Origin of the sequence: Stutzerimonas stutzeri (assembly GCF_018138085.1) — a bacterium.
Taxonomy (GTDB): Bacteria; Pseudomonadota; Gammaproteobacteria; order Pseudomonadales; family Pseudomonadaceae; genus Stutzerimonas; species Stutzerimonas stutzeri_AI.
The window spans coordinates 3,695,259-3,751,556 of the sequence record NZ_CP073105.1; the positions used below are offsets into that span (position 1 = coordinate 3,695,259).

55 protein-coding genes and 1 riboswitch (2 of these 56 running past the window's edge) are annotated in these 56,298 nt (G+C 63.8%); of the genes, 24 read left to right on the top strand and 31 right to left on the bottom strand.

What is annotated here, in order from left to right:
* Positions 1–276: the 5' portion of a sensory rhodopsin transducer gene (locus KCX70_RS17050; protein ID WP_021205917.1), read on the bottom strand. The gene continues 96 nt to the left of window position 1, outside the view; the window shows 276 of its 372 coding nt (coding positions 1–276); its start codon is at positions 274–276; its stop codon lies off the left edge, out of view.
* A 149-nt stretch (positions 277–425) separates the two neighbouring features.
* On the opposite strand from KCX70_RS17050, the gene KCX70_RS17055 reads away from it, so the two are divergent.
* The 4 genes from KCX70_RS17055 to KCX70_RS17070 all read left to right on the top strand — a co-directional run bounded on the left by KCX70_RS17055 (position 426) and on the right by KCX70_RS17070 (position 2,707).
* Positions 426–719, top strand: coding sequence for a DUF1244 domain-containing protein (locus KCX70_RS17055; RefSeq protein ID WP_102853604.1), 294 nt, complete (start codon positions 426–428; stop codon positions 717–719).
* Positions 716–1,075: a HopJ type III effector protein gene (locus KCX70_RS17060; RefSeq protein WP_021205915.1), complete on the top strand. Its 360-nt coding sequence runs from the start codon at positions 716–718 to the stop codon at positions 1,073–1,075. The genes KCX70_RS17055 and KCX70_RS17060 overlap by 4 nt, the downstream gene beginning before the upstream one ends.
* A gap of 204 nt (positions 1,076–1,279) precedes the next feature.
* A complete protein-coding gene (gene cysZ, locus KCX70_RS17065; RefSeq protein ID WP_212618239.1) occupies positions 1,280–2,038 on the top strand; it encodes a sulfate transporter CysZ in 759 nt (252 codons plus the stop codon).
* 57 nt (positions 2,039–2,095) lie between these two features.
* A complete protein-coding gene (locus tag KCX70_RS17070) occupies positions 2,096–2,707 on the top strand; it encodes a flavodoxin family protein (protein ID WP_021205913.1) in 612 nt (203 codons plus the stop codon).
* A gap of 84 nt (positions 2,708–2,791) precedes the next feature.
* On the opposite strand, the gene KCX70_RS17075 is transcribed toward KCX70_RS17070, so the two are convergent.
* The 4 genes from KCX70_RS17075 to KCX70_RS17090 form a co-directional block, all read right to left on the bottom strand.
* Positions 2,792–3,901 (bottom strand): NADH:flavin oxidoreductase, encoded by a 1,110-nt coding sequence (locus KCX70_RS17075; RefSeq protein ID WP_212618240.1) that lies wholly within the window; start codon positions 3,899–3,901, stop codon positions 2,792–2,794.
* A 60-nt stretch (positions 3,902–3,961) separates the two neighbouring features.
* The gene (locus KCX70_RS17080) at positions 3,962–4,558 is read right to left on the bottom strand and encodes a TetR/AcrR family transcriptional regulator (protein WP_102847538.1); all 597 of its coding nucleotides are present in this window, start codon (positions 4,556–4,558) and stop codon (positions 3,962–3,964) included.
* Positions 4,559–4,699: 141 nt separating this feature from the next.
* Positions 4,700–5,182, bottom strand: a complete 483-nt coding sequence (locus KCX70_RS17085; RefSeq protein ID WP_021205910.1) for a glutathione peroxidase — start codon at positions 5,180–5,182, stop codon at positions 4,700–4,702.
* A 103-nt stretch (positions 5,183–5,285) separates the two neighbouring features.
* Positions 5,286–5,771 (bottom strand): FKBP-type peptidyl-prolyl cis-trans isomerase, encoded by a 486-nt coding sequence (locus KCX70_RS17090; RefSeq protein ID WP_021205909.1) that lies wholly within the window; start codon positions 5,769–5,771, stop codon positions 5,286–5,288.
* Between the two features lie 238 nt (positions 5,772–6,009).
* Here KCX70_RS17090 and KCX70_RS17095 point away from each other — a divergent pair, with 238 nt between their 5' ends.
* From KCX70_RS17095 to KCX70_RS17105, 3 genes are all read left to right on the top strand, one after another.
* A complete protein-coding gene (locus KCX70_RS17095) occupies positions 6,010–7,197 on the top strand; it encodes an acetate kinase (protein WP_021205908.1) in 1,188 nt (395 codons plus the stop codon).
* A gap of 102 nt (positions 7,198–7,299) precedes the next feature.
* Positions 7,300–9,402 (top strand): phosphate acetyltransferase, encoded by a 2,103-nt coding sequence (gene pta, locus KCX70_RS17100; protein WP_212618241.1) that lies wholly within the window; start codon positions 7,300–7,302, stop codon positions 9,400–9,402.
* 126 nt (positions 9,403–9,528) lie between these two features.
* On the top strand, positions 9,529–10,437 hold the full coding sequence (locus KCX70_RS17105) for an acyltransferase (protein ID WP_212618242.1): 909 nt from the start codon (positions 9,529–9,531) through the stop codon (positions 10,435–10,437).
* A 13-nt stretch (positions 10,438–10,450) separates the two neighbouring features.
* On the opposite strand, the gene KCX70_RS17110 is transcribed toward KCX70_RS17105, so the two are convergent.
* The 4 genes from KCX70_RS17110 to KCX70_RS17125 form a co-directional block, all read right to left on the bottom strand.
* On the bottom strand, positions 10,451–12,589 hold the full coding sequence (locus KCX70_RS17110; RefSeq protein WP_212618243.1) for an EAL domain-containing response regulator: 2,139 nt from the start codon (positions 12,587–12,589) through the stop codon (positions 10,451–10,453).
* Positions 12,590–12,685: 96 nt separating this feature from the next.
* Positions 12,686–16,396 (bottom strand): CHASE domain-containing protein, encoded by a 3,711-nt coding sequence (locus KCX70_RS17115; protein WP_212618244.1) that lies wholly within the window; start codon positions 16,394–16,396, stop codon positions 12,686–12,688.
* 152 nt (positions 16,397–16,548) lie between these two features.
* Positions 16,549–17,205 carry an OmpA family protein gene (locus KCX70_RS17120; protein ID WP_102847541.1) on the bottom strand — a complete coding sequence of 219 codons (657 nt, stop codon included), beginning with the start codon at positions 17,203–17,205 and terminating at the stop codon, positions 16,549–16,551.
* A 122-nt stretch (positions 17,206–17,327) separates the two neighbouring features.
* Positions 17,328–17,972 (bottom strand): MBL fold metallo-hydrolase, encoded by a 645-nt coding sequence (locus KCX70_RS17125; RefSeq protein WP_212618245.1) that lies wholly within the window; start codon positions 17,970–17,972, stop codon positions 17,328–17,330.
* Positions 17,973–18,121: 149 nt separating this feature from the next.
* On the opposite strand from KCX70_RS17125, the gene KCX70_RS17130 reads away from it, so the two are divergent.
* A complete protein-coding gene (locus KCX70_RS17130; protein WP_336512525.1) occupies positions 18,122–20,116 on the top strand; it encodes a hybrid sensor histidine kinase/response regulator in 1,995 nt (664 codons plus the stop codon).
* A gap of 45 nt (positions 20,117–20,161) precedes the next feature.
* Here KCX70_RS17130 and KCX70_RS17135 read toward each other — a convergent pair whose 3' ends face one another.
* Both KCX70_RS17135 and KCX70_RS17140 read right to left on the bottom strand, forming a co-directional pair.
* Positions 20,162–21,844, bottom strand: a complete 1,683-nt coding sequence (locus KCX70_RS17135; RefSeq protein ID WP_212618246.1) for a fatty acid--CoA ligase — start codon at positions 21,842–21,844, stop codon at positions 20,162–20,164.
* Between the two features lie 134 nt (positions 21,845–21,978).
* Entirely contained in the window at positions 21,979–22,608 is a 630-nt protein-coding gene (locus KCX70_RS17140) for a LysE family translocator (RefSeq protein ID WP_212618247.1), read from the bottom strand.
* 62 nt (positions 22,609–22,670) lie between these two features.
* On the opposite strand from KCX70_RS17140, the gene KCX70_RS17145 reads away from it, so the two are divergent.
* The 4 genes from KCX70_RS17145 (at position 22,671) to KCX70_RS17160 (ending at position 26,063) form a co-directional block, all read left to right on the top strand.
* A complete protein-coding gene (locus KCX70_RS17145; protein ID WP_212618248.1) occupies positions 22,671–23,633 on the top strand; it encodes a 2-hydroxyacid dehydrogenase in 963 nt (320 codons plus the stop codon).
* Between the two features lie 50 nt (positions 23,634–23,683).
* On the top strand, positions 23,684–24,682 hold the full coding sequence (locus KCX70_RS17150; protein WP_102853621.1) for a class I SAM-dependent methyltransferase: 999 nt from the start codon (positions 23,684–23,686) through the stop codon (positions 24,680–24,682).
* A 47-nt stretch (positions 24,683–24,729) separates the two neighbouring features.
* Positions 24,730–24,844: riboswitch (yybP-ykoY riboswitch) on the top strand.
* A 102-nt stretch (positions 24,845–24,946) separates the two neighbouring features.
* Entirely contained in the window at positions 24,947–25,534 is a 588-nt protein-coding gene (locus tag KCX70_RS17155) for a TMEM165/GDT1 family protein (RefSeq protein ID WP_102853622.1), read from the top strand.
* Between the two features lie 85 nt (positions 25,535–25,619).
* Positions 25,620–26,063 (top strand): ester cyclase, encoded by a 444-nt coding sequence (locus KCX70_RS17160; protein WP_021205895.1) that lies wholly within the window; start codon positions 25,620–25,622, stop codon positions 26,061–26,063.
* A gap of 23 nt (positions 26,064–26,086) precedes the next feature.
* Here KCX70_RS17160 and KCX70_RS17165 read toward each other — a convergent pair whose 3' ends face one another.
* From KCX70_RS17165 to KCX70_RS17180, 4 genes are all read right to left on the bottom strand, one after another.
* Positions 26,087–26,896, bottom strand: coding sequence for a M48 family metallopeptidase (locus tag KCX70_RS17165; protein WP_212618249.1), 810 nt, complete (start codon positions 26,894–26,896; stop codon positions 26,087–26,089).
* Positions 26,897–26,993: 97 nt separating this feature from the next.
* The gene (locus tag KCX70_RS17170; protein ID WP_102853624.1) at positions 26,994–27,614 is read right to left on the bottom strand and encodes an SOS response-associated peptidase; all 621 of its coding nucleotides are present in this window, start codon (positions 27,612–27,614) and stop codon (positions 26,994–26,996) included.
* A 69-nt stretch (positions 27,615–27,683) separates the two neighbouring features.
* The gene (locus tag KCX70_RS17175; protein WP_021205893.1) at positions 27,684–27,944 is read right to left on the bottom strand and encodes a DUF2007 domain-containing protein; all 261 of its coding nucleotides are present in this window, start codon (positions 27,942–27,944) and stop codon (positions 27,684–27,686) included.
* The gene (locus KCX70_RS17180) at positions 27,945–28,127 is read right to left on the bottom strand and encodes a CPXCG motif-containing cysteine-rich protein (RefSeq protein ID WP_021205892.1); all 183 of its coding nucleotides are present in this window, start codon (positions 28,125–28,127) and stop codon (positions 27,945–27,947) included. It lies immediately after the preceding gene.
* 193 nt (positions 28,128–28,320) lie between these two features.
* Between KCX70_RS17180 and KCX70_RS17185 the strand changes: the two genes are divergently transcribed.
* Positions 28,321–29,484, top strand: coding sequence for a 1-acyl-sn-glycerol-3-phosphate acyltransferase (locus KCX70_RS17185; RefSeq protein WP_207765197.1), 1,164 nt, complete (start codon positions 28,321–28,323; stop codon positions 29,482–29,484).
* Positions 29,485–29,506: 22 nt separating this feature from the next.
* Here KCX70_RS17185 and KCX70_RS17190 read toward each other — a convergent pair whose 3' ends face one another.
* Positions 29,507–29,782, bottom strand: a complete 276-nt coding sequence (locus tag KCX70_RS17190; RefSeq protein WP_102853626.1) for a hypothetical protein — start codon at positions 29,780–29,782, stop codon at positions 29,507–29,509.
* A gap of 399 nt (positions 29,783–30,181) precedes the next feature.
* On the opposite strand from KCX70_RS17190, the gene KCX70_RS17195 reads away from it, so the two are divergent.
* Positions 30,182–31,558, top strand: a complete 1,377-nt coding sequence (locus KCX70_RS17195) for a DUF1329 domain-containing protein (protein ID WP_021205889.1) — start codon at positions 30,182–30,184, stop codon at positions 31,556–31,558.
* 127 nt (positions 31,559–31,685) lie between these two features.
* On the opposite strand, the gene KCX70_RS17200 is transcribed toward KCX70_RS17195, so the two are convergent.
* Positions 31,686–32,270, bottom strand: coding sequence for a YajG family lipoprotein (locus tag KCX70_RS17200; RefSeq protein WP_212618250.1), 585 nt, complete (start codon positions 32,268–32,270; stop codon positions 31,686–31,688).
* A 163-nt stretch (positions 32,271–32,433) separates the two neighbouring features.
* Here KCX70_RS17200 and KCX70_RS17205 point away from each other — a divergent pair, with 163 nt between their 5' ends.
* Positions 32,434–32,640, top strand: a complete 207-nt coding sequence (locus KCX70_RS17205) for a hypothetical protein (RefSeq protein ID WP_102853629.1) — start codon at positions 32,434–32,436, stop codon at positions 32,638–32,640.
* Positions 32,641–32,693: 53 nt separating this feature from the next.
* Here KCX70_RS17205 and mqo read toward each other — a convergent pair whose 3' ends face one another.
* Together mqo and KCX70_RS17215 are read right to left on the bottom strand one after the other, a co-directional pair.
* Positions 32,694–34,184: a malate dehydrogenase (quinone) gene (gene mqo / locus KCX70_RS17210; protein ID WP_249121658.1), complete on the bottom strand. Its 1,491-nt coding sequence runs from the start codon at positions 34,182–34,184 to the stop codon at positions 32,694–32,696.
* Between the two features lie 334 nt (positions 34,185–34,518).
* Positions 34,519–34,806 carry a PA4642 family protein gene (locus KCX70_RS17215; protein ID WP_021205885.1) on the bottom strand — a complete coding sequence of 96 codons (288 nt, stop codon included), beginning with the start codon at positions 34,804–34,806 and terminating at the stop codon, positions 34,519–34,521.
* Between the two features lie 193 nt (positions 34,807–34,999).
* On the opposite strand from KCX70_RS17215, the gene dauA reads away from it, so the two are divergent.
* Positions 35,000–36,736, top strand: coding sequence for a C4-dicarboxylic acid transporter DauA (gene dauA, locus KCX70_RS17220; RefSeq protein WP_212618252.1), 1,737 nt, complete (start codon positions 35,000–35,002; stop codon positions 36,734–36,736).
* 50 nt (positions 36,737–36,786) lie between these two features.
* Here dauA and KCX70_RS17225 read toward each other — a convergent pair whose 3' ends face one another.
* From KCX70_RS17225 to KCX70_RS17270, 10 genes are all read right to left on the bottom strand, one after another.
* Positions 36,787–37,698 (bottom strand): SDR family oxidoreductase, encoded by a 912-nt coding sequence (locus tag KCX70_RS17225; protein WP_212618253.1) that lies wholly within the window; start codon positions 37,696–37,698, stop codon positions 36,787–36,789.
* A 178-nt stretch (positions 37,699–37,876) separates the two neighbouring features.
* Positions 37,877–38,941, bottom strand: coding sequence for a protein-glutamate methylesterase/protein-glutamine glutaminase (locus KCX70_RS17230; protein WP_212618254.1), 1,065 nt, complete (start codon positions 38,939–38,941; stop codon positions 37,877–37,879).
* A complete protein-coding gene (locus KCX70_RS17235; protein WP_212618255.1) occupies positions 38,938–39,417 on the bottom strand; it encodes a chemotaxis protein CheD in 480 nt (159 codons plus the stop codon). Before KCX70_RS17235 ends, KCX70_RS17230 begins: the two co-directional genes overlap by 4 nt.
* Positions 39,414–40,220 carry a CheR family methyltransferase gene (locus KCX70_RS17240; protein WP_212618256.1) on the bottom strand — a complete coding sequence of 269 codons (807 nt, stop codon included), beginning with the start codon at positions 40,218–40,220 and terminating at the stop codon, positions 39,414–39,416. Before KCX70_RS17240 ends, KCX70_RS17235 begins: the two co-directional genes overlap by 4 nt.
* Positions 40,221–40,222: 2 nt before the next feature.
* Positions 40,223–40,738 carry a chemotaxis protein CheW gene (locus KCX70_RS17245; protein WP_212618257.1) on the bottom strand — a complete coding sequence of 172 codons (516 nt, stop codon included), beginning with the start codon at positions 40,736–40,738 and terminating at the stop codon, positions 40,223–40,225.
* A 10-nt stretch (positions 40,739–40,748) separates the two neighbouring features.
* Entirely contained in the window at positions 40,749–42,395 is a 1,647-nt protein-coding gene (locus tag KCX70_RS17250) for a methyl-accepting chemotaxis protein (protein WP_212618258.1), read from the bottom strand.
* 12 nt (positions 42,396–42,407) lie between these two features.
* The gene (locus tag KCX70_RS17255) at positions 42,408–44,636 is read right to left on the bottom strand and encodes a chemotaxis protein CheA (protein ID WP_212618259.1); all 2,229 of its coding nucleotides are present in this window, start codon (positions 44,634–44,636) and stop codon (positions 42,408–42,410) included.
* A gap of 12 nt (positions 44,637–44,648) precedes the next feature.
* Positions 44,649–44,972: an STAS domain-containing protein gene (locus tag KCX70_RS17260; RefSeq protein WP_212618260.1), complete on the bottom strand. Its 324-nt coding sequence runs from the start codon at positions 44,970–44,972 to the stop codon at positions 44,649–44,651.
* A gap of 1 nt (position 44,973) precedes the next feature.
* On the bottom strand, positions 44,974–45,339 hold the full coding sequence (locus KCX70_RS17265; protein WP_021205875.1) for a response regulator: 366 nt from the start codon (positions 45,337–45,339) through the stop codon (positions 44,974–44,976).
* Between the two features lie 30 nt (positions 45,340–45,369).
* Complete coding sequence (locus KCX70_RS17270) at positions 45,370–46,095, bottom strand: methyl-accepting chemotaxis protein (protein ID WP_249121746.1); 726 nt, start codon at positions 46,093–46,095, stop codon at positions 45,370–45,372.
* Between the two features lie 653 nt (positions 46,096–46,748).
* On the opposite strand from KCX70_RS17270, the gene KCX70_RS17275 reads away from it, so the two are divergent.
* The 7 genes from KCX70_RS17275 to KCX70_RS17305 all read left to right on the top strand — a co-directional run bounded on the left by KCX70_RS17275 (position 46,749) and on the right by KCX70_RS17305 (position 54,152).
* Positions 46,749–48,143 (top strand): sensor histidine kinase, encoded by a 1,395-nt coding sequence (locus KCX70_RS17275; protein ID WP_212618262.1) that lies wholly within the window; start codon positions 46,749–46,751, stop codon positions 48,141–48,143.
* A complete protein-coding gene (locus tag KCX70_RS17280) occupies positions 48,140–48,790 on the top strand; it encodes a response regulator (protein ID WP_021205872.1) in 651 nt (216 codons plus the stop codon). The genes KCX70_RS17275 and KCX70_RS17280 overlap by 4 nt, the downstream gene beginning before the upstream one ends.
* A 581-nt stretch (positions 48,791–49,371) precedes the next feature.
* Positions 49,372–49,971 (top strand): TIGR00730 family Rossman fold protein, encoded by a 600-nt coding sequence (locus KCX70_RS17285; protein WP_212618263.1) that lies wholly within the window; start codon positions 49,372–49,374, stop codon positions 49,969–49,971.
* Positions 49,972–50,433: 462 nt separating this feature from the next.
* Positions 50,434–50,916, top strand: coding sequence for a DUF2726 domain-containing protein (locus KCX70_RS17290; protein WP_212620374.1), 483 nt, complete (start codon positions 50,434–50,436; stop codon positions 50,914–50,916).
* Positions 50,917–51,189: 273 nt separating this feature from the next.
* Positions 51,190–52,212: a DUF5924 family protein gene (locus KCX70_RS17295; RefSeq protein ID WP_212618264.1), complete on the top strand. Its 1,023-nt coding sequence runs from the start codon at positions 51,190–51,192 to the stop codon at positions 52,210–52,212.
* Positions 52,213–52,273: 61 nt separating this feature from the next.
* On the top strand, positions 52,274–52,789 hold the full coding sequence (locus tag KCX70_RS17300) for an MgtC/SapB family protein (protein WP_021205868.1): 516 nt from the start codon (positions 52,274–52,276) through the stop codon (positions 52,787–52,789).
* 43 nt (positions 52,790–52,832) lie between these two features.
* The gene (locus KCX70_RS17305) at positions 52,833–54,152 is read left to right on the top strand and encodes a PQQ-dependent sugar dehydrogenase (protein WP_212618265.1); all 1,320 of its coding nucleotides are present in this window, start codon (positions 52,833–52,835) and stop codon (positions 54,150–54,152) included.
* A gap of 69 nt (positions 54,153–54,221) precedes the next feature.
* On the opposite strand, the gene sfsA is transcribed toward KCX70_RS17305, so the two are convergent.
* Both sfsA and KCX70_RS17315 read right to left on the bottom strand, forming a co-directional pair.
* A complete protein-coding gene (gene sfsA, locus KCX70_RS17310; protein ID WP_212618266.1) occupies positions 54,222–54,929 on the bottom strand; it encodes a DNA/RNA nuclease SfsA in 708 nt (235 codons plus the stop codon).
* Entirely contained in the window at positions 54,929–56,101 is a 1,173-nt protein-coding gene (locus KCX70_RS17315) for a pyridoxal phosphate-dependent aminotransferase (protein WP_212618267.1), read from the bottom strand. Before KCX70_RS17315 ends, sfsA begins: the two co-directional genes overlap by 1 nt.
* Positions 56,102–56,294: 193 nt before the next feature.
* Here KCX70_RS17315 and dksA point away from each other — a divergent pair, with 193 nt between their 5' ends.
* Positions 56,295–56,298 carry the beginning of an RNA polymerase-binding protein DksA gene (dksA, locus tag KCX70_RS17320; RefSeq protein WP_021205864.1) on the top strand. It continues 440 nt past the right edge of the window, so the window shows 4 of its 444 coding nt (coding positions 1–4); it begins with the start codon at positions 56,295–56,297; the stop codon falls past the right edge of the window.

Consider the following 56,298-nt stretch of genomic DNA (forward strand, 5'->3'; position numbering starts at 1 on the left):
GAACACGCTGGCGTAATCGGTCTCCCGAGGGACGGCCTCGGGCGCCTGCAGATCGTCGAAACGCAAATGCAAGGTGCGCCGTGCGGGCACCCTGACCTCGTACGGACCGGCGGGCTCACGGTCGGCGAAATACAGCGTCAGTTCGATCACCGCTTCCACCGGTCCGGCGTTGAGAATGCAGGCCGTTTCGTGGCTGCGCAGCGCCGGATCGTCAGGCACGGGGCCCGGCTCCGGCAGGTAACCCTCGGCAATGACCCAATGTTTTTTCCCGATCACACTCGTTCTCCTCTACCCGTGGACAGCCGGCTGGCTATCCTTTTCAGCGGAGGCGCCAGAGCGGGCTAAAGTTCCCCCGCTGCTCTCTGGCCCAGGGCATCGGTCAAGGTTATGATCCCGCCCACGTCTGCATTGCCGAGACCTGCAAAATGAACGATCAAGAACGCACCGAACTCGAAGCCGCCGCCTTCCGCCGTCTGGTCCAGCACCTGCGCAGCCGCCCGGATGCGCAAAACATCGACCTGATGAACCTGGCCGGCTTCTGCAGAAACTGTCTGTCGAAGTGGTACAAAGCCGCTGCCGATGACCTGGACATAGAGGTCAGCATCGACGAGGCGCGTGAAGAGGTTTACGGCATGCCCTACGCCGAATGGAAAAAGCGCTATCAAAAGGAAGCGACGCCCGAACAGCAGGCCGCATTCGACAAGAGCCAGAAACCATGACCGATATCAGGGACTTCCGTGCCCGGCTGCGCAACCGCAACCACCCTTTCAGCGAGACGCTGGCGTTCATCGCCAGTGCCTATGACTATCAGCCGAGCCGCTTTTTCAACGGCAACGTGGAAAATGCCGCCGGCGAAAACGAAGGCTCCTGCAAGACCCTCGGACTCGCGGTGCTGGAAGGTTTCAGCACCGAGGAAGCGTTGCTGGCATTCGGCGAGCATTACCAGTCGGTGCTGGAAAACCCCAGCGGAACCGACCACCGCAACATTCGCGCCCTGATGGAAACCGGACTGCCTGGCGTACGCTTCGACCAACAGCCGCTGCGGCGCAAACCGATCAGCTTCGACACCAAATGAGCAGGGGCCGACCACGCGCCTGACGGCGCGATGGCAGACGGCCCGCAACGCTATGGTCGTTCGAAACCAGATCTCGCCCGCGTGCAACGGTGCCTGCCGTTGCACAATCTCGATTACCGGAACAGACGCTATCGTGCCTCGCAGCCGGGTTCTCCCGCTCCGCCAACACCGATAGGTCTGGCCGGCCCGTCCGGAGTTCTACACATGCCCATCGCCGCCCTTTCCGGCCCGCAGTACCTGCGTGAAGGCCTGAAGCTGATCCTGAGCCCCGGACTACGGCTGTTCGTGATCCTGCCGTTGACCGTCAATCTGCTGCTGTTCGCCGGGATCATCTATTTCTCCATACGCCAGTTCGGCGGTTGGGTCGACACGCTCATGCCGCGCCTGCCCGAGTGGCTGATGTTCCTCGAATACATCCTCTGGCCGCTGTTCGTGGTCCTGGTGCTGTTGATGGTGTTCTTCACCTTCACCATGCTCGCCAACATCATCGCGGCACCCTTCAATGGGTTTCTCGCCGAGAAGGTGGAAACCGTCGCGCGTGGCGAGGACAGTTCGCCACCCTTCAGTTGGGCCGAACTGCTGGCGATGCTGCCACGCACCATCGGACGTGAAGCGCGCAAGCTGGCCTACTTCGCACCGCGAGCGATTGCGCTGCTGATTCTCTCGTTCATCCCGGTGGTGAACCTCTTCGCCGCCCCTTTGTGGCTGTTGTTCGGCATCTGGATGATGGCAGTGCAGTACATCGACTATCCGGCGGACAACAACAAGATGAGCTGGGCGGAGATGATGGTGTGGCTGCGCCAGCGGCGCTGGAAGAGCCTGAGCTTCGGTGCGGTGACCTACGCCGCGTTGCTCATACCTGTGCTGAACCTGTTGATCATGCCGGCGGCGGTGGCCGGCGCAACGCTGTTCTGGGTTCGCGAAGGGGGAAAGAAGCACCTGGTACCTGCTGCCCGTCAGTGAACCGCCTAGGCGATGATTGTCTAGATCCGAACACCTTCGGATTCAGGAGATTCGCACATGGCACTTCGCGCATTGGCTATCAACTGCACACTCAAAACTTCGCCAACCCCCTCATCATGCGGTTTGCTGCTGAGCCAGACCATGCATGAACTGGAGAAACTCGGGGTGACCTGCGAGCAGATACGCGCGGTGGATTTCAACATCAAGCCCGGGGTGACCTCTGATGAAGGGGCGGGCGATGAGTGGCCGGCGATCCGGAAAAAGGTCCTCGACGCCGACATTCTGCTGCTCGGCACTCCGATATGGCTGGGCCATCCGGCCAGCGTCTGCCAGCGGGTGCTCGAACGCCTCGATGCCTTTCTTGGCGAGGTGGATGACCAGCAGCGCATGGTGTCCTACGGACGGGTCGCCTGCGTTGCCGTGGTTGGCAACGAGGATGGCGCTCACCACGTAGTGGCCGAACTGTTTCAGGGGCTCAATGACGTGGGCTTCAGCATTCCTGCGAATGGCTGTACCTACTGGGTAGGTCAGGCGATGGGCTCGACCGACTACAAGGATGTCGAGGACCCCGGCGAGAAGATCGCCAAGACCAACGCGATGCTGGCGCGCAACGCGGTGCATCTGGCGACCCTGCTCAAGCAGTCCGGCTATCCCGGCGCTTCGACATAGCCCCCGCTGCGCCAAGGCGGCGGCTATCGATCTCCCAACCGGCGGCTCGGCCGAGGCCAGCCGCCAACTTCGCCACGGGGCGAATCAAGCCAGGGTTTTCAGCGCCTCGCGACTGAACGGCAGGATGTCCTGCATGCGTCCTTCGCGAACCTTCAGCGCCCAGTCCGGATCGCATATCAGTGCACGCCCCACGGCAACCAGATCGAATTCCTGCTTGTTCAGGCGCTCGAGCAAACCTTCGATATTTTCCGGTTGCGCCACCTTGTCGGTCTTGACCATGAACTGCAGGAATTCACCGTCCAGGCCAACGCTGCCCACGGTAATCGTCGGTTTGCCGGTCAGTTGCCTGGTCCAGCCGGCCAGGTTGAGGTCCGAGCCCTCGAATTCCGGCTCCCAGAACCGCCGCGTCGAGCAGTGGAAAATGTCCACACCCGCCGCCGAGAGCGGTGCGAGAAAAGCCTCGAGGTCTTGCGGCGTGGTGACCAGGCGAGCGGTGTAGTCCTGCTGCTTCCACTGCGAAAAGCGGAAGATGATCGGGAAGTCGGCGCCCACCGCAGCACGCACGGCCTCGATCAGCTCGATGGCGAAGCGCGAGCGATTGGCCATGCTGCCACCGTATTCATCAGTGCGCTGGTTGCTGCCCTCCCAGAAGAATTGGTCGATCAGGTAACCATGCGCACCGTGGATCTCGACGCCATCCATGCCGATCACCTTGGCATCGGCCGCCGCCTGAGCGAACGCGGCGATCACTGCCTGGATGTCCTGTTTGGTCATGCCATGCACGACAACCTGGCCGTCCTTGACCTTTTCCATGGGGCCGTAGCCGAGCACTTCGGGCTCCGGCTCGGTGCCCTTGCGACGCACATTGCCGACATGCCAGAGCTGCGGCACGATCTTGCCGCCCGCGGCGTGTACGGCGTCCACCACGGCCTTCCAGCCGGCCAGGGCATCCTCGCCGTAGAAGCGCGGCACCTGCGGGTAACCATTGGCGGCGGCGTGGCCAACCGTGGTGCCCTCGGTGATGATCAGCCCAACGCCCGATGCGGCACGACGACGGTAGTATTCGACGACCTCTGCGGTCGGCACGCCATTGGGCGAGAACGAGCGGGTCATCGGCGCCATGACGACACGTGTCGGCAGTTGCAGGCTGCCGAGCTGGAAAGGCTGAAACAGGGCATTCACGGCTGCGGTCATTGTTGTCTCCTGGTTGAGGGTATAAAAGCGACCGGTCGTCTCGCCGTTCGCCAAAAAAACTCAGCGGACCGTCAGTAAACGTTCCAACTGGGTCAGAAAGATTTCCAGCGGCCCGACGCTGCGGCCGACCTTCATGCGCAACAGCGCCCCTTCCCAGGCGTTGCCGATGAACTCGGCCAGCGCCTGGCAATCGGTGTCCGAGGGGATTTCAGCCTGAGCCCGGGCCTGCTCGAGACAGCCGGCCAGCAGCGCGACGGACCGCTGCAGAATCGACTCCACCTGGCGGCCGATCGGCTGCGACAGTTCGGCCATTTCGAAGCTGAGACTGCCGATGAAGCAGTGGTATTCCGGGTTTTCCTGACGGGCGAAGTGCGCGACAAGCTCGGCGTAGTAACCGAGGATTCGCTCGCGAGGGCTCAGCGCAGAGCGGCTGAGCGCAGCCTGGTAGCGCTCCAGCCGAGGCGTGTACAGATGCTCGAGCGCCTGCAGGGCGAAATCTTCCTTGCTGGCGAAGTAGTGATAGAAGGAGCCCTTGGGGATGCCGGCGGCCTGGACGATCTCCAGTACCCCGGTACCGTGATAGCCACGCCGGGTCATCACCTGCGCGCCCTTGGCCAGGATCATTTCACGCTTGTCGATTCGAGCTCGGTTGTTCATGGGGCGAGCATATGACCGGTCATCTCGCCCCGAATAGCATCATCCATGACGCTTATTGCGGCGCCACGTTGCCAACGATGGCGCGCGGACCAGCAGGACGATGAAAGCCAGGCACAGCCAGCAGCTGTGCCGGTGACCCGATCAGCCGAGCGCTTGCTCGATCGCCTGGATCAGCGCCGGGTCGTCCGGCGCGGTGCGGGGTGAAAAGCGCGCGAGCACGCGGCCATCCTTGCCAACCAGGAACTTCTCGAAGTTCCAGCTGATGTCGCCCGGGAAATCGGCGCCTTCACCGGCCAGCAGCCGATACAGCGGGTGGCGCTGCGGGCCGTTGACCTCCAGCTTGCTGCTCAGCGGGAAGCTGATGCCGTACTGCTCGCTGCAAAACTGCAGAATCTGCGCGTCGCTGCCCGGTTCCTGCGCAGCGAATTGATTGCATGGAATCCCCAGCACGCCGAAACCACGATCCCTAAAACGCTGGTGCAAGGCCTGCAAGCCGGCGTATTGCGGGGTCAAGCCGCATTCGGAGGCTACATTGACCACCAGCGTCAGCTGGCTTTTCAGCGCCGCAAGCGGCAACTCCTGACCGCCGAGGTCAGTGAGGACCAAATCGTGGAACGCGCTCATCTCTCTTCTCCAGAGGGTAAAAAAGCGCTCCAGCATCACCGAAGCGCTTTCATCGCCCGATCGTCGCGATCGAGCCTTTCGCCATCTGCCTTGCAGCGAAAAATCAGTGGTGGTGACCACCTTCCCCATGAACGTGACCATGGGCGACTTCTTCGTCGCTGGCGTCGCGTACATCGACGACCTTGACTTCGAAGTTCAGGCGCTGGCCAGCCAGCGGATGGTTACCGTCGACCACCACGTCATCGCCTTCCACATCGCGAATGGTGACGATCTGCATGCCGCCATCCGGACCGGATGCGTGGAACTGCATACCAACTTCGAGCTCGTCGACGCCTTCGAACATCGACCGATTGAGGGTTGCGACCAGCTCCGGGCTGTACTCGCCATAGGCATCCTGGGGTTCGATGGCGACCTTCAGCTCGTCGCCGCCCTGCTTGCCTTCCAACGCCCTTTCCAGGCCGGAGATGATGTTGCCTGCACCATGCAGGTAGACCAGCGGCGCGCCGCCGGCCGAGCTGTCGATCACCTCACCGGCGTCGTTGGTGAGCGTGTAGTCGATTGACACAGCCTTGTTTGCGGCAATCTGCATGAGACGTAACCTTTGCTTGGGAATGTGATGCCAAAGTTTAACCGCGCCCCGCGCCGAATGCGAACCGAGCCCGGATAAACGGGGTCAGCAACGTATCTGGACACCATCGTAGCTCCTGCATCGGGCGGAGCCGCATACAACCTTTGGAGAACATCGATTCGCCATGCCCTGTGCCAGAATCCGCGGCGCACGCTAAGCGATGCCATTCAACAATTATTAAGCATCCCGAGGAGCACCGATGTCGGCTCGAAACATCCTGGTGATTAACTGCGGCAGTTCGTCGATCAAGTTCGCACTGGTCAACGAAGCGCAAGCCACGTTCCCGCTGCAAGGTCTGGCTGAACGTCTTGGCAGTCCTGAAGCGGTACTGCACTGGCAGCAGGGTGACACCAAGCAGAGCCTGGATATCCCAGGTGCCGATCATCGTGCCGCGCTGGCGCAGTTGTTGCCGCTGGCGCAGGACGCCGCCGGTGGCAAGCTCGACGGCATCGGGCATCGCGTGGTCCATGGCGGTGAGCACTTCACCGGCTCCAGCCTGATCAACGAAGAAGTGCTCCAGGCAATCCGCGACAGCGCGCAGCTGGCGCCGCTGCACAACCCGGCCAACCTGGTCGGCATCGACGCGGCCATGGCCCTGTTCCCCGGTCTGCCGCAGGTCAGCGTCTTCGACACGGCCTTTCACCAGACGATGCCCGAGCACGCCTTTCGCTATGCGTTGCCCGAGTTTCTCTACAAAGAGCACAGCGTTCGCCGTTACGGCTTCCACGGCACCAGCCACAACTATGTCAGCAAGCGTGCCGCCGAAATGACCAATCTGCCGGTCGACGACAGCTGCTGGCTGACCGCCCACCTGGGCAACGGCTGCTCGACCTGCGCCATCGTCAATGGCCAGAGCCGCGACACCAGCATGGGCCTGACCCCGCTGGAAGGCCTGGTGATGGGCACGCGCAGCGGCGATGTCGACCCCAACCTGCACAGCTACCTGAACCGCACGCTCGGCTGGAGCCTGGAGCAGATCGACCGCATGCTCAACCACGACAGCGGCCTGAAGGGCCTGTCCGGGCTCTCCAACGACCTGCGCACCCTGCATGAAGCCCGGGTAGCGGGCCATGCCGGCGCGACCCTGGCGCTGGAGGTGTTCTGCTACCGCCTGGCCAAGTCCCTGGCGAGCATGGCCTGCGCCCTGCCCAAGCTCGACGGGCTGATCTTCACCGGCGGCATCGGAGAGAACTCGATCGCCGTGCGCAGCCGCACGCTCGAGCACCTCAAGCTGTTCAACTTCAAGCTGGACGAAGAAGCCAACGCTCGCTGCACGCGCGGAGTCGGCGGAGAAATCCAGGCAGCGGGCAGCCCGCGCGTTCTGGTCGTGCCGACCAACGAAGAACGCCAGATCGCCTTGGACACCCTCGCTCTGCTTGACGCCTGACAACTCGCCGCAGCGCTTCGCACTGCACAATCCGACGACCCTATGGCGCGTCGGATTGGTCGACTCGGCCCCGCATCGCCCATCGCTCGACAGGAGATCACCATGCATACGCTCTTTCTCGCCCCCAGCGGTTTCGGTGGCGGCCTCAATTCCGTCAGCCTTGGCCTGATCCGGGCGCTGGAACGCGCCGGGTTGAAGGTTGGCTTCTTCAAGCCCATCGCTCAGCCCTTCCCGCTCGATCAAGGGCGCGAGCGCTCCTGCGTGCTGGTGGAAAACACGCTGAACATCGCCGCCCCGGTCCCGCTGCCTTTGGAGCAGGTGGAGCGCCAGTTGGCCGATGGCGAGCTCGACCTGCTGCTCGAGGATGTAGTCAGCCGTTATCAGGAAGTCGCCACCGGCAAGGATGTGGTCATCGTCGAAGGCATGGTGCCCACCCGCGAGTTCAACCATACCTCGCGCATCAATACCCACCTGGCGAAAAGCCTGGATGCGGAGGTCATCCTGATCGCCGCGCAGGGCACCGATACCCTCAAGCGCATGGCCGAGCGGATCGAGATTCAGGCGCAGCTGTTCGGTGGCGCCAAGGATCCGAAAGTACTCGGCGTGATCCTCAACAAGATCAAGAGCGACGATGGCGTACCGGCTTTCGTCGAGCGCCTGAAAGAGCAGCTGCCGCTGCTCGGCAGCCAGGACTTCCAGTTGCTCGGCGCCATCCCCTACGCCGAGCGGCTGAACGCCCTGCGCACCCGGGATATCGCCCAGCTGCTCGATGCCAAGGTGCTGCATGCCGGCGAAGCCGAGCGACGCCGGGTCGACAAGATCGTCCTGTGCGCCCGCGCCGTCCCCAACACCGTGCAGTTGCTGGAACCCGGCGTTCTGGTCGTCACGCCCGGTGATCGTGACGACATCATCCTGGCGGCGAGCCTGGCCTCGCTCAATGGCGTCGAGCTGGCCGGACTGCTGCTGTGCAGCGACTTCGCTCCGGATCCTCGCATTCTCGAGCTGTGCAAGGCCGCGCTCGATGGCGGCCTGCCGGTCATGACGGTACAGACCGGCTCCTACGACACCGCTACCAATCTGTTCGCCCTGAACAAGGAGACGCCGGCCGACGATATCGAGCGCGCTAGCCAGGTTACCGATTTCATCGCCCAGCACTTGCAGCCCGAGCTGCTGCATACGCGCCTCAGCGTGCCACGCAGCGAGCTGCGCCTGTCGCCTCCGGCGTTCCGCTATCAGCTGGTCCGCCGTGCACAGCAGGCCAACAAGCGCATCGTACTGCCGGAAGGCAACGAGCCACGCACCATCCGCGCGGCGGCGATCTGCCAGGAGCGCGGCATCGCGCGCTGCGTATTGCTGGCCAAACCCGAAGAAGTGCAGGCCGTCGCCCGCGAGCAAGGCATCCTGTTGCCGGCCAGCCTGGAAATTCTCGACCCCGAGCTGATCCTCAACCATTACGTCGAACCCATGTGCGAGATGCGCAAGGCAAAGGGACTGACCCCTGATGATGCTCGCGAACAGCTCAAGGACACCGTCGTGCTGGGCACCATGATGCTGGCGCTCGACGAGGTCGACGGCCTGGTTTCCGGCGCGGTGCACACCACCGCCAACACCATTCGCCCGGCACTGCAGCTGATCAAGACCGCGCCGGGCTACAGCCTGGTGTCCTCGGTGTTCTTCATGCTGCTGCCCGACCAGGTGCTGGTCTATGGCGACTGCGCAGTCAATCCCAACCCGAACGCCGCCGAGCTGGCCGAGATCGCCCTGCAGAGCGCCGAGTCCGCCGTCGCCCTGGGCGTCAACCCGCGCGTGGCGATGATCAGCTATTCCACCGGTACATCCGGCAGCGGCGCGGAGGTGGAGAAGGTCGCCGAGGCGACCCGCATCGCCCAGGCACGCGCACCCGAGCTGCCGATCGACGGTCCGCTGCAGTACGACGCCGCCTCCGTGCTGAGCGTCGGCCGTCAGAAGGCGCCGAACAGCAAGGTGGCCGGACAAGCCACGGTGTTCATCTTCCCCGACCTGAACACCGGTAACACGACTTACAAGGCGGTTCAGCGCAGCGCCAACGTGATCAGCGTCGGCCCGATGCTGCAAGGCCTGCGCAAGCCGGTCAACGACCTGTCCCGCGGCGCGCTGGTCGACGATATCGTCTTCACCATCGCGCTCACTGCGCTACAGGCCGACAGCGGCAAGCAAGCCGAGTAACCCACCGGCGTCACGACATGCCTGGCCTGCCTCGGGCCAGGCATGTCGTCATTCGGTATTCCTAGCTTGCAGTTCGGTGCGCAATCGGTACGCTTGCCGCCTTTCGACGGATATACGAGCCAATCGATGCTGAGTGTCCTTCCTGCTCCGCTCCGGGGCGTCCTTGCCGGCTTGGCGCTGGCGCTGAATACCTTGTTCTGGTGCTGGCCGCTTTTTGCGCTCTCGCTGTTGAAACTGGCGTTGCCGTTCCCACGCATCCAACGCGTACTGCGCTTCGGGATGCACTGGGTCGCCGAGTCATGGATGGCGGGCAACGGCCGCTGGATGGACAGCGTGCGCCGCACCCGTTGGGACGTGCAGGGCCTGGACAAGGTCGACATGCGGCACTCCTACCTGGTCACCAGCAACCATCAGAGCTGGGCCGATATCCTGATGCTGCAATACCAGCTGAACCGCCGCATGCCGATTCTAAAGTTCTTTCTCAAGCAGGAGCTGATCTGGGTGCCGGTGATCGGCCTGTGCTGGTGGGCACTGGAATTCCCGTTCATGAAGCGCTTCAGCAAGGAATACCTGACCAAGTATCCGGAAAAGCGTGGCGAGGATCTGGCGACCACCCGCAAGGCCTGCGAGCGCTATCGGACCAACCCGGTGTCGGTGTTCAATTTCCTCGAAGGCACCCGCTTCACCGGGGACAAGCACAACGAGCAGGCCTCACCCTACCGTTACCTGCTCAAGCCCAGGGCCGGCGGTATCGCCTTCGTGATCGACGCGATGGGCGAACAGCTGACGTCGCTGATCAACATCACTATTCATTACCCGGACGGCAACCCGAGCTTCTGGGACCTGCTGTGCGGACGCATCGCCCAGGTGGTGATGCGTATCGAGTCGCAACCCATCCCCGCCGAGTTCCTGCATCGCAGCTACGATCAGGACGAGGGCTACCGGCTGGCGTTCCAGCAATGGGTCAACCAGCTCTGGAGTGAAAAGGACGCCCAGCTCGAAACCCTCCACCGCCAGTACCCGCCGGCCCGCTGACCTCGGCAGCTGGCTATTCGGACCAACTGTCCTGGTCGGCCCAGTCGACCGTCCGGGGGAACGCCAGGGCGTCGTCGACCGACAGGCCCGGGGCCACCAGGAAGCCCTGCATCACCTGGCAATCGTGAGCGATCAGCCAGTCTCGCTGGGCCAGGGTTTCAACCCCCTCGGCAATCACCTCCAGGCCCAGATTGCGCCCCAGGTCGATGATGGTGCTGACCACGGCCGCATCGCGGGGCGAGTCGAGCATATTGGCGATGAACAGCCGGTCGATCTTCAGCGTGTCCAGATCGAAATGCCGCAGGTAGGCCAGCGAGGAATAGCCGGTGCCGAAATCGTCCACCGCCACCCTGACACCCAGCTCGCGCAATTGTCGAAGCTTGTCGCAGCTCTGCTCGAGATCTTGCATCAGCGCCCCTTCGGTAACCTCCAGCTCAAGCTGGCGCGGGTCGAGCTGTGACTCCTCGAGCAGACGGCGCAGTTCGTCTATCAGACCTGCCCGACCGAACTGCACCGGACTGATGTTGAAGCTCAGGATCATCTTTTCGCCGAACCGCTCGCGCCAATCACGACACTGGGCGAGCCCTTCGCGCAGGGCCCACTCGCCGACGCGGTCGATCAGCCGGGTTTCCTCCAGCAATGGAATGAACACGTTCGGCTCGACCTTGCCACGGCCACTGTAGTCCCAGCGCAGCAGCGCCTCGAAGCCGCGCAGCTCACCTGTTTCGAGGATCACCTGCGGCTGGTACGCCAGGGCGAAACCATTGCGCTCGATGGTGCTGCGCAGGTTCTCCTCCATCATCAGGCGCGCATGCGCGCGGCCGTTCATCTCGTTAGAGAAGAAGCGGTATTGCTGGCGGCCATTGCGCTTGGCTTCATACATGGCCATGTCCGCGGAGCGCAGCAGTTCCTCGACGCTCTGGCCGCAATCGGGGAAATGGGCGATGCCGATACTGGCGCCCAAGGTGACATCGGTGCCGTCAATAGTGTGGCGCACCGAAATCAGCTCGATCAGCTTCTCCGCCACCTTGGCGGCGTCTTCGGGATGATCCAGCGAGTCGAGCAGCGCGGTGAACTCGTCACCCCCCATGCGGGCGATGATGTCGTACGGACGCATGCAGGCCTCCAGCACCCTTGCCACCCGGCAAAGAATCTCGTCGCCGGCATCGTGTCCCAGCGAGTCGTTGATGCGCTTGAACCCGTCCAGATCGATGTAGAGGATCGCCATGCGCTTGCCGTTCCGGTCGACCCGCGCCAGCGCCGATTCCAGCGCCTGGTGGAAGCCGCGTCGGTTCAACAGGCCTGTCAGCGAGTCGGTGACCGCCTGCGTTTCCAGCTGTACGTGCAGATTGCGCACTACCGACATGTCCAGCGCGATGACCACCATCGAGCGCTGCTGGCGTGGCAGCGGCGACGACGACAAGGCCACCGGCAAGGTACCGCCGTTGGCGGTATGGAGCTGCGCCTCGTGCAGACGGTAGGTGTTACCGCTGCGCCATTGCCTGTAGAACTCCGTGTCGCGCCAGGCCTCGGGCATCTGTGGCGCGGCGAGATGATCGACCAACGCCGTGCCCTGCAGGTCATCGATGCTGGTGTGCAGCATCTGGGCGATCGCCGGATTGGCGAAATTGATATAGCCATCCTCACCCACCACCAGAATGCCCTCGGCGGCGTTGTTCAACACCGAGGCATTGAACGCGCGGGCACTGTCGAGCTGCTGGGTCAGCAGCTGCAAGTCGCGACGATTGTGTTCGTGGCTGAGCAGTGTGTTGATCTTGTGCTTGAGGACCTGCGGATCGAAGGGCTTGAGGATGAAATCCACCGCCCCGGTCGCATAACCACGCAACACCGACTCACGGGTATGTGCGATGGCCGAGACGAAAATGATCGGCGTGTAGCGCGTATGCGGGCTGCCACGCATCAGACGCGCCACTTCGAAGCCATCCATGCCCGGCATCTGAACGTCGAGCAGCACCAGCTCTACGTCCATGTCGAGCAGCGCCTGCAGCGCCGCTTCGCCGGAATTCACGGTATGCACCTGCCAGTCACCATCGCCAAGCAGGGCTTCCATGGCGACCAGATTCGCCTCGCGGTCATCGACCACCAGCAGCGTCCGGGTACGGGGCTGCGATTTGGCTTGTAACCGGGCCATCAGCGCTTTCCTCTGCCCGGCGAACAGCCATTTCCGACAACGACGGCGCTGGCCGCTGCGCCAATCCGGCATGAACGATGCGTCACACGCTTCTCCTTATGGGCTCTTGTGAGGGTCATCGACCCGCGCCAGACAACGCCGCAGCAGCTCGACCAAACTGCAACCCTCGACCGGTTTGAACAGAACATCGTCCGCACCAAGGGCGATGCTCTGGTCCCGGGCGGCCGGATCGTCACCGACCACCAATGCCACGATCGGCACCTGACAACCATAGTCGTTTCTCAGCTGTCGGATCAGCGCAGGCGCGCCCTCATTCGGGAGAGCCATGTCGACCAGAGCCAGATCAAACGCATCTTCGTCGAATCGCTCGAGCGCTTCGACGCCGTTGGTCGCCGGAACCACCTGCAACCCCTGCTCGTCGAGCAGGGCGCTCAGGGCGTAGATCGCCCGCACGTCCGAATCCACCAGCAGCACCCGCTGCCCCAGCAGCGGTCGTCCCGCTTCCTCCATGCCCAGCGCCGCGGACTCAGCCGCGGCGGGCTTCAATGCATTTTCCATATGCTCCAGTCCCTCTGTTTTTGACAACGCAACCGATGGATAACGCCGAAGCCGCTGCAGATTCTTTTCCGACAGCGGCTTTTGGCTGTTGAGTACTACACGCACGCCTTCGAGCGGCCGTAGGCGATCCAGAGCCTCGAGCAGGTCCAGGCCATCTTCGCCGGGCAGATCGAAATCGATGACCAGCGCCGTGAAGCTGTGCTCGGCATATGCCAGCCTCGCTTCATCGCTGCGCTGGCATTCGGTGACCCGGTACCCGAGGCGATCAAAGTGTTCACGCAGTTGCCGGCGTCGTTGCGGATCGGTTTCCACCAACAGCAACGTCATCGAACGCTCTTCCTGGCGCGCCAGATCGACGAACAGACGTTCCAGCTCCGCCTGGGCCACCGGCTTGAGCAGGTAGCGTGAACCATCGTCCGCCCAGCCCTGCGGCTGCGGCACGCAGGAGATAATGAACACGGGTGTGTCCTGGTGACGAGGATCGGCGCGCAACATGCGGTGAACCTGCCAGCCGCTGATATCGGGCAGCAGAATGTCAAGGATGACCGCCGCGAACCGCTCCTGGCGAAGCGCGTCCAGCCCCTCCTGGCCGGTGCCACAGATCACGCAGGGAAAGCCATGGGACTGCGCGACTTCGGCCACCACCGAGGCGAAGTCGGCATCGTCCTCGACGATCAGCAGGCCACCGCCCTGCCCCCGGTGCGGCGAGGTCCGCAGCGTCCGGATCTCGGTCGTCGCGGCCAGCTTCAATGGCAACTCGACGGTAAAACTCGAGCCCTGACCCGGCGCGCTCTTGAGACGAATACCGCCTCCCAGCACCTCGGCCAGCTGCCTGGCAATGGCCAGCCCGAGCCCGGTACCACCGTACTGCCGACTGATAGAGCCGTCGATCTGCTGGAACGCCTGGAAGATGCGTTCGTGCTGATCCTCGGCGATGCCGATGCCGGTGTCGTTGACGCAGATTCGCAGCATGGCCTCATCGCCGGGCTGCTCTGACGGTTCGCACGACACGTGGACATCCACTGATCCTTGCTCGGTGAACTTCAAGGCATTGGTGACAAGGTTGCGCAGGATCTGCTGCAAGCGCGCCCGGTCGCTGACTATCGAGACCGGCACGTTAGGGTCTATGCGCGAGGAGAGAGACAATCCGTTCTGTTCGGCCATCGGCTCGAGCCCGGAGAGCAATTCGGCCAGTAGCTCGGCCAGGTCGACCGGCTCCGGCTTGATCTGCATGTGGCCGGCCTCGATCTTCGCCAGATCGAGCACGTCGTTGATGAGCTGCAGCAGGTCCTGGCCGGCACGGTGAATGATGTCGGCGTGCCGAACCTGCTTGTCGGTCAGGTTGCTCGCCGCGTTCTGCCTCATCTGGTCGCTCAGGATCAGGATGCTGTTGAGCGGCGTGCGCAACTCATGCGACATGTTGGCGAGAAACTCGGACTTGTAACGATTGGCCACCACCAGCTCGTTGGCCTGGTCGCGCAGACGCCGCTCCGCCGCCTTGCGATGGCCGATATCGATCACCACCGCCTGCACCAGCAGCTCTTCGCCGCTGCGCAGCGGCGACAAGCCGACTTCGACTGGCAGTAGATGACCGTCCCGGTGCCGACCATACAGCTCGCGGTTTTCGCCGAGGCGAAGTGACTCGGTCGCCTGCCCGAAGCGGTGCCGCACCTCGTGGTAGGCCCTGCGCATCGACTCGGGGATCAACAATTCCACCGGCTGGCCCAGCAACTCCTGGCGGCTGTAGCCGAACAGCAGCTCGGTCTGTCGGTTGACCATGACGATGCGCCCGTCGTAGTCGAACAGCAGGAAGGCGTTCGGCGACGCCTCGACGACATTACGGAATCGCTCTTCGTCACGCTTGCGCTGCTGCAGGTCGACCAGATTGAGCAGGTGGTGAATGCCGTCATCGCGCCTGAAACTGGTCAGGCTCAGAGAGACGGGGATGGGCGTGCCATCCTCGCGCAATGCCTGGCTTTCCTGGTGATTGGCCTCCATTCGCGCGCCGCCGAGCGGATCGCTCAGTGCGCCCGGCACATACCGGCTGAGGCGCTCACCGGCAAGCAGCCCTGCACTGCTTCCGAGCAGCGCCGCGGCACTCTGGTTGGCCAGCTCGATTCGCCCACGGTCGTTGCACAACAAGGTCGCCACCGGCAACTGCTCGATCAGTTGACGGAACCAGGCCTCGCGCTCCTGCAGTTGCGCGCCGAGGGCCTGACTGCTGCGCAGCGCCCGTTCGCGCAGATAGAGATAGCCACCGATCAGCAACGAAAACAGCACTGCTGCGGTCATCGCGGCCGCCAGATTGTATGCACCGCTGGTTCTGTTCAGCAGCGCTTCATATTCAGGTGTGCTGGCGACTTCCAGCTGCCAGCTGCGGCCGTACATGTAGATATTGCGGGTGCGATGGAAGCGGGCATCACTGCTGACCGGCGCGCGCCCTACCAGCAGCGCCTCACCCGGCGCGGCGGCATCGAATAGCTGCAATTGGAACAGCTTGTTGCGCGAGCCCAGCACGCCCTCGATCAGATCGGTCAGCCGGAACGCACCGTGCAGCGTGCCGGCAAAGGCGGCCTGCCGCTCTTCCAGCGTGGTGATCGGTGCACCGACCCGGTATAGCGGGAGGTAAAGAAGGATGCCCACCTGCGCGTTCTGCTCGGTTTCCTGCTTGAGCCGTACCGGCCCGCTGAGCATGGGCGTGCCGATGTTGCGCGCGGCAGTGATGGCTTCCCTGCGCGTCCGCTCGCTCAGCATATCGAAGCCCACCACTCGACGATTGCGCCAGTCGAGCGGATGGATGAAATCGGTGATCAGGTACTCGTCGCGCTCACCCGCCGGGTACATGCGGAAGTTGCCACGGCCATCGCCGCGAATCTGCTCGAGCACAGCGGCCAGATTGTCCGCCCGCGCATAGCGCGCCAGCGCGACCGCCTGAATACCGGGGTAGAAGTCCTGAAGCTGAAGCTGATCGACAGCGCGGTTCCACTCATCCAGCTTGACGGATTCGCCGCCCACGAAGAGACCGGCAAGCCCGCGCATGACCATTTCGTATGCGCGCATCCGCTCACGCAGATTACTTTCGACGTCGTTGACCGCCAGATTGAAGCGCTGCGCCTGCTCGGCGCGAATCCGGTCCTCCTGGACCTGCCATTGCCAGACGACCCATCCTCCGAGCCCGGCCATCAAGGCCAATGTCACTACCAATGGCAGCCAAGGCTTACGAGAATGGAGAGCAGAACGATCTACCATTCAACCTCCTCAGTGCCACCACACGGCTGGCTGTCACCAGCTTCAGAGTCGTGGCGGCCTCAGAGGTTCAATGCTAGCTGAAGAAAAGATAGAACACTGACGCCACTTATATGGCGTAGACGGCCCCGTTGCGGGGCCGTCTGGGGAAAGACTTACAGCGGCCGCAGGTTGATTTCCACCCGGCGGTTCTGCGCCCGTCCTGCGGCGGTGTCGTTGCTGGCGATGGGCTGGCTGGGGCCTGCACCGAAGGCGGAAATCCGCGCGGGCGCCACACCATTGCTTTCCAGGTAGGCCGCTACGCTACGCGCGCGCCGAGTGGACAGATCCTGATTGAGTTGCAGCGAGCCCGTGCTATCGGTGTGACCGACGATGTCTATGCCGTTCTTGTTGAACTCCTTGAACACCTGAACCAGCGAATTCAGGGTCGGATAGAAGCTGCTGGATATGTCCGCCGAATTGCTCGGGAAGGTGATATTGCCCGGCATGACCAGCGTCAGGTTATTGCCGTCGCGCTGGACCTGCACGCCGGTGCCTTGCAGTGTCTGACGCAGCTTGGCTTCCTGCGTATCGACGTAGTAGCCATAGCCGCCACCCGCCGCGCCGCCCACGGCCGCGCCGATCAGCGCGCCTTTGCCACGGTCTTTCTTGCTGGAAGTCGCAGCACCGATCACCGCCCCGCTGACCGCGCCAATGCCGCCATAGATGCCGGCCTTGCCTGCCTCGCGCTCACCGGTGTAAGGGTTGTTGGTACAGCCACCGAGCAGCGCCACGGTGGTGGCAATGGTGGTCAGCGTAATCAGCTTCTTCATGGTTACTTCCTTTATCTGCGGGACCTCAGCCTGTCGAAAAATACCGTTCCAGGCTGCAATGCGGCGCTAGGTTAACATCCGTCCCGCATCAGAACCGGAACGCGCCGACGAACCCGCATGTCTCAGGCGCGGACGAAGGGGTTCTCCCTCATCTCGTCGCCCAGACGGGTCTGCGGGCCGTGGCCTGTGATCACGATCGCATCCTCGTCGAGACGATACAGGCGCTGCCTGATCGACCGCTCAATGGTGGCATAATCGCCGCCCCAGAGATCGGTACGGCCAATGCCCCGGCGAAACAGCGTGTCGCCGGCCAGCAGCAGTTTCGCTTCAGGAAACCAGAAGCTCATCGAGCCCGGCGTGTGCCCCGGGGTGTGTAGCGCGACGCCACACCCACAGGCCAGCGCCTCGTCATCGACCAGCCACAAGTCGGGCGCCGGCACGGGCATATAGGGCACCCCGAAGAGCGCGCATTGCTGCTCCAGGCTATCCCAGAGGAATTGATCGTCCTTGTGCAGGTGCAAGGTCGCGCCGGTACGCTCCTTGATCTGCCCCGACGCCAGAAAATGATCCAGATGCGCGTGGGTGTGAACGATGCTGACGACCTTCAATCCCAATGCTTCGATGCGCGCGAGTATCCGTTGCGGATCGCCGCCGGGATCCACCACGATGGCCCTGCCGGTCAAGGAGTCGCCGATGATCGTGCAGTTGCATTGCAGCGGACCGACAGGAAAGGTTTCACTGATCAGCGTATGGCTGGTGTCTGACACATTGGCTCCTTGGTCGAGCGAATTTTTTCGGCAAAACAGCCACTACTAACCTATACGGCACGTGCGCACGTGTCATCTGGACGGAGAGTCGAGCCATTGACATAACGGAGCTGCAGCGCATTTTCGATGCCCTGCCCGGATTGTTCCTGGTGGTCGCCAACGATGCCGACTACACGATGGTCGCTGCCAGCGAGGAGCGCCTGCGGGCGACCTTGCTACGCCGTGAGGATGTCATCGGTCGCCCCTTGTTCGAGGTCTACAGCGGTGGCGAAGCGGCGGGCGCCAGCGCGTCGGGTGTCAATCAGCTACGCGCGTCCCTGGCGGAAGTGGCGCGCACCGGGCTGCCCCAGGTGCTCAAGACCGTGGGCTATCCGCTGCGGCGTCCGGATGCCGAAGGCGACGGCTACGAGAATCGCTACTGGGACGTGATCAACGTCCCGGTACTGGATGACCAGGGCCGCGTGAGCCACATCATCCACCGCGCCGAAGACGTCACCGAAAGCCTGCTCGACCAGGAGTCGGCGGCGCTGCGCCTGCGCGAGAGCGATGAGCGGCTCAACGCTGCGCTGCTCGCCTCCGGCACCGGAACCTTCTACTGGGACCTGCGCAACAACCGGCTGGACATGGACCTGCCCATGCAGCGCCTGGTCGGCCTGGAGGGCCTCACCTCCGGCTGGCTGGACGACCTGCTCGGTACGATTCATCCGGAAGACCGGGATGCCATTGCTCAGCAATGCGAACGCTGCGCCCGCTACGGCGAAGACTTTGAAATGCAGTTCAGGATCAGGCTGCCGGAGGGCAACGAGCGCTGGCTCTTCGAAAAGGGCCAGACCTTCGCCGACGCCCACGGCCGGCCTGCGTACATGGTGGGTGCCTGCCTCGACATCACCCAGCACAAGCGCACCGAACGGGCACTGCACCGCCTCAACGAAACCCTCGAGCAGCGGGTCAACGCGGAGGTCGCCGCACGCGCCAAGACCGAAGCGGCGCTGCGTCAGTCGCAAAAGATGGAAGCGGTCGGTCAGCTGACCGGCGGCCTGGCGCACGATTTCAACAACCTGCTGGCCGGCGTGATCGGCTCGCTGGAACTGCTCTCGCTCCGCCTGGACCAGGGCCGTACCGACGACCTGCATCGCTACATCCGCAGCGCGCTGTCATCGGCCACCCGCGCAACCGCGCTGACCCATCGCCTGCTGGCCTTCTCGCGCCGCCAGACACTCGACCCCAGCCCTACCGACCTGAACGCGCTGATCGAGGGCATGATGGAGTTGCTGCAGCGGACCATCGGCCCTCTGGTGAGCTATTCGACGCAACTGTCCGGCGACCTCTGGCTCACGCTCTGCGACACCAACCAGCTGGAAAACGCATTGCTCAACCTGACCATCAATGCGCGCGACGCGATGCCCGACGGCGGGGAGCTGACACTGATCAGCGAGAACGTGACGCTGAACGAGCCTCTCGCCCAGGAACTAGGCCTGCAGCCGGGCGAGTACGTGGCGCTCGGCGTCCGGGATACCGGCGTCGGCATCCCACCCGAACGAATTGGCTACGTGTTCGACCCCTTCTATACCACCAAGCCCCTCGGCGAAGGCACAGGGCTGGGGCTGTCGATGGTCTATGGTTTCGCCAAGCAGTCTGGCGGTGGCGTGCGCATCGAGAGTACGGTAGGCGAAGGGACCAGCGTCTGGCTCTACCTGCCCCATCACCAGGGCCAGTCGGCCAGCCAACACACTCCGATCACCACTGACCAGGCGCCCGCATCGGTACACGGGCAGACCGTTCTGGTGGTCGATGACGAGCCCAACGTCCGCACACTGGTCACCGAGGTGCTGCAGGAGATGGGGCTCAACACGCTGGAAGCTGCCGAAGGTCCCAGCGGCATGCGTATCCTCGACAGCGACGCGCACCTGGATCTGCTGATTTCCGATATCGGTCTTCCCGGCGGTATGAACGGGCGGCAACTGGCCGACGCCGCGCGCGAGAAACGACCGTCATTGCCGGTGCTGTTCATCACTGGCTACGCCGAAGGCTCGGTGCTGCAACGCAGTTCGACGCGATACGATTACGAGGTCCTAACCAAGCCATTCACCATCAACGATCTCGAAGGCAAGGTCCGCAGCATGCTCAAGCCTGACCAGCAATGATCCAGGATACGGCGACCGGCTGATCCCGGCCGCCAGGTCGACGGGCTAGATCGACGAGATGGCGTCGCAGCCCTCTTCCAGCCAGCGGGCGATATCCAGCCGGATGCGCTTCTTGTCCAGCTTGCCGACGCTGGTCTTGGGAATCTCCGCCACCACCGCGATTTGCTGCGGGATAGCCCATTTATTGATCTGCCCCTGCGCGACAGCCGGTTCGAGAAACCGCTGCAACGAAGCCGCATCGAGCGATGTGCCTTCGCGCAGCACCACCAGCGCGAACGGCCGCTCACCCCAGCGCTCGTCCGGCACCCCCACCACCGCTACATCGCGCACCGCCTCATGGCGGCTGATCAACCCTTCCAGGGCCAGCGACGAAAGCCATTCGCCGCCGGTCTTGATGACGTCCTTGATGCGATCACGGATGTCGATGTTGCCCATCTCATCGAGCGTGGCGACATCGCCCGTGTGCAGCCAGCCGCCGGCCCAAAGCTCCTCGCTCTTCTCCGGGTTGCCGGCGTAGCCCTGAGTCAGCCAGGGGGCACGCAGCACCAGCTCGCCCTGGGACTCGCCATCAGCGGGGAGGAAGCTGCCATCGGGCGCCTGGATTGCCGCATCGACCAGTACCACCGGCACACCGGCCTTGAGTCGGTAATTGGTCTGCTCGTCGTCGCAGGCCTGACGCAGCTCGTCGTTAATATGCGCGCCGGAGATCAGCGGGCAGGTTTCCGACATGCCGTAAGCGGCGACCAGTTGCATGCCGCAGGCACGGGCCGACTCGTAGAGCCCACGGGTCAGCGCACTGCCGCCAATGGTGATTTTCCAACCGTTGAAATCCGTGCCCTGCGCCGCCTTGGCATTGAGCAGCATCTGGACAATGGTCGGCACGCAGTGGGAGAACGTCACCTTTTCCCGGCGCCAGAGCTCGATCAGCAATTCGGGGTCATAGCGCCCCGGGTACACCTGCTTGAGGCCCATCATAGTCGCCACATAGGGCAGCCCCCAGGCATGCACGTGGAACATCGGCGTGATCGGCATGTAGACGTCCCCCGCCGCCATCAGCTGGGGGTTTTCGCGGCAGCCGACCGTCACTGCACCGGCCAGGGTGTGCAGCACCAACTGCCGATGGGTGAAATACACGCCTTTCGGGTCGCCGGTCGTGCCCGTGGTGTAAAAAGTGGTGGCCACTGAGTTTTCGTCGAAGTCGGGAAACTCATAGTGCGGATCGGCCGCGGCGAGCAGGCTTTCGTATTCGCCGACGCAATTGGGCAGCTCGCTTGGTTCGCCGCCGGCATCGGTGATCAGCAGGGTCTTTTCGACGGTGGTGAGCTGCCCGGCGATGCCCTGGTACAAGGCCGCAAATTCGCTGTTGACCAGTACGAAGCGATCCTCGGCATGGTTCATGGTGTAGAGAATCTGCTCCGGCGACAGCCTGACGTTGATGGTGTGAATCACCGCCCCGATCATCGGTACCGCGAACATGCATTCGAGATAACGGTGGCTGTCCCAGTCCATGACCGCCACCGTGTCGCCCGCCTTGACGCCTGCGGCCGTCAGTACATTGGCCAGCCGGGCAATGCGTTGGTTAAGGGTACGGTAGTCGAAGCGCATCTGATCGCGATAGACGATCTCACGGGTACGCTCGTAGCGCTGACCTGATAGCAGCAGGCTCTTGATCAACAGCGGGTACTGGTAGGCGTTCGCGGCGGGTTTGATCACTCGGGTCTGCAACATAGGGCTTCCTATTATTGATGTTATGAGTTCCACACCGGGTGCCAGGGCCGCGCCAACGGGACGCTGAATGACCCCGACAACCGGCCCGTTCGGTCGCTGGACTGCCGCGTCTCACCCACACCGCAGGCAAGCGATCAGGCGATTTCGCTTGCCGCCAGGCGGACGCCAAGGCCAATCAGTACGGCACCGGTGACGCGGTCGAACCAATGCCCCATGCGCGCAAAACCCGCTCTTACGCGCTCACGACTGAACAGCCAGGCCACCAGGCAGAACCAGACGCCGGTGGCGAACGCAAGATATAACCCATAGCCGGCCTGAACCGCGAGCGGGGTATGGGGGTCGATAACGACTGTGAATAACGAGAGAAAGAACAGCGTGGCCTTCGGATTGAGGCCATTAGTGACGAATCCCATGGTGAAAGAACGGCGCCACGACGGCGCGTCCTCGCACCCGGCTCGACGCAGATCGCCGACCGCCGCGGGTTTCGCTCGCAAGGCCTGAATGCCGAGATAGAACAGATAGCCGGCGGCCAGCCACTTGAACAGGTTGAACAGCACGATCGACTGCGAGACGATCAGCCCGATTCCGAGCAACGAATAACCCACGTGGAGCAGGATGCCGCTACCGACACCGATGGCCGTCCAGCTGCCGCTGCGCTGACCGCGGGCCACGCTTTCCCGAACGACCACCGCAAAATCCGGTCCGGGGCTGGCCACGGCAAGCAGGTGAACCAGCGCCACGGTAAAAAATTCCATCCAGTACATCTACCGACTCCGTTATTTCCAGGGGCGGGACCTCCGCCCAACGATTCATACGAGTAAAGTCCATGAGCAACCGCCGCGCCGTATTCCTCGACCTCTTTCCGCTAGACCAGGGTGACCTGGACCTGACGCCGCTGCAATCGGCCTTCGACGACCTGGTTTGCCATGCCCAGACCAGCGTCCCTCAGATCATCGAGCGGCTGCAAGGTGCCGAGATCGCCATTGTCAACAAGGTCGCCTTGAGCGATGCGGTGTTCGCCGCCTGCCCGGACCTGAAGCTGATCCTGGTGGCCGCCACTGGCGTCAACAACATCGACCTGGAGGCGGCGAAACGGCGCGGCATCGTCGTCTGCAACTGCCAGGCCTACGGCACCGCAACCGTCGCCCAACACACGCTGATGCTGCTGCTCGCGCTCGCCACACGTCTGCCCGACTATCAGGGGGCCGTCGCCCGCGGGCGCTGGCAGGAAAGCGGACAGTTCTGCCTGCTGGATTTTCCGATCATCGAGCTGGCTGGTAAGACCTTGGGCGTGCTCGGTCATGGCGAATTGGGTGGCGCGGTCGCAAGACTGGCTGAGGCGCTGGGTATGCGCGTGTTGACCGGCAACCTGCCGGGGCGCCCGGCTCGCGACGATCGCCTGGACCTCGACGCGCTGCTCCCGCAGGTCGATGCCCTGACGCTGCACTGCCCGCTGACCGAGCACACGCGCAACCTCATCGGCGCGCGCGAGCTGCGGATGATGAAACCGTCGGCATTCGTCATCAATACCGCCCGCGGCGGCCTGATCGACGAGCAGGCATTGGCCGATACGCTGCGCAGCGGCCATCTGGGCGGCGCTGCCACCGACGTGCTCACCAGCGAGCCGCCGAGCAACGACAACCCGTTGCTGGCGGCAGACGTCCCGCGTCTGATCGTGACGCCACACAGCGCCTGGGGCAGCCGTGAAGCACGCCAGCGCATCGTCGTTCAGCTGCGCGAAAACGCCGAGGCTTTCTTTGCCGGCGCGCCGAAGCGGCAGGTCGGCTGACGCATCGCCCTCCGGCTGCTAAGCTCGCCAGCTTTTGTCCCGGGGGCATCATGGATCCGCGAAGCGAAGTACTGCTGCGACAGGCCGAACTCTTCGGCGGTGACCTGCTGCTGGCCGGCTTGCCGGCCGATGACCTGCTCGGCCAGCTGCCCGCTGCCAGCGGCTGGAGTTGGCACGCCGGCGAGCAGCAGGCGTTGCAAGGCCGCTTCGCCGGGCGCTGTGCATTCGGGGTCGAACCGCCCGCGGCGCCGTTCGATTCCGCTGTGCTGTTCCTGCCAAAGTCGCGAGAGCTGACCGATTACCTGCTCGGTGCCCTGGCCGCCAGACTGTCGGGTCGCCAGCTCTACCTGGTAGGGGAAAAACGCGCCGGGGTCGAGCGCGCCGCCCGGCAGCTGGCAGGCTTTGGCGAGCCTCGCAAGCTCGACAGCGCGCGCCACTGCCAGCTGTGGCAAGTCCGGGTGACGAACAGCCCACCGGCCCCCGAGCTACAAACCCTTGCGCAGCATTTCGAATTGCAACTGGCCGACGGCCCATTGCGGGTCGTCAGCTTGCCCGGAGTGTTCAGTCACGGCCGCCTCGATCGCGGTACCGCCCTGCTGCTGGAACAGCTCGACGCGTTGCCAAGCGGCCGCCTGCTGGATTTCGGTTGTGGTGCGGGAATCATCGGCGCATCCCTGAAACGCCGCTATCCCGATAGCGAAGTGGTACTGCTGGACGTCGATGCATTCGCCGTCGAAAGCAGCCGCATGACGCTGGCGGCCAACGGTCTGGATGCACAGGTCATCGCGGGCGATGGCATCGCCGCGGCACCCGACGGCTGCGCCGCGATCATCAGCAATCCGCCGTTTCACCAGGGCGTGCACACCCACTACGAAGCCAGCGAGACCTTGCTCGAGCGCGCCGCCAGCCATCTGCGCCCAGGCGGCGAGCTGCGCCTGGTGGCCAACGCCTTCCTCCGCTATCCACCGCTGATCGAGGCCCACCTGGGGCCCTGCGAGACGCTCGTGCACGCCGACGGCTTTCGCATCTACCGCGCGCAACGCAACTGATCGATTCCCGGCCACGCTTGCACAATGCGCCACGCTTGGGCAAACTCGCCGCCGTCCTGGGGGAGTAGTCTCCGGCGAGCGCGCTGCTCGCCCGGCCTGCATCAACATACTTGGTCCACAGACCATGGTGCATGCGACCCGCGCAACCGGCCTCGTCGGCTCGCGCTCGGTTTGACAAGACCCATGACACGTACACCTGACCCGGGGCGGGCAGGCAGTGCGTGTCATGGTGATTCTGTCGACCCGCCCCTGCAAGGAAGTCCTTTGGAATCGTTCTACATCCCCACCCTGATCGTTGCGCTTGCCGAAATCGGCGACAAGACTCAGCTGCTCGCCCTGCTGCTGGCGGCCCGCTATCGGCGTCCGTTGCCGATCATCTGGGGCATCGTCGTCGCCACACTGGCCAATCACGCGGCTGCGGGCGCGGTGGGCAACTGGGTGTCGTCGCTGGTCTCTCCCAGCGTTCTTAGCTGGATTCTGGCCGCCTCGTTCGCCGCCGTGGCGCTGTGGACGCTGGTCCCCGACAAGCTCGAAGAAGACGAAGCATCGCGTGGCCGCCGCTTCGGCCCCTTCGTCGCGACCCTGATCGCCTTCTTCCTCGCGGAGATGGGTGACAAGACGCAGGTCGCCACCGTCATGCTCGCGGCGCAATACCCCGACTTCATGCTGGTCATCATCGGCACGACGCTGGGTATGCTGATCGCCAACGTACCGGTCGTGCTGGCCGGCAATTTCGCCGCCGACCGCATGCCGCTCACGCTGATCCGGCGGATCGCTGCGATCGGCTTCGCCGCCCTCGCCCTGTATGCCGTGTACCAGGCGTTGCAGCTGAGCGGCACGCTTCCAGTCTGATACACAGCGCAAATTGCCACTTTCCCGGTGCTGTTAGAGTGCGCTTTCCACCGCATTCTGGCGGCACTCGAGGGGAGCAGGCGGCATGTCACCGGATGAACGAAAACGGCGGGTTCGGCAGCACATCGACCTGAGCTGGAGCAAGGGTCGACTGGCGCTGGCCGAACAGCTGCAGAGCCGATATTTCAGTTACAAGAGCTCATTCGTCGCGCAGCCGGTCAACAGTGCGGGCTTCGGCCTGATCGTGCGGGAAATTCGCCAGGCGATGCCCGACCTGGAAGTGGTGGTGGACGATTGCCTCAGCGACGGCAACCGCGTGGTGACCTCGAGCACCCTGTTCGGCACCCTGGTGAAGCCGGCGTTCGGTCATCCCCCGACCGGCAAGATCCTCACGGTCGCCGCGATGTCGATCTGGACGCTCAACCCTGGCGGCGACATCGAGGAAATCAATACGCTGTTCGATCTGGAAAGCGCCCGCAAACAGCTGGGCATGGATACCCCCATTCCGGTCACGCTGCCGCCGACCTGAGCGGACGGCAGCAGCGCTCGGCCTCAGCGGTTCTGCTGATACAGCGGCATCACCTTCGGGATGGCGGCCTGCAATGCCTGCGTACGGCTGCTCGATGAAGGGTGGGTGCTGAGAAACTCCGGTGGCGCCGAACCGCCAGCCGCAGCCATCTTCTCCCAGAGGCTGATCGCCGCGCTCGGGTTGTAGCCGGCGCGGGCGGCCAGCTCCAGTCCGATCAGATCGGCCTCGTTCTCATTGTTGCGACTGTTGGGCAGCGTCATCAGATACTCGACGCCCATGTTGGCCAGCTGCAGACTGCCGTCTCCGACGCCGAAGGCCGAACCGATCTGCGTCGCCATCTGCACACCGTAGGCCTTGGACATTGCCTCACGACCATGCTCTCGCAGCGCGTGGGCGATTTCATGGCCCATGACTGCGGCGATCTCGTCATCGGACAGCTTCAGCTTCTCGATCAGCCCCGTATAGAAGATGATCTTGCCGCCCGGCCCACAGTTGGCGTTCAGTTCCGGGCTGTCGATCACGTTGACTTCCCAGTTCCACTGCGCCGCATCCGGACGGAAAGCCGGCACCTCGGCAATCAGTCGCTGGGCAATGGTGTTGACGCGCTTGCTCACAGCGCTGCTCTTTTCCAGCACACCTTTCTTCGACGCCTCGCTGAGCGTTTGCTGGTAGGACTGGGCGTACATCTGATTGACCTGCTCGGTCGACAGCATGCTGAACATGTACTGTTTGCGGTCGACCCCGACTGCGCCGCCACTGGTGGTGTTGGTCGCCTGGCAACCGACGAGCGCTGAGGCCGTCAGCAGAAACACTAATGAATGCGGCTTGAACATGTCGCGTCTCCCATGAATTCTGCGCCGTATGCTAGAGCGAGCCCGCGCGCCGGGCAACCGGCGGCTACCTGCGCTCAGGCGAGCGCGCGATCATCACCTAGTTCGCCGGCGTCAGGCATTCCGGCGCGTCCAGCTTGGGATCGTTGACGAGGGTTGCCAAGGGGCGTTCACGCAGCCCCGGTTGCGGTGCGGTCAGCAGCGCCTGCAGCACATCGACAGGCGTATGCGGATCGAGCCAGGCCGTCATGCCCGCCTGATCGAGCAACAAGGGGCGGCGCTGGTTCGCCGCCGGCAGGGTCACGACGGCCGCGCTGAGATAGGTATGTCCCTGGACCGGATAGGCCTCCCAGAGCGCGGCGAAGTAGATCAGCGAGTCCGCGCCGGTCATCCAGTACGGCCGCTTGCGTGCGGTGCCCCGCCACTCGTAGAAGCCATTGGCAGGCAGGACGCCACGACGCAAGCGAAAGGCATCGCGAAACATCGGCTGTTCGGCCAGCGTCTCGGCACGCGCCTGGGCCGGTGTGCAGGTGAAATCAGTGAGCCAGGCCGGCGTCAGACCCCAACGGACACTGCTGAGCTGCAGCTCGTCGTCGACCTGCCGCAGCAGCAACACCGAGGCGCCGGGCGCCAGGCTCCAGTGCGGTTGCTGGTCAGCGGGGAATCCGGATAACGCGGCGAATGCCGGGCTCCAGCGAAACAGGGCATAGCGGCCACACATGGCAGAACTCGTAGACGGCGGATCGAAGGGGACGCCCATCGACGTCAGCGGCAGGCTCATCCGCCCATATCAGCAGATGAGTTCGCCCGGATAGCTTTCCGGCTCGTCGCCGGGCAAAGGTTCGGCGCCATTGTACTCGGCGATCAACTCACGTGCGCGCCCGGCCTGCTCATCGGCGACCATCAGCCCGAGTAGACCGGCAGCCGGCAATTCGCCCACGGCACCGATCAGATGGCGTCCGGTGAGGTACGCCTCGATGCCCTCAGCGGCCAGCATGCCGCGCAACATCTCCGCCTCGAGCAGATCGCGAGGCTCGTAAATGCGCTGCATCTACTCATCCTCCCTTAGCACGGCGAGCTGCCAGTCGACACCGTCGGTTTGCAGATCGAAAACGATCGGCCGACAACAGACCGGGCAGTCCTCGATGTAGCGCTGATCGCCGCCACTCAGATCGAGCATCGCCTCCACCCCCTCGCCGCAATAGGGGCATTGATAGTCCTGTGATTCCAGCATCAGCGTCTCCCACGTGACTTGCCGCTATAATCGCCCATCTGAGTCCTTTGACTTTCCGGCGAACGCTTCCCGTCGGAACGGCGTCGTTCGACGCTTGGGCGAGCCTCGCGCGTATGACCGCGCCGAACTCGACGGCCTCATCTCCGACCCCACCTAGCGGGGCTATTAAGTTGTTTCCCTTACAGAGAGCATGATGGACGAATTCGAAGCCATCCGACCCTATTCCGACACAGAAGTCCCTGCCGTCATGGCGCGTCTGTTCGCCGACCGGGAATTCCTCGATATCTTGGCGCATTTTCGCTTTCCGCGACTGGCCGGCCCGATGGGCTGGATGCTTAAACCTCTTATAGCGCAACGTCTACGACGCGAGTTCGCCAGTATTCACTCGGTCGACACGCTGCAAGCGCGGATCGAGATGTACCTGGACCGCACCATCGAACGCGCCACCGACGGCATCACCTATTCCGGGCTGGACAAGTTGCAGCACGGTTGCGCCTATCTGTTCCTGGCCAACCACCGCGATATCGTGATGGATCCGGCTTTCGTCAACTATGCGCTGTATCAGGCCAGAATGCGCACGCCGCGCATCGCCATCGGCGACAACTTGCTGCAGCGTCCCTTCGTCAGCGACCTGATGCGGCTGAACAAGAGCTTCATCGTGCGCCGCTCTGTGACCGGCAGACGCGAGAAGCTGGCGGCCTACCAGCTGCTGTCCGCCTACATCAACCACTCCATTCGCAACGACGGTGAATCGATCTGGATAGCCCAGGCCGAGGGCCGCGCCAAGGACGGCGACGATCGCACCGACTCGGCGATCCTAAAAATGCTGCACATGAGCCGCAAGGACGAGCCTTTTGCCGAAGCACTGGCAGCGCTGCGGCCGACCCCGGTGTCGATCAGCTACGAATACGATCCGTGCGATCAGGCCAAGGCGCGCGAGCTCTATATCCGCGCCACGACCGGCACCTATACCAAGGCACCGGGTGAGGACGACACCAGCATCGCGCTGGGCATCACCGGTTACAAAGGCCGTGTGCATGTCAGCTTCGGCACGCCGATCAGCGAGATTCCGGACGACCCCAAACAACTGGCCACGGAGATCGACCAGCAGATCCTCGGCGACTACCGGCTGTTTCCGGTCAATTACCTGGCGTATCGGATCTGGGACGGACGCGATCCGGCGCTGCCGGTACCCGAGCTTGCGCAGCTGTTCAGCCAGGAGGAGATCGGCCGAGCCGAAGCCGAATGGGGCAAGCGCCTGGCCGCCTGCCCGAGCGTGCAGCAGCCCTACCTGATCCAGCAATACGCCACACCGGTGCGCAACCAGCACCGACTGAAGGCTGGCTTGAGCCTCTGAGCGTCAGCGCGGCCGTGGTGGCTCAGATCAGCTGGGTAAAGGAGGACAGCAGCCAGGCAATCGCCAGGCTGCTGAAGCCGATTCCGTAGAAGCATCGATCGATGCGCTGAGTCGCCATCGCGTAAGCCTGTCCGAACCTCGCTTCGCGGCGATCGACCGGCGCCAGTTGACTCGCCAGCTGCTGGCGCCAACGGGTAGCCAACAGCAACCAGGCGCCGCCGAGCGCGATCAGCAGCGCCATCGAATTGAGTAAAGGGCCAAGTCCGACAAGCCCAGCGATGTTGATCTGCAATGACACCCGAACCTCCACAAGGCAGAAAAACCCGGGCCTTGGCACGGCCACGCGAGTGGCTGCGGAGTCTACCGAAGCGAGACGCCCCGTTCAGCACTTCCCGACCAAACGGACACCCACCGAGAGATGGCAATTTGCCGGGTATTTACGCCATTTATGCAGATAGGCCCCGTCTCGTTTGTTGACTTATAGTCCGCCGCAGCTTCACCCTCATCGTCTCGAACATCCGAAATAGAGCGTGCGCCTGGCTTGAGCCAGCAGGCGGGACTGCCGTGGAGTCGAGCAAAAGGCGCTTGTCATCGCTGCGTCTGCGGCAGTCACGGCCTGCATGGCCCGCTTGCCGCTCTCGTAGAAGCCGCCACCTGCGAGCAGGCGTCAGTTACCGAGTATCAACAGGATCGAATAATGAACAAGAAGACGTTGAAGACGGGGGCACTCACACTCTCTTTGCTGGCAAGCGCATTGCTGGCCAACGGAGCCATGGCAGCCGTATCCGAGTCGGAAGCCGCCAAGCTGGGCGACAGCCTGACGCCGGTTGGCGCCGAGAAGGCAGGCAATGCGGCCGGCACCATCCCAGCCTGGACCGGCGGTCTGCCAACCGATGCTGCCGGTGTCAGCGAGGACGGTTTCGTCAATGATCCCTTCCCGGACGAGAAACCGAAATTCACCATCACCGCGCAGAACTTCGAGCAATACAAGGACAACCTGAGCCCCGGCCAGATCGCCATGCTCAAGCGCTATCCGGATACCTACCGTCTGCCGGTCTTCGAAACCCACCGCAGCGCGGCGGTACCTCAGCGGATTTACGACGCGGCGAAGAAGAACGCCACCCAGACTAAGCTGGCTGGCGGCGGCAATGGGCTGGAAAACTTCGATACCGCCATCGCCTTCCCGATCCCTCAGAACGGTCTGGAAGTCGTCTGGAACCACATCACGCGCTACCGGGGCGGCTCGGCCCGTCGCGTCGTGGCACAGGCCACGCCACAGGTGAACGGCAGCTACAGCCTGGTCAAGTTCGTCGACGAGGTGGTCTATACCGACACCCTGCGTGACTACGACCCGCAGAAGCACGGCAATGTGCTGTTCTACTTCAAGCAGCAGGTCACCGAGCCGTCACGCCTGGCCGGCAACGTGCTGCTGGTTCACGAGACGCTCGACCAGGTGAAAGAGCCACGCATGGCGTGGATCTACAACGCCGGCCAGCGTCGGGTTCGCCGCGCCCCGCAGGTAGCTTACGACGGTCCGGGCACGGCAGCCGACGGGCTGCGCACCTCCGACAACCTGGACATGTTCAACGGCGCACCGGACCGCTATGACTGGAAGCTGGTGGGCAAGAAGGAAATGTACATTCCCTACAACGCCTATCGCCTGGATTCGCCGAAGCTGAAATATGACGACATCATCCGCGCCGGCCATATCAATCAGGACCTGACTCGCTACGAACTGCATCGGGTTTGGGAAGTCGAGGCGACGCTCAAGACCGGCGAACGACACATCTACGCCAAGCGTCATTTCTTCATCGACGAGGATACCTGGCAGGCTGCGGTCATCGATCACTACGATGGTCGCAACACGCTGTGGCGCGTGGCCGAGGCGCACTCGGAGTACTTCTTCAACGTGCAGGTACCGCTGTATTCGATGGAAACCCTGTATGACCTGGTCTCCGGCCGCTACCTGGTGATGGGGATGAAGAACGAAGAGAAGAATCCGTACGTCTACAACTACGAAGCCAACTCCAATCAGTACACCCCGGCGGCGCTACGCAACTCCGGCGTGCGTTGATCCTCGAAGCAAGCCCTGCCCGCCGGGAGCGTGCTTTTCCCTCGGCGCAGCGAAGCCTCTGATGGCAAATAAAAAACCCGCAGCGATGCGGGTTTTTTGTGCAGCTAGCAGTTGCGCAGGTCGTGTATTACTGGCCCAGCACCTGACCGATGTTCTGGTCGCGGAACACTCGGCTCAGCGCGTCACTCAATACCTCGCTGACCAGTTTGGTGTTGGTCTGCTCGTTCGGTGCCATGCCGAACCGCTGGTCCAGCGACGCGCCGTAGCGTCCCGTGTAACGCCGCCCGCCGTTCTGCACCTCGATACGGAACGTCGCGCCGATGGTCGCTTCGGTGACATAGAGCCCTTCCTTCGGCGACTGGTACTTCAGCTCGGCCAGGGTCAAGGTCAACTGCGGAGCGTTGTAGGCATTGGGCGACGGGGTGAAACCAAGCAGGCGAACCGCGGCTTCGGCCTGCGCCTGCAGCTTGGGCACCACCTTTTCCTTCGGCACGATCACCGCGCTGGTTTCCGGATACAGGCCGCCTCGGGTGCCCAACGTCGTGGACGGACGGCCATCGACCACCCGCACCGATACCGGTTGTCCCTGGCCGACCGGGTTGATCGTGCCGGTGATCTTCGGAGTCGGATCGAGCTGTTGGGGGCTGTGGGCGCAACCGGCCAGCGCCAGTGCCGACACCGCGGCGAAGCTGAACAACAGGCGTCTCAGCATGCTGTTTTTCTCCAGATGAGGGATGAATGGCGCGCAGTATAACCAGCACCGCAAGCGCCTGACAGCAGTCGCGCTAAAGACCCGTTCGGCACCGACAACGTTCCCTTCATCGAACGGTAACCACAGCGTGGGATAACGCCTCGACGTTCTCAGGAGTTATCTCATGTCCTTGCTGACCAGGCTTTTTTCGCGGCCGGTGCGACGCCATTACGCGCTGCTCGACGAACAGCAACGCTGCCGCATGCTACTCACCGCCACCGAACGCCCAAATGGCGAACGCTGGGTGGAAATTGGCGAGGCAAGCCTTGGCATGCTCGGCCAGCCCCTGGCGCATGCGCCACGTCCCGACCTCACGTCCAACGCGGCATAAAAAAACCGCGCGACCCGTGAGGGCGGCGCGGCTTTCGACACCAGGAGCCAGGCTTAGTCCGCCAGCCCCAGGCGCTTGTCCACCAGAGCCGTCACCTCGCGGTAAGCCGCGGCATCGGTTTCCAGCACTTTTTCGCGAGCCGGGAAGATCTCGCCCAGCTTGCGGCTCCAGGCCTCGCTTTTCGCCTGCTCAGGGAAGCAGCGCTCGATCAGGTCGAGCATGATCGATACGGTAACCGAAGCCCCCGGCGAAGCACCGAGCAGCGCGGCAATCGAGCCGTCCTGAGCCGACACCAATTCGGTACCGAACTGCAGAATGCCGCCCTTCTTCGGGTCCTTCTTGATGATCTGCACGCGCTGACCCGCGACTTCCAGGCGCCAGTCTTCGGCCTTGGCTTCGGGGTAGAAGCCGCGCAAGGTTTCCAGACGATCTTCCATGGATTGCCGCACTTCCTTGATCAGGTAGCGGGTCAGGTCCATGTTGTCGCGCGCGACGGCCAGCATCGGCTTGAGGTTGCCCGGGCGGATCGACAACGGCAGGTCAAGCGGCGAGCCATGCTTGAGGAACTTGGTGGTGAAGCCGGCATAGGGCCCGAACAGCAGCGATTTCTTGCCGTCCACGACGCGTGTATCCAGATGCGGCACGGACATGGGCGGTGCGCCCACGGCAGCCAGGCTGTAGACCTTGGCCTGGTGCTGCTTGACGATCTCCGGGTTGTCGCAACGCAGCCACTGGCCGCTGACCGGGAAACCGCCGTAGCCCTTGCCTTCCTCGATGTTGGACATCTGCAGCAGCGGCAATGCCGCGCCACCGGCGCCAAGGAAGACGAAGCCGGCGTCGAGCTGGCGGTTGGAGCCGTCGCGTGTGTTCTTGATCTCCACGCGCCAGCCTTTGCCATGACGCTCGAGTCCGGTGACCTTCTGGAAGTACGACAGCTTCACGCCCGGCTTGCTGGCGAGATAAGCGAGCATCTGGCGGGTCAGTTCACCGAAGTTGACGTCGGTACCGTTCAGTGCGCGGGTCGCTGCGATCGGCTCGTCGGCGGGACGACCCGGCATCATCAGCGGCATCCACTCTTCCATCGTGGCACGGTCTTCGGTGTAGACCATCTGTTCGAACGCGTGATGCTTGATCAGGGCATCGAAGCGGCGCTTGAGGAAATCGATGTTCTTCGTGCCACGCACGAAGCTCAGATGCGGCACGGCATTGAGGAAATCACGAGGGCTGCCGAAGCCTTCGCGTCCCGTCAGGTAGGCCCAGAATTGTTTGGAGACCTCGAACTGGGTGTTGATCGTCACCGCTTTCTTGATATCGATCGGACCGTCTTTGTTGTCCGGGGTGTAGTTCAACTCGCACAGCCCGGCGTGACCCGTTCCGGCATTGTTCCAGGGATTCGAGCTTTCGACGGCCCCGGACTCCTGCAACTCGACGATTTCCAGCTTGATGTTGGGATCGAGCTCCTTGAGCAGTACGGCCAGAGTCGCACTCATGATACCGGCTCCCACCAGCACCAAATCCACGGCTTCGCTATCGTGTTGCGTCATCAACGCGTTCTCCAGAATCACAGCATTAAACTGTCACGACCGCAGTACGCGATCGTGTAGAACCACCAGCCAGGCGGCTAGAAACGGAGGGGTCTCTATACCGCTGCTCGGGCTTGTGCCCGAAGGTCGGCCCCGAAGATGCCGGCCCGCTGTCGGGAGAACGGCTTTTGGCCTTCTCCCTCTCGCTCCGAGGCTTCCCGGAGCAGGGCGACAGGCCTGGGCTCAACGGGACAGGTGCAGCGAGAAAATCAATTGTGGCTGCCGGTCGTGAGGACGTGCAGCCATTGCAACGGGTATCGCAGCCTCGGCAGTTACCTCGCCGAAGCCAAAGCACTCAACCGCGAGCGGCTTCGATCAGTTCGATGTAGGGCTCGGCCTGACGCTGGTCGACCACCAGCGCCACGAAATCGCGCCCTTGTGCATCCTTGGCGTTCAGGTCGTATCCCGCTTCGACAAAGAACCGGAGAAAACGCTCGAAATCATCCACACGCAAACCGCGATAGGCCTTGATCAGCTTGTGCAGCGATGGCGGCGTGTCATCGCCCGGCTCCGGCTCGAGAAACAGCTTGATCGCGTCATCGCTGATGTCCTCACCGATCACCTTTTGTTTGTCTTTACGCATGGTTTCTCCGGTCCGACGGGCCTTACGGGGGCGGCAGTTTACTCTGCGAGGCCAGCGCACTCAACGCGCCAGAAGGCCTTGCGACCAAGGTCGTACGCGAAAATCTTCGATTTGCCCTCGATATTGCGCCAGGACAGGCTTCTACTTCGAGGCCGAGCCTATACTGGCGCTTTGCGCACAAGGAGTGTCTGGAATGAAGCTTCCGCCGTTGTTCGCCGCCTGGCGCCAGACCCTGCGGGCGGGCTACGGAGGCCGTGAACTGCGCGGCGACCTGGTAGCAGGCCTGACGGTCGGCATCATCGCCATTCCGCTGGCCATGGCCCTGGCGATCGCCGTGGGCGTTGCGCCGCAACATGGTCTGTATACGGTGTTGATGGCCTCGCCGCTGATTGCGCTGACCGGGGGCTCGCGTTTCAACGTGTCGGGGCCGACCGCCGCGTTCGTGGTGATCCTGCTGCCGATCACTCAACAGTTCGGCCTCGGCGGCCTGTTGTTGTGCACCATGCTCGCCGGGCTGATCCTTATTGCGCTGGGTCTGCTGCGCGCCGGCAAGCTGATCGCCTTCGTGCCCTATCCGGTCACCCTGGGCTTTACGGCCGGCATCGGTATCGTCATCGCGACCCTGCAACTCAAGGATGCGTTCGGGCTCACCTTCGCCACACAACCACAGCACTATCTCGACCAACTGAGCCAGCTGGCCCGGGCGCTGCCTGCCATACAGCCCGGCGATACGCTGGTCGCCGGGCTGTGCCTGGCCGTGCTGATTATCTGGCCGCGTCTGGTACCGAAGGTCCCGGGGCATCTGGTCGCGTTGGTGGTCGGCGCGCTGGCGGCGGTGGCACTGGAGACGGCGGGCCTGCCCGTGGCCACGCTGGGTGAACGTTTCAGCTACAGCGTCGACGGCGTGGCGCACCCCGGCATTCCGCCGTTGCTGCCCGACTTCGCCTGGCCCTGGCTGCTGCCTGGCCCCGACGGCCAGCCGCTGACGCTGAACTTCGAGCTGTTTCACCAGTTGCTCGCGCCGGCGTTCGCCATCGCCATGCTCGGCGCCATCGAATCGCTGCTCTGCGCGGTGGTCGCCGACGGCATGACCGGCAGCCAGCACGATCCCAACGCCGAACTGCTCGGTCAGGGCATCGGCAATCTGGTCGCGCCGCTGTTCGGCGGCATCACCGCCACCGCAGCCATTGCCCGCAGCGCCACCAACGTGCGCGCCGGTGCCAGCTCGCCCCTGGCCGCCATCATCCACGCCGGCGTCGTGCTGGTGGCGATTCTCTGGCTGGCGCCCTTGTTCAGCTACCTGCCGATGGCCGCGCTGGCGGCTCTGCTGATCATGGTGGCCTGGAACATGAGCGAAGCCCCGCACGTCATCAGAACGCTGCGCATCGCGCCGCGCAGCGATGTGCTGGTGCTGCTGACTTGCCTGGTGCTGACGGTGCTGTTCGACATGGTCCTGGCGGTCGGGGTGGGCCTGCTGCTGGCCGCCGGGCTGTTCATCAAGCGCATGAGCGAATTGACCGACACCACCGCCCTGTCCCGCCGTCAGCATCGCCTGCTGGAGGATCTGCCCGAGCATGTCGCCGCCTATGCCATTCGCGGTCCGCTGTTCTTCGGCGCGGCGGAGAAAGCGCTGGGCGTGCTGCGGCGCTTCAACCCGCAGGTGCGGGTCGTGATTGTCGATATCAGCGGGGTGCCGATGATGGACATGACCGCTCTGGCGGCTCTGGAAAACGTCCTGCTCGACTACCGCAAGCTGGGCGTTGCGCTGATTCTCAGCGGCAGCAGTGCCAGGGTCCGGCTCAAGTTGCGCCGGGCCGGCATCCATCGACTCGAAGGGCAGCTGTATTACGTGCACGATCTCGCCCAGGCGCGCACCAAGGCCTTGTGCCTGTGGCCGGCCGATGCCGCCACGAGCAGCGCGACCGCCTGACCCGAACCACTGGCCAACGGAGGCGCGGCGTTCGCGCCCCGAGTGCGGCTTCAACCGGCGTGCTTTTGCAGGTTGGCCATCATTTCCTTCAGCGCTTCCATGTTGTCGGCCGGATGCGCGGCATTCTCGAAATCGCAGATCTGCTGCCAGTTGGCCGCGACGTCCTCGGCATCGAAACCGGCCTTCGGATCGAAGCCCGCACCCAGGCTGCGCTCCCAGCGCACCTTGCCCATCCAACCGCCGCCCACTTCGAACAGGCCGGACGTTTCCTGGCATTGCTCGCTGGCCAGGTACACCACCAGCGGGCTGACCAGTTCAGGCTTGAGCTGTTCGAAGACTTGCGGAGGGATGAGGCCTTCGGTCATTCGCGTGCCGCCGGTGGGCGCAATGGCGTTGACCAGGATGTTGTTCTTGCGGCCTTCCAGCGCCAGGGTGCGGGTCAGGCCATACAGGCCCAGCTTGGCCATGCCGTAGTTGGACTGGCCGAAGTTGCCGTAGATACCGGAGGTGGATGCGGTGAAGATCACCCGACCATAACCCTGTTCGCGCATATGCGGCCAGGCGGCGCGGGTCACCTTGTAGGCACCTTCGACGTGCACCCGGTAGACCAGATCCCAGTCGGCGTCTTCCATCTTGTGAAAGGTCTTGTCGCGCAGGATGCCGGCGTTGTTGACCACCACGTCGACACGACCGAAGGCATCGAGTGCGTGCTGGACGATTTTGTCGCCATCGGTCACCGAGTCGTGGTTGGCGACCGCAGTGCCGCCAGCCTGACGAATCTCCTCCACCACGCGATCGGCTGCCGAGCTGTTGGCACCTTCGCCCTGAGCGCTACCGCCGAGATCGTTGACCACCACTTTCGCTCCGTGCCGGGCGAACAGCAGCGCATGGGCGCGACCGAGACCACCACCGGCGCCGGTCACGATTACCACTTTGTCTTCGAAGCGGATGGCTTCACTCATCGGATATCCTCCAGCGGTTTTTTGATTGGATGCATTGCACGCGATTGGGCGAGTGTCGGCCAGGCCACCCTCACTCACAATCAAACCGCCACGAATGAATGCCCCGGCATAAGGCTGCAGGATGATGTCGAGTCGGACGCCGAGGCACGCGCCGAAGCGGCCCTCGGCTCGCCGGTGATCAGCCCAGCACCGCGCGGGCGTAGTCGGTGATCAGCCGCGGCAGGTGCTCCAGCGACTCGGTGCACTGCGCCGCGCCAATCTGAAGGGCTTCCTTCGGCATGCCGAACACCACGCAGCTGGCCTCGTCCTGAGCCACCGTACGCGCACCGGCCTCACGCATGGCCAGCAGGCCGCGGGCGCCGTCGTCACCCATGCCGGTCATGATCACACCCAGGGCGTTATGTCCGGCATGACGGGCGACGGAGCGGAACAGCACGTCCACTGACGGCCGGTGCCGGTTGACCGGTGGTCCGTCGAGCACCTCGACGAAGTACTGCGCGCCACTGCGTTTGAGCTGCATGTGCTTGCCGCCCGGCGCTACCAGCGCCAGTCCGGAGCGCACCCGATCCAGATGGCGGGCCTCGCGCACTTCGATCTGGCAGAGGCTGTCGAGCCGCTGGGCGAAGGCGGCGGTGAATTTCTCCGGCATGTGCTGGACGATGACGATGCCCGGCGAATCCACGCGCAGCTGCTTGAGCACCAGCTCCAGCGCCTGGGTGCCGCCGGTCGATGTGCCCAGCGCGACGACACGGTCGGTGGTGGTCAGGGCGCTGGCAGCCGGCTCCGCCGGGCGCGCGGGGGACGCGGGGGACGCGGCCGGCGTGCTTCGTGCGACGGTCACCCGTGGACGGGTCGCGGCCGCCTGCTGGATCTGCCTGATGAGGTCGCTGGAAAGCTGCAACAGGCTGTCTTTCAGGCCGAGCCGCGCCTTGGTGAACACGCCCACGGCGCCTGCGGCAAAGGCTTCAAGAGTGATGGCCGCGCCCGCCTCGGTCAACGTCGAACAGATGATCGTCGGCGTCGGGCGCTCGGCCATCAACTTACGCAGAAAGGTGATGCCGTCCATGCGCGGCATCTCGACGTCGAGCACCAACACATCGGGCCAGTTGCGCTGCATCTTTTCCAGCGCGAACAGCGGATCGGCGGCTTGCCCGATCACCTCGATGTTCGGGTGGTTTTCCAGACAGGCCGACAGCACCTGACGCACCAGCGCCGAGTCATCGACGATAAACACCTTGATCATGCGGTGCCCTCCAGCAGGGTGGCCGCAGCGAATGCCTGGCACGCCAGGCGCCCGTCGCGGCCGTCGAGCGTCAGGCGTCGATAGCCCAGGCCGCCAAGTTGTTGGTCATCGACACGCCAGCCGAGCCGAGCGAACTGCTCGCGGGCAAAGGCGATGTTTTTCAATCCGATCTGCAAACTGCCTGACCGGCCAGGCTGCAGGCAGGTGCCGCCGCCGTAGATGCCTTTGCGATAGTCAGCAGGCGCCGTGCGGTGGCGGACCATATCCTCTTGCAGGCGAGCGAACACCGCCTCGCCACAGCGCGTGTCGTCCTGTGCAAAGGCGCCGCCAGGCACCACGAAATGGCTCACGGCAAGCAGCTGACGGCGCGGATGCCACAGGACGACGGCCACGCACGAGCCGAGCAGCGTCACCACCGGCTCGGGATGCTGGCCGAACAGGTATTGGCCGGGCAGGAGAAAACGGGGCGCGTTCATAGGCGCTGAAAGACCGAGGGCGCCACGCTGCGCAGTGGCAGCCCAAAGCCATGCAGGCTTTCCGCATGGCCGATGAACAACAAGCCGCCCGCGCGCAGCCGTTCGATCAGGCGGGCCACGATGGCGCGTTTGTCCTCGGCACTGAAATAGATCAGCACATTGCGCAGGAAGATGACGTCGTGGCTGCCGACATCATCAGGCAACGGCCGCATCAGATTGAGCTCGCGAAAGCGCACCCGTTCGCGCAAACCCTGGCCGAGGCGAAACGCGCCCTCGTGATCACCGATGCCCCGCAGGCAGTGGCGCTTGAGCCAACCGGACGGGAAATTGCTCGATTCATCCATCGGATAGATTGCCGCCTGCGCCTTTTCCAACACCGTGCGGCTGAGGTCGCTGCCGAGGATCGACCAGTCCGCCGACCCGTGCTCGGCCAGCACCATGGCGAGGGTGTAGGGCTCTTCGCCCGACGAACAGGCAGCGCTCCATAGGCGCAGCGGCTCGCGCCGGCCCTCCAGCCAGCGAGCGAGAAACTGGAAATGCTGCGGTTCGCGGAAGAAGTAGGTTTCGTTGGTGGTCAGCAGGTCGATTACCAGCCGCTGCTCGGCCTGCTTGGTCGGATCCCTGAGCAACATCAGGTAGTCGCGGTAGCTGCTCAGGTTCAGTGCGCGCAGCCGGCGCATTAGGCGACCGGCCACCAGCGGCCGCTTGCTCTCGCTCAGATGAATGCCCGACGCCTCGACCATCAGTTGCTGCAGGAAGCGGAACTCCTGCTCGCCCAGCACCGGCAGGCTCGACGTCGGCATGCTCAGCTCGCCTGCGCCATCGCCTGGCTGAGCTGCAGGATGTCGTCCAGCGACAATACCTTGCGCACGTCCAGAATGATGGTGAAGCCGCGTTCGTCACGCGCCATGCCGGCAATGAAATCCGTGCGGATCCCGGCGCCGAACGCCGGCGCGGGCTCGACATCGGCGCCCTGGATATCCAGTACCGCGTCGACCGCGTCGACCACCAGGCCGATGCGTTGCAGCGAATCATTCAGGTCCAGCTCGATGATGACGATGCAGGTCCGCTTGCCCGGCACCGTGCGCTCCATGCCGAAGCGCGCCGCCAGGTCCAGCACCGGCACGACGTTGCCGCGCAGGTTGATCACCCCGTGGATGCACGCCGGCATCATCGGCACGCCGGTGATCTGCCCGTACTCGATGATCTCGCGCACCAGCTCGATGGGCAGCGCGTAGCGTGCCTGGCGCACCCGGAACGACAGGTGCTGGATGTCAGCCGGCGCGGTGCTGGCGGCACCGCTTACCTGTGGAAGATTCATCTTCGCCCCCTTAGGTGAAGCTGACGAACTGGCCGTCGTCGGCCATGACGGACGGCTTGCGGATGCTGCGCACCGAGCGATTGCTGGGCTTGGCGCTGGGAGCGGCTGGCTGGCGACCGAGGCCCTGAGCCGCGACATCGCGCGCATCGAGCCGGAAGAAGCTGATCAGTTCCAGCAGCTGCGAGGCCTGGGCGTTCATCTCTTCGGAGGTGGCCGCCAGCTCCTCGGACGCCGAGGCGTTCTGCTGGGTGATCTGGTTCATCTGGCCCATGGCGATGTTGATCTGCCCGGCACCGGTGCTCTGCTCTTGCGAAGCGGCGGTGATTTCCTGCACCAGGTCCGAAGTTTTCTGAATGTTTGGCACGATGTCGTCGAGCAGGCGACCGGCCTGCTCGGCCAGCTCCACGCTGCTGCCGGCCACGCCGCCGATCTCCTGCGCGGCCACCTGGCTGCGCTCGGCGAGCTTGCGCACTTCGGCGGCCACGACCGCGAAGCCCTTGCCATGATCACCGGCACGCGCGGCCTCGATGGCGGCGTTGAGCGCCAGCAGGTTGGTCTGGTAGGCGATGTCGTCGATGATGCCGATCTTGTCGGCGATCTGCTTCATGGCCACGACCATGTCACGCACCGCACGGCCGCCAGCCACGGCATCGTTGGCCGCCTTGCCGGCAATGCTGTCGGTGATCTTCGCGCTTTCGGTGTTCTGCGCGATCGAGGCGGACATCTGCTCGACCGACGCGGTGGTCTGCTCGACGCCTGCCGCCTGCTCGCTGGCCGCCTGGCTCAGCGATTGCGAGGTGGCACTGACTTCCTCGGACGCCGACGACAAGGAATCGGCGGCACTGCGTACGTCGCCCATGACACTGCGTAGACGCTCGGTCATGTTCTTCATCGCGTTGAGCAGCTGGCCGGTTTCGTCCTTGCTGTCGACCTCGACCTGAATGCCTAGGTCGCCGGCAGCGAGCGAGTCGGCTACCGACACCGCACGGTTGAGCGGCCGGGTGATGCTGCGGGTGACCAGGATGCCGATGCCGAAGCCTAGCACGGCAGCGATGATCACCAGGCCGATCATCTGGGTCCGCGAACCCAGGTAGATGCCAGTGATCTGCTCGTTGGCTTGCTTGGCGTTGACGACCTTGCGCTCGACCAAGGCGGTCAGCAGATCGTCGGCCTTGTTTCCGGTCTCACGCAGTTTCGGCAGCATCCCGGTCAGCTCGTCGGCCGGACGCACCTCGCTGGTCGCCTCGCGCAGCTTTAGCACCTGCTCGACGATTTGCACATAGGCGGCCATCGGCTCGCTGACCCCTTCGAACTGGGCGATGCCCTCGGGGGTCACGAAGCTCGAGCGCGTCAGCTCGATGTACTCGTACATCTTCCTGATCGCATCACGGGTCTGGCGAATGGCGAAATCGCGCTCTTCCAGACTGGTGGCCAGCAGGCTCGAGCGCAGGCCACGGCCAACATAGATCAGCTGCACGTTGGCCGACTGGATGTTGTTCAGTGACATCATCTCGCGGTCGTACATCTGGTCTGACAGCTCGTTGACCTGCTCGAGGTTGCGAATGCCCAGCAGCCCCACGGCGACGGTGAGCGCCACCACTATCAGGAAGCCGGCGATCAGGCGCGCGCCTATCTTGAAGTTACCGAACATGTTCATGGGTGTTTCTCCTTACTGGCCTGCGAGGTCCTGGCGGGATGGGCTGATGCGCTGGGCAGCAGGATTCGCGTCGACGTGGTTTTGCAGGTAACGGAACAGACTGGGAATATCCAGGATCAGGGCGACCTGCCCGGTTCCCAGGATGGTGGAGCCACCAATGCCTTGCAGGTGCTGGAACAGCTGCCCGAGCGGCTTGATGACGGTTTGCAGTTCACCGTGAAGGTGATCGACGATCAGCCCGGCCTGCTGCCGGCCCTGGCTGACGACAATGATGTTGCGCCGTTTGCCTTGGCTTTCCGGCAGGTTGAAGTGCGCGGCCAGCGACAGGCAGGGCAACGGCTTGCCGCGCAGATTGAGGTAGCCGTAGGCGCCGGCGCTCAGCTGCTCGGTATCCATCTCCAGGCACTCGGTCACCATGTCCAGCGGGATCACGAAGTAGTCGTCGCCGAGGCTGACGAGGAACCCGTCGATGATCGCCAGCGTCAGCGGCAAGCGGATGCGGAAGGTGCAGCCCTGCCCCTCTTTTGAATCGATCTCGATGGTGCCGCGCGAGGCATCGATGGCGCTGCGCACCACATCCAGCCCGACGCCGCGGCCGGACAGGTCGGAAACGCTCTCGGCGGTGGAGAACCCGGCGGCAAATATGAGTGCCTGGATATCGGCCTCGGGCAGATTCGCCTGGGCATCGATCAACCCGCGGGCGATGGCCTTTTCCCGGATTCGCGCGGTGTTGAGGCCGCGCCCGTCGTCGGCGACTTCGATCACGATCATCCCCGACTCGTGATAGGCATCCAGGCGCAAATGGCCCTCGACCGTTTTGCCGGCAGCGATACGGCCGTCGGCCGACTCGATACCGTGGTCGATGGCGTTGCGCACCAGGTGCGTCAGCGGGTCGGCCAGCTTGTCGATGACCGCCTTGTCGAGTTCGGTGTCGGCGCCACGGATCTCCAGGCGAATATCCTTGCCCAGCTGCTGGCTGACGTCGCGCACCACGCGCTGGAAGCGATTGAAGGTGTCGCCGATTTCGATCATGCGCAGCTTCAACGCCGCCTCGCGGATCAGCTCGACGTGCTGGTTGACCGTCTGGCTGCTCTCGATGCAGCTGGCATCGCCATGCGAGCGGGCACGCAGCTGCGCGCCGGCGGCACTGATGACCAGCTCGCCGACCAGATTGATCAGCTCGTCCAGCTTGTTGGCCGCTACGCGGATCTGGCTGCTTTCCTGGCTGCGCTTCTCACGCGCCACCTGCTGCTTGGCCAGGGCGGCGTTGACCACCTGCGGCGCAACGATGCCCTCGTTGACCAGCACGGTGCCCAGCGGCGGCTTGACCTCGACCGTTTCGGCAGCCTGCAGGGCCAGGCCTTCTTCGAGTTCGCGCTCGGTCAGCAGACCACTGGCAACCAGGATTCGGCCGATCTGTGCATCGTCCTCGGGCAGGTCGTGGATCAACTGCAGGTAGTCGTCCAGCTCGCTGGTCGGCGGCAGGATACGCAGGGTGCAGAAGTCCTCGATGAACTCGAAGACTTCCTCGATCTCGGCCTTGCCGGCCGGCGTGCACAGCGCGATTTCCAGGCCGAGGTAACAGCTCTCCGGCTGCAGCTCGGCCAGCGGCGGCAGTGACTCGGTGACCGTCTGCAGATGCAGGATGTCGCCCAGGCGACTCAGAAAGCGCACGAACGAACTGGGTTCGAAACCGTTGCGCAGCAGATCGGGGTGAAAGCGCAGCGAAATATGCCAGGCGCCATCGGCGTCGCATGTGCTGCAACGCTCCAGGCGTCCACGGCTGCAGCAACTGTCCTCGGGCAGCATGACCACTGGAATCTGCTGTGGCTGGGGCGCGGCCCCCGTGCAAGTGGCCAGCTCGGCCAGCAGCGGCTGCTGGCGGCTGTCGTCGACCAACAGCTCGCCCTTGTCGGTGTCGATCAGCTCGATCATCGCGCTGATCTCGTCCAGGCAGCGCAGCATCAGCGAGATCAGTGCCGGCGACAGGCTCTGGGCGCCGTCACGCACCGCCATCAGCAGGTTTTCCAGGTGATGGGTGAAGCCCACCAGCGGCGCGAGCGAAAACAGCCCCGCCGAGCCTTTGAGCGTGTGCATCGCACGGAACAGCCCGTTGATCGCCTCGTCGTCGGTCGGGCACTCGTCGAGCTGCAGCAGGTACTCTTCAGCCTGCTTGGCCAGGTCGCGGGCCTCGTCGACGAAGCTCAGCAACAGCTGGCTCCATTGTTCGCCATCAAGCATCACGGTTTCCTTTCAGCGATGGGCCAGTAGGACATCGGGGTACAGGGTTTCCAGGCGCAACAGCTCGAGCACCTCGGTCACCCCGGCGGCCGGGCCCTGCACCTTCAAGCTGCCGCCAGCGGCCTCGAAATGACGCTGGGTCGCGAGCAACAGCTGCGCCCCGGCGGTGTCGAGTTCTTCCAGCGCTTCGAGATCGAGCAGACAGGGGCTCGCATCGGTCTTGCCCAGCATGCCGAGCAAGGTCGTGTGCGCCTCGCCCACCTCGTAGATGGTCAGGCTGCCGGACAGGCGAAGCCGGGCTGGCTCAACGCTGCGGTCGTAGTTGATTTCGAGCATGTCAGCCGACCAGCTTGTCGACAGCGGTCAGCAATTGCTGCGGCTGGAACGGCTTGACGATCCAGGCCTTGGCGCCCGCGGCCTGGCCTTCGGCCTTCTTGCCCTGCTCGCTTTCGGTGGTGAGCATGACGATGGGCGTGAAGCGGTAGGCCGCGTTGGCCTTGACCGCCTTGACCAGGCCGATGCCATCGAGGTTGGGCATGTTCACGTCGCTGATGATCAGATTGATCTTCTGCCCGTTGAGCTTGGTCAGCGCGTCCTTGCCATCGACGGCTTCGATCACCTGGTGGCCCGCACCGGTGAGGGTCATCTTCACCAACTGACGCATGGAGAGCGAGTCGTCGACGATGAGAATGGTCTTGGCCATGTGTTGCTCCTGGTTGAATCGAGTGTTGAATCAGAAAAAGGTCACGTCGTCGCCGGAGCTCTTGCTGCGGGCCTTGCCGTGACGCTCCTCGTCAGTGGTGAAGTGCTGGTGCAGCTCGCGCAGCCAACGCTGCGGGTCGTTCACCCGGTCGTCGCCGGCACGCACGGCCTGGTCGAGCCGCTGCATGTCGTGTTGCAGGTGATCGAGCATCTGGTCGGTGCGGTCCTGGAACTGCAGGTGAACGACGATCTCCTCGATGGTCGCGCGGGTGACGCGGGTCTCCTGCTGCAGCTGCAGCGAGGTGACCGAAAGCTCGTTGAGGCTCTGCCCCAGGCCCTGCATGACGTCACCGGCGACGCTGTCGAGGTAGCTGAGGTTGTCGCGCTCGCTGGTGGTCAGCTCGTCGGCGGCGGTCACGGTGGCGCGGATCGCCTGGTTGATCTCGCTGACCTTGTTGCCCATCCGCTGGCCGGTCTCGGCTGACAGGGTGGACAGCTTGCGCACCTCGTCAGCGACCACCGAGAAACCACGGCCGTAGTCGCCGGCACGGGCCGCTTCGATAGCGGCATTGAGTGCGAGCAGGTTGGTCTGGCTGGCAATGTCCTGGACGTGCTTGGCCATGGACTGCAGTTCGCTGGCGTAGCTGTTGAGGTCGGAGATGGTGCCCAGCAGCTCGGCCTTGCGACCGCTGGCGGCGTGAAACGCCGACGTCACTTCGTTCAAGCGGTTCTGGGCCTGCCGCAAGCTGCTGGCCATGCCATCGCCACCGAGCACGCTGTCGGAATTGCTCAGCGTCTGGCCGAGACGATCCGACAGCCCGGCGAAGTGCTCGAACAACTGACGCACGCTGTTTTGCTGGATGTCGCGCACCTGCCCGAGGTTCTTGTCCCAGGTCGGCAACACGGCATTGAGCAGCGGTTCGACCGCTGGGGCGGCAGCTGGCGGCGCAGCCACCGGCTCGGGGCTGGCCAGCCCACGCGCGGCGCGCGGCTTGAGGAACACGGCGCTGGCGACGCAGACGGCGCTGCCCGCACCGGCGATCCAGGGCGAGCCCAGGGCCAGACCGGCGAGCCCGGTGGCGATTCCAATCCAAAGTGCAGGGTAGGCAAACACGGCGTGGCCTCGAGGCGCAGAGTCGAATGGCCGGCACGATAGAGAGCAGGCATGGATCGCGGTATCAGGCAAAACCCTAGGCGGCCCTAGGGTGTCCTAGGGTGTCCTAGGGTGTAGAAGCCCTAAAGTTTTCGTCTTCGCTGCCGAGCCGGGAACGTCCGCCCCGCGTCACCCATCGGGCTGCACGGTCACGGCGCGATAGGCGAACTAGGCTGGATAGAGCGCTCGCGCAGAAACAGCTACCCCTGGGATGCCTCAAGCAGTGGCACCCCTCGACCTCAGGTAACGATTCGTAGATGACGGAGCGTGTTTCAGACATCGATCGCCCGGACCGATCCCGCCAGCTATTGCGCTGGATGCCCTGGTCCATGGCCGCGTTGCATGCGGGGCTCGTCGTGCTGGGTGGAATCTGGTTCGGCGCGCTGCTGCCGGCCGCGAGCCCCTGGTGGCTGCTGACCTTCTTGCTGCTCTCGACCGCACTCATGTGGTTGGCCGGCCGTGCCATCGCCCGCTCGGTGCTGGACGAGCAGAGCGCTGCACCACGGTGGGGATTCGCCGACAGGCGCCCAACGCAGAGCATCCAGACGCCGCAACTCGACCAGAGCGGCAGCTACGCACCACGCATCTATGAACGGATGGTCGCCAACCTTCCAGACGGCGTTGTGATCATCCGCAACGGGCGGATCCGCTACTGCAACGCCGCGGCTGAGCACCTGTTCAACGCTTCGCCCCAGGCATCGCCCGCAGCCGGCGAACTGGACCGCTACATCGCACCGCATCAGCGCGTGCTCGAAGCCGAGCGGCTTAGCCGCCTGCAGTGCGGCGTGATCGATCCGGTGTGCTTTCGCCATGTCTCCCTGCTGCGCTCGGATGGCAGCCCGTTCCAGGCCGAGGTGTGCGAGCTGTTGCTGGAAAACGACGGGCACCATGACGTCCTGCTCCTGCTGCGCGACATCAGCGAATCGGAGCGAATGCGGGTGGACCTGGAGCAGGCTAATCAGCGTCTGCAGCATCTGTCGCAGCGGCTGATGGAAGTCCAGGAAATTCAGCGCCGCCAACTCGCGCGCGACCTGCACGACGATATCGGCCAGCAGCTCACAGGCCTCAAGCTGCATCTGCAGCGCCTGACCGGCTCGCTGGCACATGAACCGGCGCTGGCTGCGCTGACCAAGCAACTGAGCGATGCCGCCGACGACGCGCTTGACAAGGTTCGCAGCCTGTCGCTCGCCCTGCATCCGCTGCAACTCGAAACACTGGGACTACAAGCGGCGGTGCATTGGCACCTGTCGCGGTTTCTCGAAGCCGCACACACCCGCTGGTCGCTTAAGTTCGACGGCGAAACGGTCGACCTTTCTCCCGATATCGCGCTGGTTGCGTTCCGTATCGTTCAGGAGGCGGTGAACAACGTCGCCCGTCATGCCCGCGCCAGCCGCGTGGACGTATGCATTCACCGCACTGACAATGCCTTGCGCGTCGAAGTGGCCGACGATGGCGTAGGCTTCGACTGTGAAGCAGCGCGCGCGCGCGCTCAAAGCCTGGGGCTGACCAGCATGGAGGAACGCGTCGCCGCGTTGAGCGGGGAACTCGATATAGCAAGCCTCAGCGGGATCGGCACCCGGGTGACAGTGCGTCTGCCGATAGCGGACCCACCTGCTCGCAACCCATCCCCGCATAACGGAGTACACGCATGAAACGGGTAGCACTGATCGACGATCATGGACTGGTCAGGGCAGGCCTACGGGCGCTGGTACAGGACCAGCCGGGATACGAAGTGGTGGCCGAAGGGGCCGACGGTAGCGAAGTTCACGGAATTCTGACCCGGCTCAAGCCGGATATCCTGCTGCTGGACATCAGTATGAAACACATGAGCGGCCTGGACGCCTTGCGCCAGTGGCGCGCCGAATTTCCCAGCGTTCAGATTCTGATCCTGTCGATGCACACCACGGCCGATTATGTCCTGCAGGCCCTGCGCCTGGGTGCCAGCGGCTATCTGCTCAAGGACGCCGCCGCGCAGGAACTGGAGCTGGCGCTCGGAGCGCTGTCGCGCAACGAGTCGTACCTGAGCCCGGGTATCGCCCAGACGGTGATCCAGTCGGCGGTGATCGAAGGGGGTCAGCGCACGCAGCCCGCTGCACCATCACTGACGCCACGGCAGTTGGAGATCCTGCGGTTGATCGTGCGTGGCGTTTCGACACGTGACATTGCCAACGGGTTAGGCCTGAGCGTGAAGACGGTGGATGCGCACCGGGCGCAAATCATGGACCGTCTCAACTTACGTGACGTACCGTCGCTGGTGCTCTACGCCTTGCGCAAAGGCCTGGTCAGCGAGGAAGACTGAGAAACCTGCGCGCCCGCCGTCGTGGGCCAAGCCGCGCTTCGCCCGGGTGGACTGATCATTTTTCAACCGATCCTCTACAAGCCAGGCGGGCAGCGGCCTGGCGCCTCGTTTCCCCACTTTATCCACAGAGCGCCCCACAGCAATACTGGACAACTTCGGCGCTTGCTCCGGCCCCTGATCGACGCACCGCTGTCAAGAAAAAAAAGCCGCTGTACAAACACTTACAAAGGCGATGGGCCAATTGATCAGTTATTGATCAGTGCTTGCAACGCCAGGGTTCATGCCTGCTCGAAGAAACCACGAATAGGTTATCCACAGAAGCTTGCACAGCCTTCGGGGATAAGTTTCATGCGCTATCGAGGCGATGAGCAAAAGCTACGAGGCAGGGACATCAAGGAGCGACTAGGCTTGTTTCAACCGTCAAGGAGCTGCCCCAAATGCCTAGCCTAGAGATGATCCAGACCCTGTTCGCCAATTACGCCCTGGGGATCAGTGGCGCTTGCATCGGCGAGCCCGGTTGATACTTGGCCGTTGGGGACGCCGGCGTTACGCTGCCAGCCGTTCAACTGACGGAGTCGATGATGTCCCTGCGTTCGATATGCGTGTTCTGCGGCGCCAGTACCGGTCACAACCCGGCCTACAGCCAGGCGGCTGAGGCCCTCGGCCAGACGCTGGCCCGCAATCACATCAGGCTGGTCTACGGTGGCGGCGCCGTCGGCTTGATGGGTGTGGTGGCCGATGCCGCCATGGCCGCCGGCGGCGAGGTCGTCGGCATCATTCCGCAAAGCCTCAAGGATGCCGAAGTCGGCCACCCTGGCCTGACCCGATTGGAGGTGGTCGATGGCATGCATGCCCGCAAGGCGCGCATGGCCGAGCTGTCGGATGCCTTCATTGCCCTTCCGGGCGGCCTCGGTACGCTGGAGGAGCTGTTCGAAGTCTGGACCTGGGGCCAGTTGGGCTATCACCGCAAGCCGCTTGGCCTGCTCGACACGAACCAGTTCTACAGCAAGCTCAGTCATTTCCTCGACCACCTCGTCGAAGAGGGCTTCGTCAAGGCACCGCATCGAGGCATGTTGCAGCGCAGCGAGTCGCCCGAGGCGCTGCTGCAATTGCTCAACGACTGGCAACCTAACGCCGACACACGTTGGAGCAAGCGCGCAGCGGTGCCGGCATCCAGCTGATCGCGCTGTACAAAAAACGCGCAGCCCGGCGCAAGCCCCACCGCATATGGGCTGCGCCTGGTTTCACCAGTGTTATCCACAACACGCTCCACAGTAATCGGGGATAACTGCCTTCTAGAGCTTTCCCCGGCGCAAAAAACAAAGAAAAATAGCGCGTCATCTCGTTAGATGCTGTATTCCGAGCGCCCATAAGCCCCATCGCGACGGATTGATCAAAAAGCGACCACACGCCTGAAAGCCGCGCGTTGCAACGCGCTTGGCCGTTCACCCCTAGCTTATCCACAGAACGCTTAACAGATATTCGGGATAAGTCAGCAGCTGCCCAGCACACCGCGGTGCAGACGGACGAACTTCGCTCGCGCCTGCGCCTCCAATTCGTTACGCCCGATCCATGGAGCCTGCTATGCCGTCCCGGTCCTTTACTACACAGCACCTGCTCATCGAGCCGGAGCCGATCCGATGATGGGTTTCCTGGCGCTGGTACTGGTGGCCTTCGTCTGTTTCGCGCTGGTTTTTTTCATCAAGCAGCGCCAGTACGACCATCCAGCCCTGCGCATGCCCTATGCGCTGAGGCAGCCGTTCTTTCAACCCAGTGAACGGGAGCTGCTGGCGCTGCTGCAGCAGGCGATGGGCGAGCGCTTCGTCATCTTCGGTAAGGTGCGTATGGCGGACGTCGTGGAGGTCACCGCGGTTCCGCGTCGTGCGCCCTGGTATCGGGCCGTCAATCGCATCTCGGCGGCACGGTTCGACTTTCTGCTATGCGACCGGCAAAGCCTCGAGCCGCGGTGCGCCATCGAAATGGAGCCGCCCAGCGAGGCCAACGCCTTCGTCGAGGAGCTGTGCCAGACGATAGGCCTACCGCTGGTCCGTCTGTCACCGGATACGGCTCGGGGCTATGACAGCCTTCGTAGTGCCATCGACCGAGCGTTGACCACGGCAGGCTAGGCTTACCGAGCAGCAACCGAGTGTGCGGAATGTGCGGTGCGACGCCCGACTCGGATGCCACCCCGCTCTTGCAGAATGCCGGCCTGCGCCAGTCGGTGCTGGCCGGGCAATGTGCTTCTTCGGTCCGGGCCGACATCCAAGCGTTCGCCGATCCGGCGAGCGATTCGAAGCGGACTGGCAAGACGATTCACGTGCTCAGGTTCCGGCGAACGGCCTGACTGACGACCTCCACAAGCGTTCTGTTCGGAGACACCCAACAATCATGAGCATGACATGTCGTTGAAAACCCGCCTGACGGCCCTGATCCAGCTGATCTCGAAACTTATCGGCCGTTATCCCGGCACCGTCGCCCTGTTCGGCTTCTGCTCGGGCCTGGCCAGCTTCGTGCTGGTGGAGCGCCAGGCCGGGCTGGCCAAGGTGATTGCCGCGCTGATGCTGGTCAGCTGGCTCTGGTTGATGCTCGAAACCAGCCTGCGCCGCGGCCTGGAGCGTCGTTTCGGTTGGAAAGTGCCACCGCCCCTGCTGCGCTACGTGACGCAGATGGTCCATCAGGAAAGCCTGTTTTTCATCATCCCGTTCTTTTTCATCACGACGACCTGGAACAGCGGCCAGTCGGTATTCACCGTGATGCTCAGTATCGCCGCGCTGGTCTCGCTGGTCGATCCGCTGTACTACAAATGGCTGGCGCCACGACGCTGGGTCTACCTGGCGTTCCATGCCCTGACCCTGTTCGCCGTCCTGCTGACGGCGCTGCCGATCATCTTTCACCTCTCGACGCCACAGAGCTACCTCTGGGCTCTGGGTATCGCCGTGGTACTGGCTCTGCCGAGCCTCAGCGGGCTGTTCGCAACATGGAACTGGAAAAGCATCCTCGGCATGCTGGCGCTCGCCGCGGCGGTCGGTCTGGCCGGCTGGGTGGGGCGCACCTGGGTCCCGCCGGCGACGCTCTGGCTGACCGATGTCGCGGTCACGCGCAGCTTCGACAATGCGTCGCGGCAACCGGGCGATCGTCTCCGGCAGCTGACACTGCAAGAGCTGCGAGGCAACGGCCTCTACGCCTACACCGCGATCAACGCGCCACGGGGCCTGAAGGAGCGCATCTACCATGAGTGGATATACAACGGCAGGCAGGTCGACCGGATTCCGCTGGAGATCAGCGGCGGCCGCGATGCGGGCTATCGCGCCTGGACGCACAAACGCAACTTTCCCGAGCGGGCCGCCGGCAAATGGCGCGTGCGGGTGGTCACCGAGGCTGGGCAGATGATCGGCATGCTGCGCTTCGAGGTCGTCGACTGAACCGCTGAAGCCCAGCGGCACTCATACAGCCAAAGCCCATTCAGCAAAGGTCGGAGGATGCATGGAATGGTGGGAGATCCTGAGCCGTACGGTCGCCTCGGAGTTTTCCGACCTGCCTGACCTGGAACACGCGATCCGCATTTCGCTACGCCTGCTGATCGCGGCGCTGCTGGGCGGCGCCCTGGGGTACGAACGCGAGTACAAGGGCAAGGCTGCGGGGCTGCGTACCCACATGCTGGTCTCGCTCGGCGCCGCGCTCTTCGTTCTAGTGCCGCTGGAAGCGGGGATGAAGATCGAAGACATCTCCCGCGTCATGCAGGGCATCATCACCGGCATCGGCTTTCTCGGCGCCGGCACCATACTCAAGGGCGACTCCCTTCAGGACGTCAAAGGGCTCACCACGGCAGCGGGCATCTGGCTGACTTCTGCCATCGGCATCGCCGCGGGCCTGGGACATGAATCAACCGCCGTGCTCACCACCTGTTTCGCATTCGTGATATTGAAACTGATGCCGCGCCTGGAGCGGCACGTGGCAAAAACCTCGCCCCACAAAGAAAGCGACAGCGACCCCAGCTAGACTTCAGCTCGTCAGGCCATCACCGCCCTCATCAGGAGTCGCTATGCACTGCCAGCCACATCATGTCGCGTCCCTTGCCGTCGTGCTCGCCTTGGCCGGTTGTGGCGACACCGCGACGCTGCCGGTCGAGACGGGCTACGGACCGGCCCCCGTCCTGCCCGAACCGACCCGCTCGATGATCCCCACCGTCAACATCGCCAAGGCCACGGGATGGCCCGAGGGCCGCAAGCCGCAGGCGGCCGAGGGATTGCGCGTGGAGGCCTTTGCCCGTGATCTCGATCATCCGCGTTGGCTGTATGTCCTACCCAACGGCGACGTGCTGGTCGCCGAGTCCGATGCGCCGGCCAAGCCCGAAGACGGCCACGGCCTTCGTGGCTGGATCATGAAGAAGCTCATGGCCCGGGCCGGTTCCGGTGGCAAAAGCGCCGACCGCATCACGCTGCTGCGCGACACCAACGGCGACGGCAGTCCTGACAAACGCACCCAGTTTCTCGAGGGCCTGCACTCGCCCTTCGGCATGGCGCTGATCGCCGATCAGTTCTATGTGGCCAATACCAATGCGCTGGTCCGCTTTCCTTATCGCGACGGCGCACTGCGCATCGAAGCAACCGGTGAAAAGGTCGTCGACCTGCCTGCCGGCCCCATCAACCATCACTGGACCAAGAACGTCATCGCCAGCCCGGGCGGCTCGCGCCTTTACGTCACCAGTGGCTCCAACAGCAACGTCGCAGAGAACGGCATGGCGGTAGAGGAGAACCGTGCGGCGATCCTCGAAGTCGATCCGTTGAGCAAGACGCTGCGTCTGTTCGCTTCCGGCCTGCGCAATCCCAACGGGCTGGCCTGGCAGCCCGACAGCGGTGCACTCTGGACCACGGTCAACGAGCGCGACGAGATCGGCAGCGACCTGGTGCCCGACTACATGACCTCGGTGCAACGCGGCGGCTTCTACGGCTGGCCGTACAGCTACTACGGGCAGCACCTCGACACGCGGGTCGAACCGCAGCGACCTGAGCTGGTTGCCAGGGCCTTGGTGCCTGACTACGCCCTCGGTGCGCACACCGCCTCACTGGGGCTGGCCTTTTATGAGGGCTCGTCATTGCCTGAACGCTACCGCCACGGCGCCTTCGTCGGCCAGCACGGCTCCTGGAACCGCAAGCCGCGCAGCGGCTACAAGGTGGTGTTCGTGCCGTTCAAGGACGGCCAGCCGGACGGTGCTGCAGAAGACGTCCTGACCGGCTTCCTCGATGAACAGGAGCAGGCCATGGGCCGCCCCGTTGGCGTCGCGGTGGACAAGACCGGCGCCGTGCTGGTGGCCGATGATGTCGGCGGCGTGATCTGGCGGGTGACTCCGGCGAATGAATGAGAACGGTGACCTGGCCCCGTGCGGAGGACAGCGCTCCATGGAGCCTTGGTCTGCGTATTCATCACGCCCTCAGAGGACCACCGGCAGCCGGTGGGCCAGACGTATCTCTTGCTCAGAAAGCTCGACGCCATAAGCCAGCACCTCTACGCCCGCTGCCACCGCCTCACGTAGCGCATCGGCGTACAAAGGATCGATCTCGCTCGCCGGACGGACCGCCTCGATCCCGGTCAGGTTCACGCAATACAGCTGCACGGCGCGTATACCCTCGCGCGCCAGCGCTGCCAGCTCGCGCAGGTGGCGTGCGCCACGAGTGGTCACTGCATCGGGAAAGGCCGCAACGGCGGTATCGCCGAAGCCGAGGGTGACGCTCTTGACCTCGACGTACGCAGGCCCCGCCGGATAATCCAGACGGAAATCCACACGGCTGTTCTCGACGCCATAGGCCACCTCGCGCTTGAGCGCGGTGAAGCCGGCCAGCTCGCCAATCACACCCGCCAGCAGCGCCTCTTCGACCAACCGGTTGGCTCGGGCGGTGTTGACACAGGCCAGGCGCCCCTGAGGCGTCTCCACCAGCTCCCAGGTGCCGGGCAGCTTGCGCTTGGGATCGCTGTTGCGCTGGAACCAGACGCGCGCGCCTTCGCCCATGCAATTGAGCATCGAACCGGTATTGGGGCAGTGAATGCATAGGTGTTCGCCTTCATCGGTAACGATGTCCGCGAGAAAGCGCTTATAGCGCCGCACTAGCCGGCCCTGTTCCAGAGCAGTAGTGAAGCGCATCAGGCTTGCCAGCTCAGCAGACCGCGAGCGATGCGCTCGACCGCCTGCTGCAGACGCGACAGATCCTGCGTATAGGCGAAGCGCACGTGATGTCCGGCCTGGTGACGACCGAAATCGAGCCCCGGCGTGATCGCCACGAACTCGGTTTCGAGCATGTGCTGGCAGAACCCATAGGCGTCGCCGCCGAACGCCGAGATGTCCGCGTACAGGTAGAAGGCCCCCTGCGGCTCGACGGCGATGCCGAACCCCAGCTCGCGCAACGCGGGCAGCAGGTAGTCGCGCCGCCTGGCGAACTCGGCCCGACGCGCCTCGAGAATTTCGATGGTGCCGGGTTGGAAACAGGCCAGTGCGGCGTGCTGGGCCATGGTCGGTGCACTGATGTAAAGGTTCTGCGCCAGCTTTTCCAGCTCTGGAACAGCCGCTGGCGGCGCCACCAGCCAGCCCAGCCGCCAGCCGGTCATGCCGAAGTACTTGGAGAAACTGTTCAGCACGAAGGCCGAGTCGTCCACCTCCAGCACGCTCGCGGCATCGGTGCCATAGGTGAGGCCATGGTAGATCTCGTCGACGACCAGATGCCCACCCCGCGCCTTCAGCGCCGAGGAGAGGCCGCCCAGCTCGTCGCGATCGAGCAAGGTGCCGGTCGGATTGGCCGGCGAGGCGACCAGCGCGCCGACGCTGTCCTGATCCCAGTAGCGCTCGATCAGATCGGGGGTCAGTTGATAGCGGACGTCGGGACCCACCGGCACCAACTGTGCGGCGCCTTCGATCAAGCGCAGGAAGTGCCGATTGCAGGGGTAGCCGGGATCGGCCAGCAGCCAATGTTTGCCCGGGTCGACCAGCAGGCTGCTGGCAAGCAGCAAAGCGCCGGATCCGCCGGGAGTAATCAGCACGCGCTCGGGGTCAATAGACAGTTGATAGCGCTCGGCGTAGAAACCGGCGATCGCCTCGCGCAGCTGTGGCAGCCCTCGGGCGGCGGTGTAGCGAGTATGACCGGCAGCGAGAGCAGCCTGTCCGGCCGCGACTATGGGTTCGGCGGTGGTGAAGTCCGGCTCACCGATTTCCAGGTGAATCACGTCACGCCCCAGCGCCTGCAATTCATTGGCTCGGGCCAGCAGCGCCATGACGTGAAAGGGTTCGATTGCACGGCTACGCGCGCTATATGACGAGGTCATCTGACCTTCCTGAAGAGTACAAAACGTGAATTCTACCGAAGGTCCCCCTGACACCGCAGCCACCGTGATATTCGGGAGTAGCGCACCCCGATACGATCTGGTAAGTTCGCCCGCTTGCAGCCGCAGGGCCGGCACGGGCCGGCAGAGGGATTTCACTATCCTGCGCAATGGACATAGCGAGAGGCGTTCATCCATGC

Coding starts and splice junctions, on each gene's coding strand:
- KCX70_RS17055 (WP_102853604.1), top strand. CDS start 426: ATGAACGATCAAGAACGCACCGAACTCGAAGCCGCCGCCTTCCGCCGT.
- KCX70_RS17060 (WP_021205915.1), top strand. CDS start 716: ATGACCGATATCAGGGACTTCCGTGCCCGGCTGCGCAACCGCAACCAC.
- cysZ (WP_212618239.1), top strand. CDS start 1,280: ATGCCCATCGCCGCCCTTTCCGGCCCGCAGTACCTGCGTGAAGGCCTG.
- KCX70_RS17070 (WP_021205913.1), top strand. CDS start 2,096: ATGGCACTTCGCGCATTGGCTATCAACTGCACACTCAAAACTTCGCCA.
- KCX70_RS17075 (WP_212618240.1), bottom strand. CDS start 3,901: ATGACCGCAGCCGTGAATGCCCTGTTTCAGCCTTTCCAGCTCGGCAGC.
- KCX70_RS17080 (WP_102847538.1), bottom strand. CDS start 4,558: ATGAACAACCGAGCTCGAATCGACAAGCGTGAAATGATCCTGGCCAAG.
- KCX70_RS17085 (WP_021205910.1), bottom strand. CDS start 5,182: ATGAGCGCGTTCCACGATTTGGTCCTCACTGACCTCGGCGGTCAGGAG.
- KCX70_RS17090 (WP_021205909.1), bottom strand. CDS start 5,771: ATGCAGATTGCCGCAAACAAGGCTGTGTCAATCGACTACACGCTCACC.
- KCX70_RS17095 (WP_021205908.1), top strand. CDS start 6,010: ATGTCGGCTCGAAACATCCTGGTGATTAACTGCGGCAGTTCGTCGATC.
- pta (WP_212618241.1), top strand. CDS start 7,300: ATGCATACGCTCTTTCTCGCCCCCAGCGGTTTCGGTGGCGGCCTCAAT.
- KCX70_RS17105 (WP_212618242.1), top strand. CDS start 9,529: ATGCTGAGTGTCCTTCCTGCTCCGCTCCGGGGCGTCCTTGCCGGCTTG.
- KCX70_RS17110 (WP_212618243.1), bottom strand. CDS start 12,589: ATGGCCCGGTTACAAGCCAAATCGCAGCCCCGTACCCGGACGCTGCTG.
- KCX70_RS17115 (WP_212618244.1), bottom strand. CDS start 16,396: ATGGTAGATCGTTCTGCTCTCCATTCTCGTAAGCCTTGGCTGCCATTG.
- KCX70_RS17120 (WP_102847541.1), bottom strand. CDS start 17,205: ATGAAGAAGCTGATTACGCTGACCACCATTGCCACCACCGTGGCGCTG.
- KCX70_RS17135 (WP_212618246.1), bottom strand. CDS start 21,844: ATGTTGCAGACCCGAGTGATCAAACCCGCCGCGAACGCCTACCAGTAC.
- KCX70_RS17140 (WP_212618247.1), bottom strand. CDS start 22,608: ATGTACTGGATGGAATTTTTTACCGTGGCGCTGGTTCACCTGCTTGCC.
- KCX70_RS17145 (WP_212618248.1), top strand. CDS start 22,671: ATGAGCAACCGCCGCGCCGTATTCCTCGACCTCTTTCCGCTAGACCAG.
- KCX70_RS17150 (WP_102853621.1), top strand. CDS start 23,684: ATGGATCCGCGAAGCGAAGTACTGCTGCGACAGGCCGAACTCTTCGGC.
- KCX70_RS17160 (WP_021205895.1), top strand. CDS start 25,620: ATGTCACCGGATGAACGAAAACGGCGGGTTCGGCAGCACATCGACCTG.
- KCX70_RS17165 (WP_212618249.1), bottom strand. CDS start 26,896: ATGTTCAAGCCGCATTCATTAGTGTTTCTGCTGACGGCCTCAGCGCTC.
- KCX70_RS17170 (WP_102853624.1), bottom strand. CDS start 27,614: ATGTGTGGCCGCTATGCCCTGTTTCGCTGGAGCCCGGCATTCGCCGCG.
- KCX70_RS17175 (WP_021205893.1), bottom strand. CDS start 27,944: ATGCAGCGCATTTACGAGCCTCGCGATCTGCTCGAGGCGGAGATGTTG.
- KCX70_RS17180 (WP_021205892.1), bottom strand. CDS start 28,127: ATGCTGGAATCACAGGACTATCAATGCCCCTATTGCGGCGAGGGGGTG.
- KCX70_RS17185 (WP_207765197.1), top strand. CDS start 28,321: ATGGACGAATTCGAAGCCATCCGACCCTATTCCGACACAGAAGTCCCT.
- KCX70_RS17195 (WP_021205889.1), top strand. CDS start 30,182: ATGAACAAGAAGACGTTGAAGACGGGGGCACTCACACTCTCTTTGCTG.
- KCX70_RS17200 (WP_212618250.1), bottom strand. CDS start 32,270: ATGCTGAGACGCCTGTTGTTCAGCTTCGCCGCGGTGTCGGCACTGGCG.
- KCX70_RS17205 (WP_102853629.1), top strand. CDS start 32,434: ATGTCCTTGCTGACCAGGCTTTTTTCGCGGCCGGTGCGACGCCATTAC.
- mqo (WP_249121658.1), bottom strand. CDS start 34,184: ATGACGCAACACGATAGCGAAGCCGTGGATTTGGTGCTGGTGGGAGCC.
- KCX70_RS17215 (WP_021205885.1), bottom strand. CDS start 34,806: ATGCGTAAAGACAAACAAAAGGTGATCGGTGAGGACATCAGCGATGAC.
- dauA (WP_212618252.1), top strand. CDS start 35,000: ATGAAGCTTCCGCCGTTGTTCGCCGCCTGGCGCCAGACCCTGCGGGCG.
- KCX70_RS17225 (WP_212618253.1), bottom strand. CDS start 37,698: ATGAGTGAAGCCATCCGCTTCGAAGACAAAGTGGTAATCGTGACCGGC.
- KCX70_RS17230 (WP_212618254.1), bottom strand. CDS start 38,941: ATGATCAAGGTGTTTATCGTCGATGACTCGGCGCTGGTGCGTCAGGTG.
- KCX70_RS17235 (WP_212618255.1), bottom strand. CDS start 39,417: ATGAACGCGCCCCGTTTTCTCCTGCCCGGCCAATACCTGTTCGGCCAG.
- KCX70_RS17240 (WP_212618256.1), bottom strand. CDS start 40,220: ATGCCGACGTCGAGCCTGCCGGTGCTGGGCGAGCAGGAGTTCCGCTTC.
- KCX70_RS17245 (WP_212618257.1), bottom strand. CDS start 40,738: ATGAATCTTCCACAGGTAAGCGGTGCCGCCAGCACCGCGCCGGCTGAC.
- KCX70_RS17250 (WP_212618258.1), bottom strand. CDS start 42,395: ATGAACATGTTCGGTAACTTCAAGATAGGCGCGCGCCTGATCGCCGGC.
- KCX70_RS17255 (WP_212618259.1), bottom strand. CDS start 44,636: ATGCTTGATGGCGAACAATGGAGCCAGCTGTTGCTGAGCTTCGTCGAC.
- KCX70_RS17260 (WP_212618260.1), bottom strand. CDS start 44,972: ATGCTCGAAATCAACTACGACCGCAGCGTTGAGCCAGCCCGGCTTCGC.
- KCX70_RS17265 (WP_021205875.1), bottom strand. CDS start 45,339: ATGGCCAAGACCATTCTCATCGTCGACGACTCGCTCTCCATGCGTCAG.
- KCX70_RS17270 (WP_249121746.1), bottom strand. CDS start 46,095: ATGGCCAGCAGCTTGCGGCAGGCCCAGAACCGCTTGAACGAAGTGACG.
- KCX70_RS17275 (WP_212618262.1), top strand. CDS start 46,749: ATGACGGAGCGTGTTTCAGACATCGATCGCCCGGACCGATCCCGCCAG.
- KCX70_RS17280 (WP_021205872.1), top strand. CDS start 48,140: ATGAAACGGGTAGCACTGATCGACGATCATGGACTGGTCAGGGCAGGC.
- KCX70_RS17285 (WP_212618263.1), top strand. CDS start 49,372: ATGTCCCTGCGTTCGATATGCGTGTTCTGCGGCGCCAGTACCGGTCAC.
- KCX70_RS17290 (WP_212620374.1), top strand. CDS start 50,434: ATGGGTTTCCTGGCGCTGGTACTGGTGGCCTTCGTCTGTTTCGCGCTG.
- KCX70_RS17295 (WP_212618264.1), top strand. CDS start 51,190: ATGTCGTTGAAAACCCGCCTGACGGCCCTGATCCAGCTGATCTCGAAA.
- KCX70_RS17300 (WP_021205868.1), top strand. CDS start 52,274: ATGGAATGGTGGGAGATCCTGAGCCGTACGGTCGCCTCGGAGTTTTCC.
- KCX70_RS17305 (WP_212618265.1), top strand. CDS start 52,833: ATGCACTGCCAGCCACATCATGTCGCGTCCCTTGCCGTCGTGCTCGCC.
- sfsA (WP_212618266.1), bottom strand. CDS start 54,929: ATGCGCTTCACTACTGCTCTGGAACAGGGCCGGCTAGTGCGGCGCTAT.
- KCX70_RS17315 (WP_212618267.1), bottom strand. CDS start 56,101: ATGACCTCGTCATATAGCGCGCGTAGCCGTGCAATCGAACCCTTTCAC.